The sequence below is a fragment of the Vibrio sp. Vb0349 genome, assembly GCF_033338975.1.
Genome location: NZ_JAWOTS010000023.1, coordinates 1 through 55,013 on the forward strand (window position 1 = coordinate 1; position 55,013 = coordinate 55,013).

General features: G+C 45.1%; 58 protein-coding genes, 2 tRNA genes and 1 other RNA gene. 29 read left to right on the forward strand and 32 right to left on the reverse strand.

Features of this window, described 5'->3' with window-relative positions:
- The 5 genes from R7Q47_RS18820 to mutY form a co-directional block, all read right to left on the reverse strand.
- A tRNA-Thr gene (locus R7Q47_RS18820) sits at positions 1 to 76 on the reverse strand.
- A gap of 66 nt (positions 77 to 142) precedes the next feature.
- A tRNA-Phe gene (locus R7Q47_RS18825) sits at positions 143 to 218 on the reverse strand.
- Positions 219 to 318: 100 nt separating this feature from the next.
- On the reverse strand, positions 319 to 1,458 hold the full coding sequence (gene mltC / locus R7Q47_RS18830) for a membrane-bound lytic murein transglycosylase MltC (protein ID WP_248487005.1): 1,140 nt from the start codon (positions 1,456 to 1,458) through the stop codon (positions 319 to 321).
- 77 nt (positions 1,459 to 1,535) lie between these two features.
- Complete coding sequence (locus R7Q47_RS18835) at positions 1,536 to 1,808, reverse strand: oxidative damage protection protein (RefSeq protein WP_005381002.1); 273 nt, start codon at positions 1,806 to 1,808, stop codon at positions 1,536 to 1,538.
- Between the two features lie 19 nt (positions 1,809 to 1,827).
- Positions 1,828 to 2,904: an A/G-specific adenine glycosylase gene (gene mutY / locus R7Q47_RS18840; RefSeq protein WP_017635575.1), complete on the reverse strand. Its 1,077-nt coding sequence runs from the start codon at positions 2,902 to 2,904 to the stop codon at positions 1,828 to 1,830.
- 203 nt (positions 2,905 to 3,107) lie between these two features.
- Here mutY and trmB point away from each other — a divergent pair, with 203 nt between their 5' ends.
- The 3 genes from trmB (at position 3,108) to glsB (ending at position 5,892) form a co-directional block, all read left to right on the forward strand.
- Positions 3,108 to 3,827, forward strand: coding sequence for a tRNA (guanosine(46)-N7)-methyltransferase TrmB (trmB, locus tag R7Q47_RS18845; RefSeq protein ID WP_005384506.1), 720 nt, complete (start codon positions 3,108 to 3,110; stop codon positions 3,825 to 3,827).
- A 17-nt stretch (positions 3,828 to 3,844) separates the two neighbouring features.
- On the forward strand, positions 3,845 to 4,873 hold the full coding sequence (locus R7Q47_RS18850; RefSeq protein WP_154205021.1) for a TRM11 family SAM-dependent methyltransferase: 1,029 nt from the start codon (positions 3,845 to 3,847) through the stop codon (positions 4,871 to 4,873).
- 98 nt (positions 4,874 to 4,971) lie between these two features.
- Entirely contained in the window at positions 4,972 to 5,892 is a 921-nt protein-coding gene (gene glsB / locus R7Q47_RS18855; RefSeq protein WP_005381007.1) for a glutaminase B, read from the forward strand.
- A gap of 90 nt (positions 5,893 to 5,982) precedes the next feature.
- On the opposite strand, the gene hemW is transcribed toward glsB, so the two are convergent.
- From hemW to R7Q47_RS18890, 7 genes are all read right to left on the reverse strand, one after another.
- Entirely contained in the window at positions 5,983 to 7,161 is a 1,179-nt protein-coding gene (hemW, locus tag R7Q47_RS18860; protein ID WP_042521300.1) for a radical SAM family heme chaperone HemW, read from the reverse strand.
- An 18-nt stretch (positions 7,162 to 7,179) separates the two neighbouring features.
- Positions 7,180 to 7,782, reverse strand: a complete 603-nt coding sequence (locus tag R7Q47_RS18865) for an XTP/dITP diphosphatase (RefSeq protein WP_213963126.1) — start codon at positions 7,780 to 7,782, stop codon at positions 7,180 to 7,182.
- A gap of 118 nt (positions 7,783 to 7,900) precedes the next feature.
- Positions 7,901 to 8,332, reverse strand: a complete 432-nt coding sequence (locus R7Q47_RS18870) for a DUF4426 domain-containing protein (RefSeq protein ID WP_005381010.1) — start codon at positions 8,330 to 8,332, stop codon at positions 7,901 to 7,903.
- A 128-nt stretch (positions 8,333 to 8,460) separates the two neighbouring features.
- A complete protein-coding gene (yggU, locus tag R7Q47_RS18875) occupies positions 8,461 to 8,751 on the reverse strand; it encodes a DUF167 family protein YggU (RefSeq protein ID WP_005393980.1) in 291 nt (96 codons plus the stop codon).
- Entirely contained in the window at positions 8,751 to 9,308 is a 558-nt protein-coding gene (locus R7Q47_RS18880) for a YggT family protein (protein ID WP_005381012.1), read from the reverse strand. The genes yggU and R7Q47_RS18880 overlap by 1 nt, the downstream gene beginning before the upstream one ends.
- 52 nt (positions 9,309 to 9,360) lie before the next feature.
- Positions 9,361 to 10,179 (reverse strand): pyrroline-5-carboxylate reductase, encoded by an 819-nt coding sequence (gene proC / locus R7Q47_RS18885; RefSeq protein ID WP_005381013.1) that lies wholly within the window; start codon positions 10,177 to 10,179, stop codon positions 9,361 to 9,363.
- A 159-nt stretch (positions 10,180 to 10,338) separates the two neighbouring features.
- Positions 10,339 to 11,040 (reverse strand): YggS family pyridoxal phosphate-dependent enzyme, encoded by a 702-nt coding sequence (locus R7Q47_RS18890; RefSeq protein ID WP_154205023.1) that lies wholly within the window; start codon positions 11,038 to 11,040, stop codon positions 10,339 to 10,341.
- Between the two features lie 28 nt (positions 11,041 to 11,068).
- Here R7Q47_RS18890 and R7Q47_RS18895 point away from each other — a divergent pair, with 28 nt between their 5' ends.
- Positions 11,069 to 12,109 carry a type IV pilus twitching motility protein PilT gene (locus R7Q47_RS18895; RefSeq protein ID WP_248487003.1) on the forward strand — a complete coding sequence of 347 codons (1,041 nt, stop codon included), beginning with the start codon at positions 11,069 to 11,071 and terminating at the stop codon, positions 12,107 to 12,109.
- Between the two features lie 30 nt (positions 12,110 to 12,139).
- Positions 12,140 to 13,246, forward strand: coding sequence for a PilT/PilU family type 4a pilus ATPase (locus R7Q47_RS18900; RefSeq protein ID WP_005381016.1), 1,107 nt, complete (start codon positions 12,140 to 12,142; stop codon positions 13,244 to 13,246).
- A gap of 61 nt (positions 13,247 to 13,307) precedes the next feature.
- Here R7Q47_RS18900 and ruvX read toward each other — a convergent pair whose 3' ends face one another.
- The 8 genes from ruvX to metK form a co-directional block, all read right to left on the reverse strand.
- Positions 13,308 to 13,733 (reverse strand): Holliday junction resolvase RuvX, encoded by a 426-nt coding sequence (gene ruvX, locus R7Q47_RS18905; protein WP_005381017.1) that lies wholly within the window; start codon positions 13,731 to 13,733, stop codon positions 13,308 to 13,310.
- 35 nt (positions 13,734 to 13,768) lie between these two features.
- Complete coding sequence (locus R7Q47_RS18910) at positions 13,769 to 14,332, reverse strand: YqgE/AlgH family protein (protein WP_005381020.1); 564 nt, start codon at positions 14,330 to 14,332, stop codon at positions 13,769 to 13,771.
- Positions 14,333 to 14,459: 127 nt separating this feature from the next.
- Positions 14,460 to 15,410, reverse strand: a complete 951-nt coding sequence (gene gshB / locus R7Q47_RS18915; RefSeq protein ID WP_005381021.1) for a glutathione synthase — start codon at positions 15,408 to 15,410, stop codon at positions 14,460 to 14,462.
- A 13-nt stretch (positions 15,411 to 15,423) separates the two neighbouring features.
- A complete protein-coding gene (rsmE, locus tag R7Q47_RS18920) occupies positions 15,424 to 16,155 on the reverse strand; it encodes a 16S rRNA (uracil(1498)-N(3))-methyltransferase (protein ID WP_154205024.1) in 732 nt (243 codons plus the stop codon).
- A gap of 113 nt (positions 16,156 to 16,268) precedes the next feature.
- Positions 16,269 to 16,964, reverse strand: coding sequence for a deoxyribonuclease I (endA, locus tag R7Q47_RS18925; RefSeq protein WP_213963128.1), 696 nt, complete (start codon positions 16,962 to 16,964; stop codon positions 16,269 to 16,271).
- 150 nt (positions 16,965 to 17,114) lie between these two features.
- Complete coding sequence (locus R7Q47_RS18930; protein ID WP_005381025.1) at positions 17,115 to 17,612, reverse strand: SprT family zinc-dependent metalloprotease; 498 nt, start codon at positions 17,610 to 17,612, stop codon at positions 17,115 to 17,117.
- Between the two features lie 68 nt (positions 17,613 to 17,680).
- Positions 17,681 to 18,478, reverse strand: coding sequence for a DUF2189 domain-containing protein (locus R7Q47_RS18935; protein WP_005381026.1), 798 nt, complete (start codon positions 18,476 to 18,478; stop codon positions 17,681 to 17,683).
- Between the two features lie 402 nt (positions 18,479 to 18,880).
- Positions 18,881 to 20,035, reverse strand: coding sequence for a methionine adenosyltransferase (metK, locus tag R7Q47_RS18940; protein ID WP_005384541.1), 1,155 nt, complete (start codon positions 20,033 to 20,035; stop codon positions 18,881 to 18,883).
- Between the two features lie 315 nt (positions 20,036 to 20,350).
- Here metK and tkt point away from each other — a divergent pair, with 315 nt between their 5' ends.
- Positions 20,351 to 22,345, forward strand: a complete 1,995-nt coding sequence (gene tkt / locus R7Q47_RS18945; protein ID WP_005381028.1) for a transketolase — start codon at positions 20,351 to 20,353, stop codon at positions 22,343 to 22,345.
- Between the two features lie 91 nt (positions 22,346 to 22,436).
- On the opposite strand, the gene R7Q47_RS18950 is transcribed toward tkt, so the two are convergent.
- A complete protein-coding gene (locus R7Q47_RS18950) occupies positions 22,437 to 23,330 on the reverse strand; it encodes a LysR family transcriptional regulator (protein WP_065274859.1) in 894 nt (297 codons plus the stop codon).
- Between the two features lie 140 nt (positions 23,331 to 23,470).
- Between R7Q47_RS18950 and R7Q47_RS18955 the strand changes: the two genes are divergently transcribed.
- From R7Q47_RS18955 to mscS, 5 genes are all read left to right on the forward strand, one after another.
- Positions 23,471 to 25,429 carry a ligand-gated channel protein gene (locus tag R7Q47_RS18955; RefSeq protein ID WP_248486999.1) on the forward strand — a complete coding sequence of 653 codons (1,959 nt, stop codon included), beginning with the start codon at positions 23,471 to 23,473 and terminating at the stop codon, positions 25,427 to 25,429.
- A gap of 135 nt (positions 25,430 to 25,564) precedes the next feature.
- Positions 25,565 to 26,602 (forward strand): erythrose-4-phosphate dehydrogenase, encoded by a 1,038-nt coding sequence (gene epd / locus R7Q47_RS18960; protein ID WP_053306782.1) that lies wholly within the window; start codon positions 25,565 to 25,567, stop codon positions 26,600 to 26,602.
- A gap of 151 nt (positions 26,603 to 26,753) precedes the next feature.
- Entirely contained in the window at positions 26,754 to 27,914 is a 1,161-nt protein-coding gene (locus R7Q47_RS18965; RefSeq protein ID WP_005384547.1) for a phosphoglycerate kinase, read from the forward strand.
- Between the two features lie 154 nt (positions 27,915 to 28,068).
- Positions 28,069 to 29,145, forward strand: a complete 1,077-nt coding sequence (gene fbaA / locus R7Q47_RS18970; protein WP_005380996.1) for a class II fructose-bisphosphate aldolase — start codon at positions 28,069 to 28,071, stop codon at positions 29,143 to 29,145.
- Positions 29,146 to 29,569: 424 nt separating this feature from the next.
- The gene (gene mscS, locus R7Q47_RS18975; RefSeq protein ID WP_005380995.1) at positions 29,570 to 30,436 is read left to right on the forward strand and encodes a small-conductance mechanosensitive channel MscS; all 867 of its coding nucleotides are present in this window, start codon (positions 29,570 to 29,572) and stop codon (positions 30,434 to 30,436) included.
- 47 nt (positions 30,437 to 30,483) lie between these two features.
- On the opposite strand, the gene R7Q47_RS18980 is transcribed toward mscS, so the two are convergent.
- Both R7Q47_RS18980 and R7Q47_RS18985 read right to left on the reverse strand, forming a co-directional pair.
- The gene (locus R7Q47_RS18980) at positions 30,484 to 30,966 is read right to left on the reverse strand and encodes a YbaK/EbsC family protein (RefSeq protein WP_017633558.1); all 483 of its coding nucleotides are present in this window, start codon (positions 30,964 to 30,966) and stop codon (positions 30,484 to 30,486) included.
- Positions 30,967 to 30,992: 26 nt separating this feature from the next.
- The gene (locus tag R7Q47_RS18985) at positions 30,993 to 31,622 is read right to left on the reverse strand and encodes a LysE/ArgO family amino acid transporter (protein WP_031780897.1); all 630 of its coding nucleotides are present in this window, start codon (positions 31,620 to 31,622) and stop codon (positions 30,993 to 30,995) included.
- A 147-nt stretch (positions 31,623 to 31,769) separates the two neighbouring features.
- On the opposite strand from R7Q47_RS18985, the gene R7Q47_RS18990 reads away from it, so the two are divergent.
- Both R7Q47_RS18990 and R7Q47_RS18995 read left to right on the forward strand, forming a co-directional pair.
- Complete coding sequence (locus R7Q47_RS18990) at positions 31,770 to 32,666, forward strand: LysR family transcriptional regulator ArgP (protein ID WP_005380990.1); 897 nt, start codon at positions 31,770 to 31,772, stop codon at positions 32,664 to 32,666.
- 208 nt (positions 32,667 to 32,874) lie between these two features.
- Positions 32,875 to 33,567 (forward strand): oxidative stress defense protein, encoded by a 693-nt coding sequence (locus tag R7Q47_RS18995; protein WP_005384550.1) that lies wholly within the window; start codon positions 32,875 to 32,877, stop codon positions 33,565 to 33,567.
- Positions 33,568 to 33,638: 71 nt separating this feature from the next.
- Here R7Q47_RS18995 and serA read toward each other — a convergent pair whose 3' ends face one another.
- The 5 genes from serA to R7Q47_RS19020 all read right to left on the reverse strand — a co-directional run bounded on the left by serA (position 33,639) and on the right by R7Q47_RS19020 (position 36,962).
- Positions 33,639 to 34,871, reverse strand: a complete 1,233-nt coding sequence (serA, locus tag R7Q47_RS19000) for a phosphoglycerate dehydrogenase (protein WP_005384551.1) — start codon at positions 34,869 to 34,871, stop codon at positions 33,639 to 33,641.
- 274 nt (positions 34,872 to 35,145) lie between these two features.
- Entirely contained in the window at positions 35,146 to 35,802 is a 657-nt protein-coding gene (gene rpiA, locus R7Q47_RS19005) for a ribose-5-phosphate isomerase RpiA (RefSeq protein ID WP_005380982.1), read from the reverse strand.
- A gap of 53 nt (positions 35,803 to 35,855) precedes the next feature.
- Entirely contained in the window at positions 35,856 to 36,455 is a 600-nt protein-coding gene (locus tag R7Q47_RS19010) for a 5-formyltetrahydrofolate cyclo-ligase (RefSeq protein WP_053350725.1), read from the reverse strand.
- A gap of 5 nt (positions 36,456 to 36,460) precedes the next feature.
- Positions 36,461 to 36,645, reverse strand: a non-coding RNA gene (gene ssrS, locus R7Q47_RS19015) — 6S RNA.
- Between the two features lie 8 nt (positions 36,646 to 36,653).
- Positions 36,654 to 36,962: a cell division protein ZapA gene (locus tag R7Q47_RS19020; RefSeq protein WP_005384553.1), complete on the reverse strand. Its 309-nt coding sequence runs from the start codon at positions 36,960 to 36,962 to the stop codon at positions 36,654 to 36,656.
- Between the two features lie 249 nt (positions 36,963 to 37,211).
- On the opposite strand from R7Q47_RS19020, the gene R7Q47_RS19025 reads away from it, so the two are divergent.
- From R7Q47_RS19025 to R7Q47_RS19035, 3 genes are read left to right on the forward strand one after another with little or no spacing between them, the layout of a single operon-like run.
- Positions 37,212 to 37,790 carry a YecA family protein gene (locus tag R7Q47_RS19025; RefSeq protein WP_248486991.1) on the forward strand — a complete coding sequence of 193 codons (579 nt, stop codon included), beginning with the start codon at positions 37,212 to 37,214 and terminating at the stop codon, positions 37,788 to 37,790.
- A 23-nt stretch (positions 37,791 to 37,813) separates the two neighbouring features.
- Positions 37,814 to 38,992 (forward strand): 2-octaprenyl-6-methoxyphenyl hydroxylase, encoded by a 1,179-nt coding sequence (gene ubiH / locus R7Q47_RS19030; RefSeq protein WP_248486990.1) that lies wholly within the window; start codon positions 37,814 to 37,816, stop codon positions 38,990 to 38,992.
- A gap of 31 nt (positions 38,993 to 39,023) precedes the next feature.
- Entirely contained in the window at positions 39,024 to 40,232 is a 1,209-nt protein-coding gene (locus R7Q47_RS19035) for an FAD-dependent 2-octaprenylphenol hydroxylase (protein ID WP_033907445.1), read from the forward strand.
- 65 nt (positions 40,233 to 40,297) lie between these two features.
- On the opposite strand, the gene R7Q47_RS19040 is transcribed toward R7Q47_RS19035, so the two are convergent.
- The 3 genes from R7Q47_RS19040 to ygfZ all read right to left on the reverse strand — a co-directional run bounded on the left by R7Q47_RS19040 (position 40,298) and on the right by ygfZ (position 42,577).
- Positions 40,298 to 40,504: a DUF1107 domain-containing protein gene (locus tag R7Q47_RS19040; RefSeq protein ID WP_005380970.1), complete on the reverse strand. Its 207-nt coding sequence runs from the start codon at positions 40,502 to 40,504 to the stop codon at positions 40,298 to 40,300.
- Between the two features lie 638 nt (positions 40,505 to 41,142).
- Complete coding sequence (locus R7Q47_RS19045; RefSeq protein WP_318089330.1) at positions 41,143 to 41,616, reverse strand: YbaK/EbsC family protein; 474 nt, start codon at positions 41,614 to 41,616, stop codon at positions 41,143 to 41,145.
- Positions 41,609 to 42,577 (reverse strand): tRNA-modifying protein YgfZ, encoded by a 969-nt coding sequence (ygfZ, locus tag R7Q47_RS19050; RefSeq protein ID WP_065274852.1) that lies wholly within the window; start codon positions 42,575 to 42,577, stop codon positions 41,609 to 41,611. Before ygfZ ends, R7Q47_RS19045 begins: the two co-directional genes overlap by 8 nt.
- Positions 42,578 to 42,766: 189 nt before the next feature.
- On the opposite strand from ygfZ, the gene R7Q47_RS19055 reads away from it, so the two are divergent.
- Positions 42,767 to 43,027, forward strand: coding sequence for a succinate dehydrogenase assembly factor 2 (locus R7Q47_RS19055; protein WP_005380951.1), 261 nt, complete (start codon positions 42,767 to 42,769; stop codon positions 43,025 to 43,027).
- Positions 42,996 to 43,457 (forward strand): protein YgfX, encoded by a 462-nt coding sequence (locus tag R7Q47_RS19060; RefSeq protein WP_248486986.1) that lies wholly within the window; start codon positions 42,996 to 42,998, stop codon positions 43,455 to 43,457. The genes R7Q47_RS19055 and R7Q47_RS19060 overlap by 32 nt, the downstream gene beginning before the upstream one ends.
- Positions 43,458 to 43,479: 22 nt before the next feature.
- Here R7Q47_RS19060 and nadB read toward each other — a convergent pair whose 3' ends face one another.
- Positions 43,480 to 45,093 carry an L-aspartate oxidase gene (gene nadB / locus R7Q47_RS19065; RefSeq protein WP_005380947.1) on the reverse strand — a complete coding sequence of 538 codons (1,614 nt, stop codon included), beginning with the start codon at positions 45,091 to 45,093 and terminating at the stop codon, positions 43,480 to 43,482.
- A 554-nt stretch (positions 45,094 to 45,647) separates the two neighbouring features.
- On the opposite strand from nadB, the gene rpoE reads away from it, so the two are divergent.
- The 11 genes from rpoE (at position 45,648) to acpS (ending at position 54,887) form a co-directional block, all read left to right on the forward strand.
- A complete protein-coding gene (gene rpoE / locus R7Q47_RS19070) occupies positions 45,648 to 46,226 on the forward strand; it encodes an RNA polymerase sigma factor RpoE (RefSeq protein WP_005380946.1) in 579 nt (192 codons plus the stop codon).
- 26 nt (positions 46,227 to 46,252) lie between these two features.
- On the forward strand, positions 46,253 to 46,879 hold the full coding sequence (locus R7Q47_RS19075) for a sigma-E factor negative regulatory protein (protein ID WP_005380944.1): 627 nt from the start codon (positions 46,253 to 46,255) through the stop codon (positions 46,877 to 46,879).
- A complete protein-coding gene (gene rseB / locus R7Q47_RS19080) occupies positions 46,876 to 47,835 on the forward strand; it encodes a sigma-E factor regulatory protein RseB (protein WP_151515120.1) in 960 nt (319 codons plus the stop codon). Before R7Q47_RS19075 ends, rseB begins: the two co-directional genes overlap by 4 nt.
- Before the next feature lie 2 nt (positions 47,836 to 47,837).
- Positions 47,838 to 48,308, forward strand: coding sequence for a SoxR reducing system RseC family protein (locus R7Q47_RS19085; protein WP_005384575.1), 471 nt, complete (start codon positions 47,838 to 47,840; stop codon positions 48,306 to 48,308).
- Positions 48,309 to 48,466: 158 nt separating this feature from the next.
- Positions 48,467 to 50,260, forward strand: a complete 1,794-nt coding sequence (gene lepA, locus R7Q47_RS19090) for a translation elongation factor 4 (protein WP_154205030.1) — start codon at positions 48,467 to 48,469, stop codon at positions 50,258 to 50,260.
- A 104-nt stretch (positions 50,261 to 50,364) separates the two neighbouring features.
- The gene (lepB, locus tag R7Q47_RS19095) at positions 50,365 to 51,264 is read left to right on the forward strand and encodes a signal peptidase I (RefSeq protein ID WP_154205031.1); all 900 of its coding nucleotides are present in this window, start codon (positions 50,365 to 50,367) and stop codon (positions 51,262 to 51,264) included.
- 21 nt (positions 51,265 to 51,285) lie between these two features.
- Complete coding sequence (gene rnc, locus R7Q47_RS19100; protein WP_005380932.1) at positions 51,286 to 51,963, forward strand: ribonuclease III; 678 nt, start codon at positions 51,286 to 51,288, stop codon at positions 51,961 to 51,963.
- The gene (gene era / locus R7Q47_RS19105; RefSeq protein ID WP_005380931.1) at positions 51,956 to 52,918 is read left to right on the forward strand and encodes a GTPase Era; all 963 of its coding nucleotides are present in this window, start codon (positions 51,956 to 51,958) and stop codon (positions 52,916 to 52,918) included. Before rnc ends, era begins: the two co-directional genes overlap by 8 nt.
- A 115-nt stretch (positions 52,919 to 53,033) precedes the next feature.
- Positions 53,034 to 53,765 (forward strand): DNA repair protein RecO, encoded by a 732-nt coding sequence (gene recO / locus R7Q47_RS19110; protein WP_005384578.1) that lies wholly within the window; start codon positions 53,034 to 53,036, stop codon positions 53,763 to 53,765.
- Positions 53,762 to 54,496, forward strand: a complete 735-nt coding sequence (gene pdxJ / locus R7Q47_RS19115; RefSeq protein WP_005384579.1) for a pyridoxine 5'-phosphate synthase — start codon at positions 53,762 to 53,764, stop codon at positions 54,494 to 54,496. The genes recO and pdxJ overlap by 4 nt, the downstream gene beginning before the upstream one ends.
- A 10-nt stretch (positions 54,497 to 54,506) precedes the next feature.
- Positions 54,507 to 54,887: a holo-ACP synthase gene (acpS, locus tag R7Q47_RS19120; RefSeq protein ID WP_005380927.1), complete on the forward strand. Its 381-nt coding sequence runs from the start codon at positions 54,507 to 54,509 to the stop codon at positions 54,885 to 54,887.
- The last annotated feature ends 126 nt before the right edge of the window (positions 54,888 to 55,013 follow it).

Sequence of the window (55,013 nt, forward strand, 5' to 3'; positions counted from 1 at the left end):
TGGTGCCGACTACCGGAATCGAACTGGTGACCTACTGATTACAAGTCAGTTGCTCTACCTACTGAGCTAAGTCGGCACACTTTATTCTTTGTGCTTTTGTCCGTGTTATAACATTTCGTTAAGACACCAACAAATCAAATTGTGGTGCCCGGAGGCGGAATCGAACCACCGACACGAGGATTTTCAATCCTCTGCTCTACCGACTGAGCTATCCGGGCAACGGAGCGCTATTAAACGGATTTTCCCGCGTTGCGTCAACCACTTTTTTTAAATAATTTCAAAAAAGTGGTTGTTCGAACGCTTTTTATTCAACTGTCACTACAAAGTTTGCTTCGAGTTAAATTCCTTTTTGAAATTTGTAACTTTTTCTAGGTAGCGACGCGCTTCTGCGTTCGGGTGTTTCTTGGTTAACGCCCAATAAACTTGGTTGGGTTGCAATGAATTAAGATCTTGCATTGCGCGTTTGCGATCACTGCGATGAAATGTGTTTAAAACTCCTCCAGTACCGCCATTGTAAGCTGAAATCATGCTGTACTCGAGAGAGGTAGGGTGGCGGACTTCTCTTAAATAACGATTTTTTAAGATATAGAAATACGCAGTACCAGTATCTATGTTGTTTTCTGGATTAAACAAATATTCAGGGCTTGGTTGGCCCGAGCGCTTTTTCACGAGTTTGAACACATCTCGTCCCGCTGTTTTAGGTACAACTTGCATTAGGCCATATGCATTTGCCCAACTTACCGCGTATGGGTTGAAACTGCTCTCGGTTTTAATAATGGCGTATATCAAGTCTTCTGGAATGTCGTATTTCTTGGAAGCTCGACGCACGATATCGGCGTATTGGTAGCTGCGTGTTGAAAAGTGGTCTTCAACCATGGGAATTTCGACATAATACGCTTTCTTGAAATCTACATTTTTGGTTTTTATTTTATTTGCGATGAGGAATTCCGCAAATCGGTTTGCCCGCCAAGACCATTGAATTGGCTTATTGTCTTGGTCGACAACTTGTTTATACAGGAATGGTTGCCCCTCTAACCTGATACCTTTAGAGGAGAATAAGTCGACATGAGCGGGATCGTCTGGTGTTAATAAGGTGGTGACAATCGCGTCTTTTAGGTGTTTTTGGGGCTCGGTCGGTGATACGGTCTCTATCGTGATCATGCCTTTGCGAAAGTCGACCTCGGCGCGGCTAAGGTAGTTATCGATGTACTTAACGTAATTACTTTTGCCAGCGTACTTGATTTCTTTTTTACCCCAGCGCTTTTGAATATTGCCTGAAAAGCTATTGATTAAGGCATCTAGCGCCGCAGTATCTTTTTCAAATTGTCCTGGTAGCTCAGCTAAGTTATTGGCAAAACGGTTTGTTGGCTCGTAGTTGACGTCATAAATCTTTTCGACGAATTCACGGCTACAGCCTGCCATTAAAAGTGCGGCAGCAATAAAGACAATTTTTTTCATAAGTATCAGAGTTATTGAAGGTAATAGAAAAATGACACCACAAATGGTTGTGATGTCATTGTTTAACTCAAGCGACTTTATTCGCTCGGCGGTGTGTAACCTTCGATATGAACGTCTTTTCCTTCAAAGAGGAAATTTACCATTTCTGTTTCGATAAGTTTGCGGTGTTCTGGATCCATCATGTTGAGTTTCTTCTCGTTGATCAACATGGTTTGTTTGTGTTGCCACTGAGCCCACGCTTCTTTCGAGATGTTGTCGAAAATGCGTTTACCTAGTTCACCAGGGTAAAGTTGAAAGTCTAGACCTTCGCCTTCTTTCTTTAGTCGAGCACAAAATACAGTGCGGCTCATAATGACTCCTTGTATTCAATTAACGAAGTTCGTGGGGTAGCGTTTCCAGCAATAGTTTTACTGGCGCGGCTAAACCGACTTCTTCAGGTTTAGATAAGTTATACCAAAGACCTTTGTTGCCTTCCATTATCACGTCCGGTTGCTTTGATAAATCAATCAAAATTGGCGTGATATCTAGGTGGTAATGGCTGAATGTATGACGAAAGGTAATCAGTGTTTGCTTCTGTTTGATATTGCTGGCTTGAATGCCGCGTTGATCCAGTAGCAATTCAATGTCGCTTTCTGCATCCACATGTTCGGTTTGTGGGAAGCAGAATAAGCCACCCCAAATGCCTGTTTGTGGTCTTTGCTCCAACCACACCTCATGACCATTTTCGGTGTTGTGGTGAAGCATCACGAAACGAGTTTGCTTGATTGGTTTATCTTTCTTCGGTTTTTTGCCCGGGTAGTCGAGCACATTACCTTGTTGTTTTGCCACACACAGGTCAGCAACAGGGCAGAGGCTACATTTGGGTTTGCTGCGAGTGCAGACCATTGCGCCCATGTCCATCATTGCCTGGTTATACTTATCTACATCCGTTTGTGGGGTATGCGTTTCGGCAATTTCCCACAGCTGGTTTTCAACCTTTTTTTGTCCTGGCCATCCTGCAACTGCGAAACAGCGGGATAGGGTGCGCTTCACGTTACCATCAAGAATCGCGTGTGGTTGTTTATACACAGACGATAAAATGGCGGCAGCGGTAGAGCGACCAATCCCCGGTAGGGCGTTCATTTTCTCTATATCAAGAGGAAACTCACCATTGTATGTAGAGGCGACCTCTTGTGCTGCTTTGTGAAGGTTACGGGCTCGGGCGTAGTACCCTAAGCCAGTCCAAAGGTGTAGGACTTCATCTTGCTCAGCATTGGCAAGATCGATCACGGTTGGAAAGCGCTCCAAGAAACGTTGGTAATACGGAATAACCGTAGTGACCTGAGTTTGCTGAAGCATAATTTCAGACAACCAGACACTGTATGCGGTCTTATTTTGTTGCCACGGAAGATCTTTTCTTCCATATGCGTCATACCATTCTAGGATGGCACTGGCGAAAGGTGTCACGACTTGCTCTGTATTCTATTATTGGTTAGGTGCAAAATTGCACCACATAATGGGCAAGAAGTACAACGGATAAACAGTAGGGATATAAAGAGGTGTGTCGTTGCTTTTGGGTTGCCATAGACCAAGAGCTCAACAAATACTTGCACCTAAGTAAATTCTTTGGATAATCCCCGCTTTGATTAATCAATGTGCAGGCAAAATCAATGAGTGAAGTAACCACTAACGAATACAACGAAGACGGAAAGCTGATCCGCAAAATCCGCAGCTTTGTACGCCGTGAAGGGCGTTTGACTAAAGGTCAAGAGAGCGCGATGAATGAATGCTGGCCTACGATGGGTATTGACTTCAAAGCTGAACTTCTCGATTGGAAAGAGGTGTTTGGCAACGATAACCCAGTAGTGCTTGAGATCGGTTTTGGTATGGGTGCTTCATTGGTTGAAATGGCAAAGAACGCGCCAGAGAAAAACTTCATCGGTATCGAAGTTCATAGCCCAGGCGTTGGTGCTTGTCTTGCCGATGCTCGCGAAGCGGGAATTACTAACCTGCGTGTAATGTGTCACGATGCGGTAGAAGTATTCGAACACATGATCCCAAATGGCAGCTTATCGACACTGCAATTGTTCTTCCCAGACCCTTGGCATAAGAAGCGTCACCACAAGCGTCGTATTGTTCAATTAGGTTTTGCGGAAATGGTGCGTGAGAAGCTTATCCCTAATGAAGGTATTTTCCACATGGCGACCGACTGGGAAAACTACGCAGAGCACATGATTGAAGTGATGAACCAAGCGCCAGGTTTCGAAAACATTGCTAAAGATGGTGATTTCGTTCCTCGTCCAGACGATCGCCCGCTAACGAAGTTTGAAGCTCGTGGTCACCGTCTTGGTCACGGTGTTTGGGATATCAAATATAAGCGTATTGCGTAACCAGAGGAGTTCATGGGATGTACCATTACGCGATATTAGCGAATCCGGGTCATAACCGAATTTACTTTGATAGCGCAATGACCATTGCCTGTTCTGAGCTAAAAGCAATTTTAGCTTCACAAGGCGTGGATGTGACAGAAATTGGTAGTAAAGACGTTGGCTTACCTGCTGCGTTGGTGTTTTCTTGTCAGGAAGCGCTAACCGATGAGCAGTCGCGAAGAATCGCAGCCTCTTCGATTTACTATGCGCTATTTGAAGTGCGCGAAGATGGTTTACTTCGACCAGTTCAAGCGCCCGTATTTAACACTTTCCCGGAAAGCATGAGCCAGATTTTGCGCTACACCGGGAAAACAAACGAGCAGTTTACCCGTTTGATGGTGAATATTGGCATTAGTGCGTCCAATACGGGAAGTGAACAACTGACCTTAATGGATCCAATGTGTGGTAAAGGTACAACCTTATTTGAAGGCTTGATCCACGGTTTGAACGTGGTAGGGGTTGAGATCAACGCCAAGTGGGTGCAAGAGATCCAGACCTTTATTGTTAAGTTCATGAAGAATGGCCGCTTTAAGCACAAAGTGAGCAAAGAAAAGCGCACTGCGGGTGGCAAGAAAGTGGCGGATGGTTTCGTGGTAGAAGCTGCAGCAAATAAAGAAGATTACAACCAAGGCAATCTTCAGTTTATGAAGCTGTATTCGGCTGATACTCGTATCGCTGATCAAGTCGTGAAAAAGAACTCAGTTGATGTGATGGTGTCTGATCTGCCTTATGGCGTGCAGCACGGCAGCAAAAATGCCAAGGACAGCAAACTGAACCGCAGCCCACTAGAGCTTTTAAAAGAGGCTCTGCCTGCATGGAAAGTGGTATTGAAAAAGCAAGGTTCAGTGGTGTTGTCTTTCAATGAATTTACATTGAAATGGAAAGATGTCGCGGCATTATTTGAAGAGCAAGGTTGGAAGGTACTTTCAGAAGAGCCTTACATCGGTTATCTTCACCGTGTTGATCAATCTATCAACCGCAATATTATTGTGGCAGTAAAACCATAATCGACTTGAGTCGAACGAACCCTATGGAAAAGCCAACGACACGTTGGCTTTTTTTACCTCTGAGCTCAACGAGTTCTCTTGTAAATAGAAGGTAGAGAATGAAACCGACAGTGGAAATTTTGACAGATATTTTGGCGGAAGTACGCCCTTTAATCGGCCAAGGTAAGGTGGCTGATTACATTCCTGCTCTGGCAAAAGTACCCAGCAACAAGTTAGGTATTGCGGTATACACCAACGAAGGTGAGGTTATTAAGGCGGGTGATGCCGATGAACCTTTCTCTATCCAATCTATTTCAAAAGCATTGAGCTTGACGTTAGCGATGTGCTTGTACAAGCAAGAAGAAATTTGGTCTCGAGTGGGAAAAGAGCCTTCGGGGCAGGCATTTAATTCGCTAATCCAGCTAGAAATGGAGCAAGGTATTCCTCGTAATCCATTTATAAATGCTGGAGCGATAGTAGTGGCAGATTTGTTACAAACTCGCTTATCTGCACCTCGTCAGCGCCTGTTGGAATTTGTGCGTCAGCTTTCTGGTGATACCCATATTGTGTATGACAAAGTCGTTGCGGCATCCGAAATGATGCATGGTGATCGTAATGCGGCGATTGCATATCTCATGCGCTCGTTTGGCAACTTCGAAAATGAGGTGATTCCAGTACTACAAAACTACTTCCACGCTTGTGCGCTGAAGATGAGTTGCGTCGATTTGGCTAAAACGTTTAGCTATTTAGCAAACAAGGGCACATCGGTACAAACGGGTAAGCCTGTAGTTTCTCCTGTGCAAACCAAACAACTTAATGCACTGTTAGCAACGTGTGGCTTGTATGATGGCGCGGGCGAGTTTGCTTATCGCGTTGGTATGCCTGGTAAGTCTGGTGTTGGTGGTGGCATTATCGCGGTAGTACCTGGTGAAATGACCATTTCAGTATGGTCTCCAGAGCTTGATCCTTCAGGTAACTCGCTTGCGGGTACTAAGGCGCTTGAGCTGCTCTCAGAGCGAATTGGCCGTTCAATTTTCTAATGTTGGAAATGTGTCAACCTTATTTAGGACGGCACAGTTTCTAAATAAAAAGCCTCTCAATTGAGAGGCTTTTTTTGTTTTGGGGTTGCGTTACTCTTCGCTTTCTTCGGCCATAAAGGCTTCGAGCAAATCATTAAGGAAGAGCTTCCCTTTTTCAGTAATTTGCCAATGGGTAGCCGTTTCACTCAGGTAGCCCATTTCTATCGCCCAGTCGATGGTTTCTTGAATCGTACTAAGCGGTAAGCCCGTGGTGTCCACATAATCTTGCTTCGGACAGGCTTCGATTAAGCGGAATCGGTTCATAAAAAACTCGAATGGACGATCTTCATCCGCGACGACATGTTCTGTATGCAGATAAGGTTTGACCATATTTTGATAAGCCGCTAAATAGCCTCGCGGGTGTTTTACCTTTGTCGTTCGAATAATACGTCCGTCGGTAAAACTGAGTTTGCCATGAGAGCCACAACCGATACCAAGGTAATCACCAAAGCGCCAGTAGTTGAGGTTGTGCTGACACTGATAGCCCGGCTTGCTGTAACCGGAGATTTCATATTGCACATAACCCGCGGCTGCAAGTTTTTGGTGTCCGAGCTCGAAAATATCCCACAAGTCATCATCGTCAGGTAGCGTTGGTGGCTTGTAGTAGAACATGGTGTTTGGTTCGATGGTCAGCTGATACCAAGACAAGTGCGGCGGTGCCAACTCAATCGCTTTGTCCAAATCTGCCAAGGCTTGTTCGATGCTTTGATCAGGTAAGCCGTGCATGAGATCGAGGTTAAAGCTGTTCAAACCGATTTGGTGCGCCAGCTGAGCAGCGTTGACGGCTTCGTCTTGGCCGTGAATACGCCCCAAACGCTCAAGCTTTTGTTGCTCAAAGCTTTGCACGCCGATAGAGATACGCGTTACCCCGGCTTTACGGTAGCCAACAAAACGCTCTGCTTCGATGGTGCCTGGGTTCGCTTCCATGGTTATTTCGATTTCAGGCTTGAACGGAATACGCGCTTCAATGCCCTTAAGTAGACGCTCGATGCCTTCTGCCGAAATCAAACTCGGCGTACCACCACCAATGAAGATTGAATGCAGTGGACGTGGCGCTTCGTTAAGTCGGTATTTCTCAATGTCGGTATCCAAATCTTCTAAAAGGGCACTGATGTACTCTTCTTCTGGAATCTCGGTTTTGAGCGCGTGAGAGTTAAAGTCGCAATACGGGCACTTTTGCACACACCACGGGATGTGTACATACAAGCTGAGTGCTGGGGGCGTTAACATGGTCTAATTCGCTCGTGATTACTGAGACACTTGCTCAGACAGTTGAGCAAACAACGACTGGAGCGCTTTACCGCGGTGAGACAGTTGTTTCTTACGTGCAGGTTCAAGTTCGGCTGATGCACAGTTGTCTTCAGGAACAAAGAAGATTGGGTCGTAGCCAAAGCCATTTTCACCGTGTGCTTCAGTTAGAATTCGGCCTTCCCATTTACCGTGACAGACGATAGGCGTTGGGTCGTTCTCGTGACGCATGAGGACTAATACGCAGTGGAAACGTGCTGTACGCTCTGCTTCTGGTACGCCTTCCATTGCCGCTAGCAATTTTACTAGATTCTCTTGATCAGATGCGCTCTCGCCTGCGTAACGTGCAGAGTAAATGCCCGGAGCGCCTTTTAAGAAATCGACTTCTAATCCAGAGTCGTCTGCAATGGCAGGAAGCCCTGTTTCTTGTGCGGCATGGCGAGCTTTAATGATTGCGTTTTCAATGAAAGTTGTACCCGTTTCAGCTACTTCCGATACATTGAATTCACTTTGCGCTAATACTTCAAAGCCGAAGTCAGACAACAAATCTGCCATTTCACGAACTTTGCCTTGGTTACCAGTTGCTAGCACAATTTTTTTCATGGGAATCTCTTTTAATAGTGATAGAGGAGAACAAATCGTTCTCCTCTAGATATTCTTTAACTAATAAGTGGTTTTTAGCCTGCTTAGATCCAAAAGCTTTTGGAACATCACAACCCAATTACTCTTCAACATAAAACTTCTGGGTGAATTTAAGCTTACCTGAGCCTTTGTTTCCAGCTTTTACGTCAATATCGAAAGTAAAAGTTTCTTCGTGGGTAATTGGCAGTTCGGCTAAATAGTATATCGCATTGCCTTCTTTGACTTCACGAAAGGTCAAGGTCTGAGTTTGGCCGATAAGGTTCTTCGCGCGTCCAGCAATTTTTGCTTCTAATGCTGGCTTACCCAATGAAGCTCTATCTAACACGCTAATATTAACCACAGCGAGGTATCCATTACGTTTGATATCGTAGCTACGTGCGACTTTGGGTGTTAGGAATGTTGAGTTAAACGCGACATAGTGTACTTCGATATCTTTCATATTTTTAAACTGATCGGCGAAGCTTGGTAACGACAACAGGCTAATCAGTAATGCGGTAATCCATTTGCTCATTGTTACTTCCTCAAAGCACTTGTTATAAAACAACCATAGCTGCAATTTTACCTTGGTCAGGGGGTAAAAAATGCGTACTCAGTCGTTGGTATTAGTAAGTGTGGTACAAAATCGTAAATAAAAAGCCATCATAAGATGGCTTTAATTTCTGTCGGTATCTGGGTAGGCGATTCTATCCGAATTTGTTTGTGCCGTCCTAATTCACCTTTTTCTATGTGAACCAAGCCCTTAGCGATTTTAAACTGCTTGGCTAAGAACTTAGTTAGGTGTGCATTAGCTTTGCCATCGACAGGTGGAGCAGTAATGGCGATTTTTAGCTCTTCACCATGCAAGCCAACGATTTTATCGCGGCTAGCTTTAGGTTGAATATAGAGCTTCAGGATGATGTCCTCACCATCTTGCCAAACTGCAGCTGACATTATAGCTGGAACCAAATTGGACCAATGATATCGCCCATTAAGAAGTTCGCGAACTGCAAGCCGATAAATAACACCAGTACGCTTAAATCAAGACCACCAATAGCCGGAAGAATACGACGGATTGGAGCGCACATTGGCTCGGTCAGTTGATGGAATACGTACTCGATAGGGCTGCGGCCTTGGCTTACCCAGCTCAAAATTGCACGGATCAATAGTACCCAGAACAATAGGCCACCAGCGGCTTTGATTAATGATAGTAAGCCCAAGAATAAGAAGTCAGCGCTGAAAGAGACGGAACCGTTCGAAGCTATTAGGATAAGCACGACAAATTTAAGCACACACAACACGTAGGCAAACAACACGGTTGCTAGGTCAATATTCCCCACGGAAGGGATAACGCGGCGCAGTGGACCAATGACCGGCTGAGTCGCTTTTACTATAAATTGCGAGAATGGGTTGTAGAAGTCTGCGCGCGCAGCTTGCAACCAAATTCGCAAAATTACGACCATGATGTACAGGTCAAATAGGGTTGAGATGAGAAAACTCATTGAATTCATAAGGTACCCTTAACAAGTGATGGATGATACTAAACGGAGTTCATCCAAATAATTAAAACAGTTTTTCCATTTCTTCCGCGCGAGCCACAGCAGCTTGCATGGCTTTAGCGACAATATCTGAAAGTTGATGTTCGTTGAATGTACGCAGTGCTTCTGCCGTTGTCCCACCTTTCGATGTCACGTTCTCACGCAGGGTCGATAGCTCAGTTTCTGGGTTGCTAACCACCATACTGGCCGCGCCCAATGCAGCTTGTTGAACCAATAGTCGAGCAGTCTCTTTATCAAAGCCTTGCGCAATCGCTTCTGCTTGCATCGCTTCCATAAACAGGAAGAAGTATGCTGGAGCACTGCCCGCTGCGGCAATCACATTATTGATGCCAGACTCTTGCTCAACCCAACATACTTTACCGACCGCTTCCATTAACTCTGCGGCAAAAGCTTTGTCGTGCTCGGTTACATGAGTTGGTGCGAATAACCCACTCATACCCAACCCAAGTTGTGATGGCGTATTTGGCATAACACGAACCAAGTTCAATTTGGTGGCTAGCATATCATCCAATCGTGAACAGTTGATGCCTGCGGCAATAGAAATCACCAGTTTATTAGTGAAATCGATCGATTGCAGTGGTTTACAGACATCAGCCATCATTTGCGGTTTTACAGACAATACCACCACATCCGCCTCGGTCGCAGCTTGGATGTTATCGCTGGTGGTACGGATGCCAAAATCTTGTTCTAGCAGAAGGCGGCGAGCCTCTGAAGGAGCCGTCGCGGTAATGTTTTGCGCTGGGTATCCGTTAGCAACCAAGCCTGAAACAATGGCTCTCACCATGTTGCCAGCACCAATGAAGGCGATTTTTTTATGTTCCATTTGTCTGATTTCCATCATGATATTTAGAATTTGTTGTGCGCCCAGGTGTATAATGGCGCCGCTGTTACTTACTGCTCCTATTGGCGAGTAAGATGATTGCGCATTTACGCTCTAACGATTGACGACATAACTTATGTCGCGAGTGAGCGTTTTGTTGATTTAGCTGTAGTCTCGTGCGCCGAAAATAGCGGTTCCAATACGAACCATTGTACTACCAGCTTCGATTGCAGCGGTCATATCACCACTCATTCCCATTGATAATGTATCGATTTCTGGGAACTGTGCTTTGAGTGTTTGCTTCAACGTAGCCAACTTCTGAAATTCACGGAGTTGTGATTCGTAGTCAGACACGTTGGCAGGAATCGACATCAACCCTCTTAAAGTGAGGTTGGGTAGGCGAGAAATCAACTCCGCCAGCTCGAATACTTCCGCTTCAGTGACACCAGACTTAGATGCCTCACCACTGGTGTTAACCTGAATCAGAACTTGTAGCGGTTTAAGTTCGCTTGGACGCTGATCATTCAGGCGTTGAGCAATCTTGGTTCGATCGATGGTGTGAACCCAATCGAAATGTTCGGCAACAAGTCGCGATTTATTCGACTGAATCGGGCCAATGAAGTGCCATTCGATTCGATTATCTGGATAATGCTCGGCAAAGTGCTGAACTTTACTGACGCCCTCTTGAACGTAGTTTTCACCAAAGGCGGTTTGTCCCGCTTGGTAGGCTTCGAGAATTGCCTCGACAGGTTTAGTTTTGCTTACCGCTAGAAGTTGCACTGACTCTGGAGTTCGACCACATTTTTGCTCGTCATATCGAATTTGAGAGGTGATATGTTCAATATTTTGTTGAATACTACTCATAGCTGTACTTTAGACTTAAGGATTTTAAATGGATATCACTGAGTTACTGGATTTTAGTGTAAAACATAATGCCTCGGATCTACATCTTTCTGCAGGTGTCCCACCAATGGTTCGTATTGATGGGGATGTGAGAAAACTAGGCATTCCAGCGTTTACACACCAAGAAGTGCATCGTTTGGTTTTCGAAATCATGAACGATGCCCAACGCAGTGAGTTCGAAGAAAAACTCGAAGTCGATTTCTCTTTTGAGTTGCATAACGTTGGCCGATTCCGTGTCAACGCTTTCAACCAATCTCGCGGTTGTGCGGCAGTATTCCGTACCATTCCAAGTAGCATTCCAACTCTGGAAGAGCTAGAAGCGCCAGAGATCTTCAAAAAAATTGCGAACGCTGAAAAAGGCTTAGTTCTGGTCACTGGCCCAACAGGTTCAGGTAAATCGACGACCTTAGCAGCCATTGTTGACTACATTAACCGTAATCACAACAAGCACGTACTCACAATTGAAGATCCGATTGAATTTGTTCACAACAACAATAAATGTTTGATCAACCAGCGTGAAGTTCACCGTGACACCCATAGTTTCCAAAATGCTTTGCGTAGTGCATTGCGCGAAGACCCAGACGTTATTCTGGTTGGTGAGATGCGTGACAAAGAAACCATCAGCCTTGCCTTAACGGCGGCAGAAACGGGTCACTTAGTTTTCGGGACGTTGCACACCAGCTCGGCGGCAAAAACCATTAACCGTATTATCGATGTGTTTCCTGGTAGTGATAAAGATATGGTCCGCTCGATGCTATCTGAGTCCCTTCGTTCGGTTATCGCGCAAAAGCTTCTGAAGCGTAATGGTGGTGGCCGTATTGCATGCCATGAAATTATGATGGCAACGCCTGCGATTCGTAACTTGATCCGCGAAGACAAAGTCGCGCAGATGTATTCGATTATTCAAACAGGTGCGGCTCACGGCATGCAAACCATGGAGCAAAATGCTCGTCAGTTAATGGCGCAAGGCATGGTTGCTCGTGAAGAGGTCGATAGTAAGATCGGATTAGAAGTGCAGCAATTCTCGTAACGTTCATACAGATAATGGTGAATACGGAAGATGGATCTAGATAAATTTCTCGAAGGCATGTTGGCGCTGAAAGCGTCGGATCTTTACATCACGGTTGGAGCGCCAATTCTATTTCGTGTGGATGGCGAATTGCGTCCGCAAGGGGAAAAACTCACCGAGAGTGATGTGGCTGCATTACTCGACAGCGCTATGGAACCAGATCGGCGTCAGGAATTTCGTAAAAGTCGCGAGTCGAATTTTGCCATTGTGAGAGATTGTGGTCGCTTCCGTGTGAGTGCCTTTTTTCAACGCGAGTTACCAGGCGCAGTGATTCGTCGTATTGAAACTAATATTCCTACTTTTGAGCAGTTAAAGTTACCGTTAGTGTTGCAAGATTTGGCGATAGCTAAGCGTGGTTTGGTGCTGGTGGTCGGTGCTACTGGTTCGGGTAAATCGACCACTATGGCGGCGATGACAGGCTATCGAAACAGCAATAAAACCGGGCACATTTTGACGGTCGAAGATCCGATCGAGTTCGTGCATGAACACAAGCGCTGTATCGTGACTCAACGTGAAGTTGGGTTAGATACGGAAAGCTATGAAGTTGCGCTTAAAAACTCGCTGCGCCAAGCACCAGATATGATTTTGATTGGTGAGATCCGTAGCCGTGAAACAATGGAATACGCGATGACCTTCGCCGAAACGGGTCACCTGTGTATGGCAACGTTGCACGCCAACAATGCAAACCAAGCTTTAGAGCGCATTCTTCACTTGGTACCGAAAGATCAAAAAGAACAATTCTTGTTCGACTTGTCGATGAATCTGAAAGGCGTGGTTGGTCAGCAGCTGATCCGAGATAAAAATGGGCAGGGACGTCATGGTGTATTTGAGATCTTGCTAAATAGCCCACGTGTGTCGGATTTGATTCGTCGCGGAGATTTACATGAGTTGAAGTCAACCATGGCTCGCTCAAATGAGTTTGGTATGCTGACGTTCGATCAATCTCTTTATAAGTTAGTGATGCAAGGTAAGATCAGCGAAGAGGATGCACTACATAGCGCCGACTCGGCGAATGATCTGCGCTTGATGTTGAAAACGCAGCGTGGTGAAGCATTCTCTACGGGCAGTTTGGCGAACGTTAAGATCGATATGGATTAATCCAATCCAGAAACAAAAAAGGTTGGCAGGAGCCAACCTTTTTTCATTGTGCTTGAAGTGTTTACTCACCCCAAAGGGCTTCAAACCAGCTTTCTAGAATCACCACTGCTGACTGGCAGTCAACATTACCTTTCGATAGGGCTTTGTAGCCGCCCATGCTGAACAACTCCGCACGAGCTTCTGCAGTAGATAAACGCTCATCATGCAGTTCAACAGGCAATCCGTATCGGCCTTGCAGACGCTTAGCAAATTTTCGTGCACGAGGGGTTATGGTCTCAAGGTCTTTACCATGCAGATCGGTCGGTAAACCGACCACTAGCAAATCTGGTTGCCACTCTTTGATTTGCTTTTCGATATCGTCCCAGTTTGGAATACCGTCATTGGCTTTAAAGGCTTTTAATGGGGAAGCTGTACCAGTAATTTCTTGGCCAATAGCGCTACCAATGCTTTTGGTTCCAAAGTCAAAAGCCATAATTGTGCGTGACATAAGGTGTCTCTATCTAATGTAACTGTATATTTGGACTAAGCATGTCCAGAGTCTGCTGAAAGGTGACTTGGGTCGATGCCCAGCTTTTCGACCGCTTTCTTCCAACGCTCGTTGATTGGTGTATTAAAGATAATTTCAGGCGTCGCTTCAATGGTGAGCCAAGAGTTTTCGACCAGCTCACTTTCTAATTGGCCTGCACTCCAACCGGAGTAGCCAAGTGCCACTAAGTAATCACTTGGTTCTGCTTCTGTTCCTAACACCGACAGAATATCACGCGAAGTGGTTACCGCGAGGTCATCAGTCATTTGGACGCTGGACTCGTAGTAATCTTTGGGTTTATGCAAAATAAAACCACGATCTTCCGAGATTGGGCCGCCATTGTAGACTGGTCTATCTAGACTGGCTTCAAATAGGCGCGGGTGTACTGGCTGAACTTCCACCTGCTTGAGCATGTTGCCGACGGTGATATCAACAGGAGCATTGATCATCAGCCCCATAGCGCCGTCTTCGTTGTGCTCACAAACGTAGATCACGCTGTTTTGAAAGTACGGATCTTTCATCCCAGGCATGGCAACCAAAAAGTGATTTGTGAGATTCATACTCATATTGACCCTTAACTCTCGTAAATGCCCTTAAGCAAACATCATACAATTTACATCTAGGTATGTGCATGAGTTTGCTTAAGTTAATGTACTACGCTCTCTATTAACTGTAATACAGTTTGAGTTATTCGCCTTTTACTCGACGCTCAATCGCATCCATCAGCTTGCCTGTGATTGAGATATCAAAAGCTGCTTCAATTTCGCGAATACAGGTTGGGCTGGTGACGTTGATTTCTGTTAGCTTGTCGCCAATTACGTCAAGGCCAACAAAGATAAGGCCTTTTTCTTTCAGTGTCGGAGCAACGGTTTGCGCAATTTTGAGGTCGGTTTCGCTTAGCGGACGAGCTTCACCAGTACCACCAGCGGCTAGGTTGCCGCGCGTTTCGCCTTTAGCAGGAATGCGTGCTAGACAGTAAGGCATAGGTTCGCCATCTACCACTAGGATACGTTTGTCACCGTTGCTGATGTCTGGCACGAAGGTTTGTGCCATTGCGTAGTTTTGACCGTGGTTAGTCAATGTCTCGATGATCACAGAGACGTTTGGATCGTTTTCTTTCACACGGAAGATGGACGCGCCACCCATACCATCAAGCGGTTTCAGGATGACATCACCATGTTTTTCACGAAATTCTTTAATTTTCTCTGCTTTTCGCGTCACGATAGTTGTAGGTGTCAGCTCTGGGAACCATGCTGTAAACAGCTTTTCGTTACAATCACGTAAGCTTTGAGGCTTGTTAACGATCAGTGCACCTTGTTCTTCTGCACGCTCAAGGATGTAAGTCGCGTAGATGTATTCAGTATCAAACGGAGGATCTTTACGCATTAGCACCGCGTCTAGCTCAGACAGTTCGATAGTTTGCTCTGATTTGAACTCGTACCAACCGTTTGGATCTTCTTTTAGTTCCACCACTTTAGTATCTGCAATGGCAACGCCTTGATCGAGATGCAGATCATTCATTTCCATGTAGTGGATTTCATAGCCGCGTCGTTGCGCTTCAAGCATCATGGCAAAGCTAGAGTCTTTTTTGATGTTAATGGACGAGATTGGGTCCATTACGATACCGAGTTTGATCATTATTTTTCTCCGTTTAACCAAGATCGCCGAAACGAACTTGTAAGGCTGTAATTGCTGTCAGAGCCGCTGTTTCGGTGCGCAGAACGCGAGGGCCGAGTAGCGTTTCTTCAAATTGGTATTCTCGAGTCATCTCGATCTCTTCAGACGATAAACCGCCTTCAGGACCGATCAGTAGGCGCACTTTTTCAACCGGGGTTGGCAAAGTGTTGATTGAGTATTTAGCACGAGGGTGAAGGTTAAGCTTTAAACCATCGTACTCTTCTTGACACCACTCTTCCAAGCTCATAATTGGACGAATTTCGGGCACGACATTACGCCCACATTGCTCACAGGCACTGATGGCGATTTTCTGCCATTGCGCGAGTTTTTTCTCAAAACGCTTTTGGTCAAGCTTGACGCCACAACGTTCAGAAATCAGAGGAGTGATGGTATTGACGCCAAGTTCAACAGACTTTTGGATGGTGAACTCCATCTTATCGCCACGTGAAATGACTTGACCAAGGTGCAGATCTAAAGGGGATTCAATACTGCTTTCTACACGCTCGGTGATGTTAACCAAAACTGATTTCTTGCTGACTTCACTGATAACCGCTGGGAACTCTGCGCCACTGCCGTCAAAAAGTAGAACGTCTTGGCCTTCTTTCATGCGCAAAACACGACCGATATGGCCTGCTGCGTCGTCACTTAAAGCAAGTGAGCCAAGTTGATGAATAGTTTCTGGATGATAAATTCGAGGGGTACGCATGAGATTTCCAGCAAGAGAATAAACTTAAACCCTAACATGGATGCTTTGCACCGAAAAAACAAGGGGCAAGAAGCGTTTCAATATCAGTAATTGAAACGCTTCGAGGTCGGAGGTTACAGTGCGCGGCAGGCTTCTTGAACAAATGGGTTGTGATTGCCCTGTACTTTTGCAATGCGCTCGTCACGCTCACATTCCCATTTATCGGCAGGATAGGTTTTGTTCCAAGCACTCATTAATTGCGTTTGCTGCTTCGACAGTTTGAAACCGTACTCTTTGCTCATGTATAGATAGGTACGAGCAATTGAGCCACGCGCACGGTCTGGTGGCATGACTTTACGCTGCTTAAAGTTCACTTGCATCTCACAGCGACCATAACTCACGCCATCCATACCGTTCCATTGGCTGAAGTTGTAGTTCGAACGGTCACCGTTTACTTCACCAATAGCAGGAGTTAGGTTGTGCAAGTCTGCTTCCATCAAACGAAAAGTTTTGTCTTTTTTCTTACAGTTTTTACGTCCGCCATCTTGCCAGCATTGACGCTGGTGGCCAAATTGCCACGCAGGAACCACATGCTCCCATTCGATTCGTGCAGCCCGTTTTTCTTGTTTACGGACTTGGTAACCGCAAGAGGCTAAATCGGGTGAGCCTTTCTTGCCTTGCCATTGAATGTTACAGCCACAGTAGAAGCTTGTTGGGTGGTCTTGATAAATTTTGACCGCCTCACGTTTGGCTGCAGAGAATGAGCTCGGTGGCGCGGCAATCGCAGTGCTAGAAAGCGCGATAAGCAACAGAGAGAATAAGTATTTCATGATAAAAGTCTTTATAAAGTATGACTTTATTCATGATAACACGCATAAAATAGCTTTAGTGATGAGTAAGTTAACAATAGTTGGCGAAGGGAAGGTTTTGATCAACTCGATCTTTATTTTGGGAACGCAAGTAACACTATGAGGTAAGGGCTACGATAATTGAATGCCGGTGAAGTTAAGTGGTTGGCGGCATTTTTGACAAGAGTACGTCGCCTCTTTGCGCAGCACTTTATTATGACGGCGAATCGATAGAGGGTAAGTCATACAACCACAACGATACTCAAAGGTTTTACCTTGAACGGATTTTACTTCAAAGCTGTGAGTGGTTTTGGCTGGTACGTTAAATACGGCTTCCATGACGCCTTTCCATTCTTTGCCGTGAGGCCTAACTCGCCCGTAAACCTGATAAGTAATCAGGTGTGCTACTTCATGAGGAATGACTTCATCTAAGAATGCTTGGGTGTTTTCGCGAAATAAAACAGGGTTTAGGCGTACTTGATTTAATTGAAGGTAGGCTTTTCCTGCCGCTTTCCCACGGACGTCGAAGGTGATTGTTGGAATCGGGAAAGAACGTTTGAAAGCTTGTTCTGCCATCGCGATACAGCCCGCCATCACTTGCTTGGCTTTATAGCTGAGTTCTATATCCACAATTCACCTCGATAAATCAAATAAAAAAACCCCCGCATTTGCGAGGGCCAGATCATAGCATCAGTTAATTATGGTGTGTGTTTTTTCTTGATGGTGGCATGGTAAGCGTGCCATGTACCGTAGCCTAGAATTGGCATGGTAAACAACATTCCGATCCCGTAGGTCGCAAAGCCGATAAGAATACCGCCACAGATGATCGCTGCCCAAACAATCATTGCTGGAATGTTGGATTTCACGGCATTAAAGCTGGTAAACACAGCGGTCATCATGTCTACGCGACGCTCCATCATGAGCGGAATAGAAAAGGCTGAAATGCTAAACACCACACAAGCCAAAACAAAGCCAACTAAAGAGCCGATGACAAGGAAGGGTAGGAACTCACTTAAAGGTGCCCCTTGAACAGAAGGGTAGAGCGCATGAAGTAGAGCGGCAATGCGCATCCAAAATATCATACACACTGCGAGTAACACGGCGAACGCCCATTGAGATGTTGAGTTACGACCGATCGCTTTCATTGAATGGAACAAGCTTGCTTTATGTCCGCGCTCTCTCTCCCAACTGGCATCATACAAACCAAGCGCGAGAAACGGACCGATTAACATGTAAACAATCAAACTGGGCATGACGACCAAGTGTGTGCCTTGCCACTGTACGAGCAAAACAATGCCTATGGCTGCTGCCATAAAACAGATGCCATAGAAAGCACTAATAAGCGGCATTCGCACGAAATCATGCAGACCTAATGCGAGCCAATGAAAAGGTGCAGAAAGATTAACCGTATTGCACGGTATGGTTCTGGCGTATTCGTTGTCTGGCACTTCCTTTCGCTTGTTGTGGAAGTCCGATGGATTAACAGTTCGAGGCATAACTCCTCCTTGATTTATTCCCACATTATCCGCTTATACCAACTGACAGCGGTTTTTGTTCAGTCAAACTTGAAGCGACTTTTTCAAGTTTACATCTGAGCATTGGCTTAGTTTGGTATCGGCCATAAAGATGCCTGACTCATGTCTTTACTTAAGTGTTGCTTCCACAGTCGCCAGCATCCGACGTCTCTATTTAAATTGGAATTAACAATATTTTAACTATTGGCGGAGATGGGATAATTTACAAATAATTGCTTAAAATTTATTCGGTATAAAAATGAGGGAGAAACAGGACTGCTTTGTGGGGCAGGGCGGTATGAGCCGAAATGACTAGATAAAAGTTGCTGAAAATAAAAAGCCCCCACCATAGGCGAGGGCTTGATTGATTCTTGCTTAGCTTGATTATTTGATGCCAGCGAAATCGCGTAGAAGTGCAGCTTTGTCTGTCGCTTCCCACGGGAATTCTTCACGACCGAAGTGACCGTATGCCGCTGTCTTCTTGTAGATAGGTTGAAGAAGGTTAAGCATTTCTTGTAGACCGTATGGACGTAGGTCGAAGAATTGACGAACCGCTTCAATGATGATGTCGTGAGGTACTTTCTCAGTACCGAACGTTTCCACCATGATAGACGTTGGATCAGCAACACCGATTGCGTAAGAAAGTTGGATCTCACAACGGTCAGCCATGCCTGCCGCTACGATGTTTTTCGCTACGTAGCGTGCTGCGTATGCTGCACTACGGTCAACTTTTGATGGATCTTTACCAGAAAACGCACCGCCACCGTGACGAGCTGCGCCGCCGTAGGTATCTACGATGATCTTACGACCAGTTAGGCCACAGTCACCCATAGGACCACCGATTACGAAGCGACCGGTTGGGTTAATGAAGAAGTTTGTTTCTTTGTTGATCCACTCAGAAGGTAGCACTGGCTTAATGATCTCTTCCATTACCGCTTCACGCAGGTCTGAAGTTGAGATTGAATCACAGTGTTGAGTTGAAAGAACAACCGCGTCGATACCAACGATGTTACCTTGATCGTATTGGAATGTTACCTGAGATTTTGCATCAGGACGCAACCAAGGTAGTGTGCCGTTTTTACGAACTTCTGCTTGCTTTTGAACAAGACGGTGAGAGTAAGTAATTGGCGCTGGCATTAGTACTTCAGTTTCGTTACAAGCGTAACCAAACATGATGCCTTGGTCGCCTGCACCTTGTTCTTTAGGGTCAGCTTTATCAACACCTTGGTTGATATCTGGCGACTGTTTACCGATTGTGTTTAGTACCGCACAAGAATCTGCGTCAAAGCCCATATCTGAATGTACGTAGCCGATTTCACGAACGGTTTCACGAGTTAACTCTTCGATGTCTACCCATGCTGAAGTCGTGATTTCACCACCCACCATTACCATACCGGTTTTAACGTAAGTCTCACATGCAACACGAGCCTTTGGATCTTGCTCTAGAATCGCGTCAAGAACCGCATCAGAAATCTGGTCTGCAATTTTATCTGGATGACCTTCTGATACTGACTCAGAAGTAAACAGGTGCTTAGCCATGTTAGCTCCACTATATCTGGTTTAAAACTGGGGAATGATAAACTCTCCAGCGCAAATTAATACTAATTTTTGTAGGTGTATCTACATCTAGACGTCTATTCTAAATTTGATTGCTCGAATTACAAGCTCTTTTTTGGTTTTTGTTATAACCAAACGTTTGCCTGATTTATTGATAATTTTAAGAACTTCGAACGATTTGGCGCGAAAGGTGCAATATTTGTGAGGTTTTGGATTGGAAAACGTTTGCACACCCAACAGGGCTTTGAGAGAATTATGACCTACTTTTCGTTTCGCTTAATGTACTCAGGAGCAGACATGTCGTCTCGTAAACATCTTGCCAATGCAATTCGTGCTCTAAGCATGGATGGTGTTCAACAAGCTAACTCAGGCCACCCAGGCGCACCAATGGGTATGGCTGATATCGCTGAAGTTCTTTGGCGCTCTCATCTAAACCATAACCCTTCAAACCCAGAGTGGGCCGACCGCGATCGCTTTGTGCTGTCAAACGGTCATGGGTCAATGCTTATTTACTCTCTACTGCACTTAAGCGGTTACGAGCTATCTATTGACGATCTGAAAAACTTCCGTCAATTGCACTCAAAAACCCCAGGTCACCCAGAGTACGGCTACGCGCCTGGTATCGAGACAACAACGGGTCCTCTAGGTCAAGGCATCACTAACGCTGTTGGTATGGCGATCGCAGAGAAAGCACTAGCGGCACAGTTCAACAAAGAAGGTCACGATATCGTTGACCACTTTACGTATGTGTTCATGGGTGACGGCTGTCTAATGGAAGGCATTTCGCATGAAGCATGCTCTCTTGCAGGTACTCTTGGTCTAGGCAAGCTGATTGCATTCTGGGATGACAACGGCATCTCTATCGACGGTCACGTTGAAGGTTGGTTCTCTGACGATACACCTAAGCGTTTTGAAGCGTACGGCTGGCATGTAATCCCAGCAGTCGATGGTCACGACTCAGACGCGATCAACGCAGCAATTGAAGCAGCAAAAGCGGACCCACGTCCTACGCTTATCTGTACCAAAACAATTATCGGTTTCGGTTCTCCTAACAAGTCTGGTTCGCACGACTGTCACGGTGCACCACTAGGTCACGATGAAATCCAAGCGGCTCGCGAATACCTAGGTTGGGAGTACGGCCCATTTGAGATCCCGGCAGATGTTTACGCTGAGTGGGATGCAAAAGAAGCGGGCGCCGCGAAAGAAGCAGCTTGGAATGAAAAATTCGAAGCATACGCTGCAGCTTACCCTGCTGAAGCGGCAGAGCTTAAACGTCGTCTAAACGGCGAACTTCCTGCACAGTGGGAAGAAAAAGCGAACCAAATCATTGCTGATCTTCAAGCAAACCCAGCGAACATTGCATCACGTAAAGCATCGCAAAATGCACTAGAAGCGTTTGGTCAAATGCTTCCTGAGTTTATGGGTGGTTCTGCTGACCTAGCGCCTTCTAACCTGACCATGTGGTCTGGTTCTAAGTCTCTAGAAACGGAGGACTTTTCTGGCAACTACATCCACTACGGTGTGCGTGAATTCGGTATGACCGCTATCATCAACGGTATCGCATTGCACGGTGGTTTCGTTCCTTACGGCGCAACATTCCTAATGTTCATGGAATACGCTCGTAACGCAATGCGTATGGCTGCGCTGATGAAAATTCAGAACATCCAAGTTTACACGCATGATTCGATCGGTCTTGGCGAAGATGGCCCAACTCACCAACCTGTTGAGCAAATGGCGTCTCTACGTGTAACTCCAAACATGAGCACATGGCGCCCATGTGACCAAGTTGAGTCTGCAGTTGCATGGAAACTAGCGATTGAACGTAAAGATGCACCAACTGCACTTATCTTCTCTCGTCAAAACCTAGCGCAACAAGAGCGTACTGCTGAACAAGTCGCAGACATCGCGAAAGGTGCTTACATCCTGAAAGATAGCGAAGGTAAGCCTGAGCTAATCCTTATCGCAACAGGTTCTGAGGTTGAGCTTGCAGTGAAAGCCGCTGAGCAACTAACTTCAGAAGGCAAGAAAGTACGCGTTGTTTCAATGCCATCAACAGATGCATTCGATAAACAAGACGCTGCTTACCGTGAATCTGTACTGCCATCAGACGTAACGGCACGTATCGCTATTGAAGCGGGCATTGCGGATTTCTGGTACAAGTACGTAGGCTTCGACGGTCGCATCATCGGTATGACAACATTCGGTGAATCAGCACCTGCTGGTCAGCTATTCGAGATGTTTGGCTTCACGACTGAAAACGTAGTGAACACAGCTAAAGAATTGCTAGCGTAATTGCAGGACCATCTAAACAGTCGAACGTAAACGACAACTGTTAGATGCTAAAGTTAGAAAGGCCATCATTATGATGGCCTTTTTATTTTTGTCAGGTTTTCCAACCTTGTGGAATGCTTTGGTGAATGCAGTCTAAAAGTACGGATAAGCGCAGTGGTGGTCGTCCTGCTGGTGTATAGCAGTTAATGGAAATAGGCTCAGAAACCCAACCTTCTAAGCATGGTGTGATTCGCCCTGGGTGATGTTTCTCATAGCCGCATGCTGTCCAAGTCGGCAGCAGTCCAATACCATGACCATTCGCGATACTGTCTATTTGCATTGCTATGTTGTCGCTGTATAAGCGACTAACAAAGGGTTCTAAAAAGAACTCACCGTGTTGAGGGTGTGCTAGCATCAATCCATTTTCTTGCACTGAACCAAAATCGATCCATGGATGTGCTTCAAGTTCTTTGGGGTGCGGTATAGGCCCATGTTGTTTTAGATAATTTGGAGAGGCAAAAGGCGTATAGCGAAATACCCCCAGCACTTCTTTTCGCCAGTCTAGCTCTTTACGTTCACCGAGCCAGATGAACAAATCTGGGTCATGATGCGCCTCAGAAAAGTCACTGGTAAGTTGAACTCTAACATCGGGATTATCAGCAAGAAAACGATTGAGTACGCCGCCGAGCCAGCTTCTAACTAAGGCAGTATGACAAACAATATGCAGTGGCCCTGAAACTTGGTTCGTTAAACCTTGCAGTGCATCATAACTCTCTTCGCTTAACTCAAGAATCTGGCGGCTGTAGTGGGCAAAGATTTCTCCAGCTCTTGTCAGAACTAATCGATTACCTTGTCTGGCGGTTAGAGCCTGACCGAAGTCTTCTTCTAATTGTGCCAAGCGACGACTTAGCGTTGATTTTGGCTGATTAAGGGCTTTAGCAGCGGCTGTCAAACTTTTATGCTGATTGAGCGCATCAAAGGCTCTAATTGATGCTAAGTCGTGCATATTTCTTTTACTCCTTACTGCGTTATGTACGAGTTCCATAAATGGAAAGAACCGTTCCATAACTCTCACTATGCATCTCATTCTATTTGTGAATAATTCACTTTCGAAAATAATAATCATTATCAATTATGGAGATGTAGATGTCTACTCTTAGACTGCCAGTTATTACCGCAACTGGTATTTTAGCCTTCGTCAGTGTCCCTCATGTTTTTGCCAATGATGCAGTTTCTAAAATGGAAACAGTGGTTGTAACTGCATCAAGTTATGAGCAATCTCAAGCGGACGCGCCTGCAAGTATTAGTGTGATTTCACGTGAGGAGTTGGACTCCCGTTATTACCGCGATGTGACTGATGCACTAAAAAGTGTGCCAGGTGTTGTCGTGACAGGTGGTGGTGATACCACCGACATTAGTATCCGTGGTATGGGTTCTAAATACACTTTGATACTGGTCGATGGTAAACGTCAAAGTACGCGTGAAACTCGTCCAAATAGTGACGGCCCTGGTATCGAACAAGGTTGGTTACCTCCTCTTCAAGCGATTGAGCGAATCGAAGTTATTCGTGGCCCAATGTCGACGCTTTACGGTTCTGATGCGATTGGTGGTGTGATTAACGTCATCACACGAAAAGATGCGCTAGAGTGGACGGGTAATGTTCAACTGGGCACGGTACTACAAGAGAATAGTCGCTCAGGGGGAGAGCAGAGCGCGAACTTTTTCGTTAATGGTCCGTTGGCTGAAAATTTATCTCTCCAAGTATATGGTCAGTACACAACCAGAGAAGAAGATGACATCGAATACGGTTATGAAGATAAAGATATGCAGAGTATCTCTTCAAAACTGACTTACCAGATTAATGATCGCCACTCGGTGCAATTAGAGGGCGGCACGTCTGCACAAAGTCGTCGTGGCAATGTGGGCCTTTCAGTGCCGACTACTGGGTGTCGTGGTGGGTGTGAAGACTCACTGAATGAATATCGTCGTAATTACGTAACGGTAAGCTACAACGGTGATTGGGATTCGATTGGCATTTCAGATACTTACTTACAGCGAGAAGAGAGCGAGAACAAATCTCGTGAGATGACGATAACCAACACCACGTTCAAATCGAGCTTGGTGACTGGTATTGGAAACCATACGTTGACGACGGGTGTGGACGCTACTCATGCAGAGCTTGAGGATTTCACCTCCAACAAAGCGTCGTCGAAGACTGAAACATCGAATACGCAGTGGGCTGTTTTCATTGAAGATGAATGGAGAATCGCTGATCCGTTTAGCGTTACGCTTGGTGGTCGCCTAGATCATGACGAAAACTATGGCGCGCACTTTAGTCCGCGTGTTTACGGTGTATGGCGAGTTGATCCGTCTTGGACGGTGAAAGGCGGTGTGGCAACAGGTTTCCGTTCTCCACAATTACGTGAAATTACTCCTGGCTGGGCGCAAGTCAGTGGTGGCGGTAATATCTACGGTAACCCAGATCTTGACCCTGAAACGTCGCTAAACAAAGAAATCAGCGTCTTGTATCAAGGTGATTCTGGCTTAGATGTCTCTTTGACTGCGTTCCATAACGAATTCAAAGACAAGATCACACGTGTTGTTTGTCCAGACACTATCTGTACTGATGGCCCAAACCAATGGGGCGCAGATCCAACGTACCGTATTAACGTGGATGAAGCCGTCACACAAGGTATTGAAGCGACCTTAGCATCGCCGTTAACGGAAACCATTTACCTTAGCTCGAGCTACACATTTACCGACTCAGAGCAAAAAACAGGTGAATACAAAGGCATGCCGCTGCAGCAGTTACCAAAGCATCTGTTTAATGTGGATGTGACTTGGCAAACGACAACAGATCTAGAGAGCTGGGCGAAAGTCACGTACCGAGGTAAAGAAATGGATCCGGTTACTGGCCCATCAAGAAACAGTATTGTAGAACCAGCTTATACCTTTGTGGACGCCGGTGTGACATACCAGTTAACCGACAATACTCGTATTAAAGGCGCTATCTATAACTTGCTAGACGAGGAAATCAGTTACGAAGAATACGGATATATTGAAGATGGTCGTCGCTACTGGTTAGGTTTAGACGTCGCATTTTAATTATCTATCGTTGTAATAAGGTCGAGCATAGTCTCGACCTTTTTTAATCCTGCTTTACTGTGATTCAACAGGTGCGTTTGTCAGCCTGATCAGGTAGTATCTGTGACACGAAATTTTTGGTAGGGCGAAGGATAAATGCTAAAGGTTGCGATCAATGGATTTGGACGTATAGGTCGTAATGTTCTGCGAGCGGTGTATGAAAGTGGAAAACACCAGCAGATCAAGGTTGTGGTGGTTAACGAACTAGCTCAGCCAGAGGCGATGGCACACCTACTGCAATATGACACCAGTCATGGTCGCTTTGGTAAAAAAATTTCCCATGACCAAGAACATTTGCATGTTCATCATGACAGCGGTGAATATGATTCCATTCGCATTCTCCACCTCTCCGAAATCGAATTACTTCCTTGGCGTGATTTAGAAGTTGATATCGTCTTGGATTGCACTGGCGTATTTGGTTCGCAAGCCGATGGGCAAGCGCATATAGAAGCTGGCGCTAAGAAAGTACTGTTTTCGCACCCGGGCGCAAACGACCTAGATAATACGATTATCTATGGCGTGAACCACGAAACTCTGAAAGACGAGCACCGTGTTGTCTCCAATGGCTCTTGCACCACCAACTGTATCGTTCCCATCATTAAAGTATTAGACGAAGCCTTCGGCATAGAGTCTGGCACCATTACCACAATTCATTCGTCCATGAACGATCAACAAGTAATTGATGCGTATCATAACGACTTACGCCGTACCCGCGCTGCAAGCCAATCTATTATTCCGGTGGACACTAAGTTGCATAAGGGGATTGAAAGAATCTTCCCGAAATTTTCCAACAAATTCGAAGCAATTTCTGTTCGTGTTCCAACGGTTAACGTCACTGCAATGGATTTAAGTGTCACAATTAGTACAAATGTGAAAGTTAATGACGTAAATCAAACCATTGTTAACGCATCTCAGTGTACATTACGTAACATTGTTGACTATACTGAATCGCCACTCGTTTCCATCGACTTTAACCACGACCCCCATAGTGCGATTGTGGATGGAAGCCAGACTAGAGTGAGTAACGGGCAACTCGTAAAAATGCTCGTTTGGTGCGACAACGAATGGGGCTTTGCTAACCGGATGCTGGATACTGCCTTAGCAATGCAAGCTTCTTCGCAAGTGGAACAGTAATGACGAAGAAGTGATGGAGATTTTTTATTTCAAGCCTTGAAATAAATCCATAATATCTCCATATCTATAACCAGTTTGAAGAATTAACAGGCTTGGCAGGGTTGCCGAGTTTTCAAAAACTTTAATTATTAAATATTTGAGAGGACACATCATGTCTGTAATCAAGATGACTGACCTGGATCTTGCAGGTAAACGTGTATTTATCCGTGCTGACCTAAACGTGCCAGTAAAAGACGGTAAAGTAACTTCGGATGCACGTATCATCGCATCTCTTCCAACTATTAAGCACTGCCTAGAAGCAGGCGCTAAAGTAATGGTTACGTCTCACCTAGGTCGCCCAACTGAAGGTGAATACGCTGAAGAGTTCTCTCTACAACCAGTTGTTAACTACCTAAACGACGCACTAGATTGCGAAGTGAAGCTAGCAAAAGACTACCTAGATGGCCTAGAGCTAAATGCGGGTGAACTTGTTGTTCTTGAAAACGTTCGCTTCAACAAAGGCGAAAAGAAAAACGACGAAGAGCTATCTAAGAAATATGCAGCACTATGTGACGTATTCGTAATGGACGCATTCGGTACGGCTCACCGTGCTCAAGCATCTACTCACGGCGTTGGCATGCACGCAGACGTAGCATGTGCTGGTCCTCTACTAGCAAACGAACTAGAAGCGCTAGGCAAAGCAATGGACAAGCCAGCTCGTCCAATGGTTGCTATCGTAGGTGGTTCAAAAGTTTCTACTAAGCTAACTGTTCTTGAGTCTCTATCTAAAATCGCTGACCAACTCGTTGTTGGTGGTGGTATTGCTAACACATTCATCGCAGCTGCTGGCCACAACGTTGGTAAGTCTCTATACGAAGCAGACCTAGTTGAAACAGCTAAGAAGCTAATGGACGAGTGTGCAATTCCAGTAGCAACTGACGTTGCATGTGCGAAAGCATTTGACGAGAACGCAGAAGCTGAAATCAAGCACGTTTCTGAAGTACAAGACGACGACATGATCTTCGACCTTGGTCCAGATTCAACTGCTGAACTAGCTGAAATCCTTAAAAACGCTAAGACTATCCTATGGAATGGTCCAGTAGGCGTATTCGAATTCAAGAACTTCGAAGCTGGTACTAAAGGTATCTCTGAAGCTATCGCAGCTTCTGAAGGCTTCTCTGTTGCTGGTGGTGGTGACACGCTAGCGGCTATCGACAAGTTCGGTATCAAAGCGGATGTATCTTACATCTCTACTGGCGGCGGCGCTTTCCTTGAGTTCGTAGAAGGTAAAGTTCTTCCAGCAGTAGAAATGCTAGAAGCACGCGCTAAGTAATTAAAGCAAAGCGGGGGAGTGATTCTCCCGCTTTCTTGTTTGCTGCAACGTGTGAGGAACTCTGCTAGAATAGCCTCAGTTGTGAGCAAACGTTTGCAAGATTTTCAACTTAACAAGTTTTGTTTAAAAACGACAGATAAATAGGATTACATCCATGTCTAAGATCTTCGACTTCGTAAAACCAGGTGTTATCTCTGGCGATGACGTTCAGAAAGTATTTGAAGTTGCAAAAGAAAACAGCTTTGCACTTCCAGCAGTAAACTGTGTGGGTACTGACTCTGTAAACGCAGTACTTGAAGCAGCTGCAAAAGTTAAAGCTCCAGTTATCGTTCAGTTCTCTAACGGTGGCGCTGCTTTCTTTGCTGGTAAAGGTCTAAAACTTGAAGGTCAAGAAGCTCAAATCCTAGGTGCTGTTGCTGGTGCGAAATACGTTCACGCTGTAGCTGAAGCTTACGGTGTTCCAGTAATCCTACACACTGACCACGCAGCTAAGAAACTACTTCCTTGGATCGACGGTCTACTAGACGCTGGTGAAGAGTACTTCGCGCAAACTGGTAAGCCACTGTTCTCTTCTCACATGATCGACCTTTCTGAAGAGTCTCTAGAAGAGAACATCGAAATTTCTGCTAAGTACCTAGAGCGCATGGCTAAAATGAACATGACTCTAGAAATCGAACTAGGTTGTACTGGTGGTGAAGAAGACGGCGTTGACAACTCTGATATGGATGCGTCTGAGCTATACACTTCTCCAGAAGACGTTGCATACGCATACGAGAAACTAAGCGCAATCAGCCACCGTTTCACTATCGCAGCATCTTTCGGTAACGTACACGGCGTATACAAGCCAGGTAACGTTGTACTAACTCCAACTATCCTACGTGATTCTCAAGCGCACGTTTCTGAGAAATTCGGTCTTCCAGCGAACTCTCTAAACTTCGTATTCCACGGCGGTTCAGGTTCTTCTCTAGAAGAAATCCGTGAATCTATCGGCTACGGTGTGATCAAAATGAACATCGATACTGATACACAGTGGGCTACTTGGGATGGTATCCGTAAGTTCGAAGCTGAAAACCACGATTACCTACAAGGTCAGATCGGTAACCCAACTGGTGAAGATGCACCAAACAAGAAGTACTACGATCCACGCGTATGGCTACGTGCAGGCCAAGCTTCAATGGTTACTCGTCTAGAGCAAGCATTTGCTGACCTTAACGCAGTTGACGTACTATAATCGTTACTGATTAAGTTACTTAAAAGCCCGCTCTTTGAGCGGGTTTTTTTATGTCTATCATTTTCTTCCCCTCTGCTTTCTCCCGGTATTTTTATGCGTTAGGTTGTATTTGCTAGTGAGATATCTCACCTTTAACGTTTTTTTAAAGAAAACATGGGAATATCAGTCTTAAGAGTGGCGAAATCAGAGTACATTGCGTAACCTGTAACAAGTCAGTGTCAGAAAGCTCTGATAAAGTCTTGTTTTGCATATCTTTGCGAAACTCTGACTTTGAAAAAAGTCAGAGTTGGGATATTGTGCCAAAAATCTGACACTGTTCAGTGGAGCAATAGGGATGTTGTTTTAGAAAAGAGCCTTTAAAAAACAAGGTTCATAAATTAACGGCAATTGGATTTATATCTCTTTATTTTTGAGGATAAGAATTATGGCAGGTGAATCGGTGGGTATCGATACCACTTTAACGGATGGTCTAACTCAGGCTGAAACTTGGCTGACAAACAATTCAGATCTACTGGTTCAGTACGGTGTGAACATTATCTCTGCGCTGCTTATTCTGTTTATCGGTAATCTTATCGTTAAGGCAGTCGCTGGTAGTGTTTCTAAAGTACTAGAAAAGAAAAACATGGATAAGGCCGTCGTTGAATTTATTCACGGTCTTGTTCGTTACTTGCTATTTGTAATCGTGCTAATCGCGGCTCTTGGTCGATTAGGAGTTCAAACCGCTTCTGTTGTTGCTGTGATTGGTGCGGCAGGTCTTGCTGTTGGTCTTGCACTACAAGGTTCACTATCAAACTTTGCAGCAGGCGTACTTATTGTTGCGTTCCGCCCATTCAAATCAGGCGACTACGTAGAAATCGGTGGTGTAGCGGGTAGTGTTGAAGCAATTCAAATCTTCCAAACCGTTCTAAAAACACCAGACAACAAAATGGTTGTTGTGCCTAACTCTTCAGTTATCGGCGGTGCCATTACTAACTACTCTCGCCATGCGACACGACGTGTCGACCTAGTGATTGGTGTTTCATACAAAGCAGACCTTAAACTAACGAAGAAAGTGATTCGTGAGACGCTAGAGAAAGATCCACGTATCTTGAAAGACCCAGATATCACAATTGGTGTACTTACGTTAGCAGACTCTTCAGTTAACTTTGTGGTTCGTCCATGGGTGAAAACTGCAGATTACTGGGGCGTATACTTTGATGCAATGCAAGGTATTAAAGAAGCATTGGATGAAAATGGTATCGAGATTCCATTCCCACAAATGGATGTTCACCTGAACAAAGTCGACGCTTAATCAAAAGCAGTCGATATTCAAAAGCGAGGCCAATAGGCCTCGCTTTTTTATACTTCGTAAAGGGTGTGATGACCAGCAAGTAAGAGGCGTTTTAGATGTTTACCTGCAAATCCAAATGTGAACTCAGGTAAGCCAGGCGTATAGAGCAACTCTTGATGTTGATAGAGATTGGTATCAACAATGATAGTGATGTATTCCGGTAAGCCTATTGGGCAAACCGCGCCGGGTACGCAACCTAACACTTCGACCATTTCATCGTCATTACAAATAGAGGGACGTTTACCTGTAATCGCTTTAATCTGCTTGGCATCGAGGCGCGAGTCCTTATCTGTCAGATAAACCGCGTAACCTTGTCCTTTGAGTGTTAAAAAGAGGCTTTTGGTATGCGTACCCGTCCAACCAAGCTCTCTCGCAATACGTATATCTGTCTCAAAGTCTAAGATGGCTTCGTGCTGCCATTCCCGAAAAGGAATAGAGAGCGCGTTGAATCGCTCTCTATTGTTGTTATAAATACGTTTTAGTGACTCCATGTCTTTGCTGCCTTACTACCTGGTGATTACCAATACTTATCAATAAGCTCACTCGCTAAGATATACGCGATTGTGAACATCATCATTGCGATTGCAATGTCGATGGTTTTTTTCACTTTTGGTTGAGAGAGTGTTGGACCTAGTTTGGCTGCTCCTATCGATAAAGTGTAGAACCAAACAAAGGAAGCCATAATCGTACCTAGTGCAAAAGCAATGCGATCATGGCCTTCAAATTGTCCACCGATCGAACCTAGAATAACGACTGTATCTAAATATAAGTGCGGATTAAGCACAGTGACAGCTAACGCACCTAGAATAACCGTTCGACGACCTCGAGCTACAATCTCCCCTTTTGATTCCGATTCACTCTCTGGCTTAAAAGCACTTTTTAGTGAGAGCAGTCCATAGAAGCTCAAGAAAGCAATACCACCAAGTGTCACCGACGTCAGTAAGATTTCATTTTGAGACAGAATTGCACCACCACCAAAAATACCTAGAGAGATGAAAATCATATCTAGCACGCTACAAATAGTGGCGGTTGTTAGGTGGTGGTTACGCTTTATGCCTTGATTCAAAACATACGCATTTTGCGCGCCGATCGGAATGATCATTGATGCTCCTAAACCAAAACCTTGCAATAGAACCCACAAGCTCACACTTCACCTCACTTCAAAATAACAAATACATTTACAGAAAAGGGAAAGATAAAGCGTTTATCTAAATAAGTATAATTAATGATTTTAATCTTACATTAGATAGACTAATTTAACGGGAGGCGTTTGATCAAGAGTGAGAGGAAAGGTATGCGAGGGTTAGATTACAAATGGATTGAGGCATTAGACGCTATAGTTTATCAGGGTAGCTTTGAGCGTGCTGCCGAGCATTTATTTGTTTCTCAATCCGCCATTTCTCAACGTATCAAGCAGTTAGAGAAGTTTCTCGCGCAGCCTGTTTTAATTCGAAGCCAGCCACCTAAGCCAACGCCAATTGGTAAAAAATTGTTGGGCCTTTATCGGCGAGTACGCTTGCTAGAGCATGAAATTCTCCCCGAACTAAAGAATGATACCAGTACGCGACCTGTGCAACTCTCTTTAGCGACTAATGCAGATAGCCTTGCAACATGGCTACTGCCAGCGCTGCAAAATGTTATGAAGCAGCGTCAAGTTGAACTAAAACTGACTATCTATGGTGAATACCGCTCTATTGAAAAACTCAAAAGTGGCGAAGTGACAGGAGCGATCAGCTTGGAGTCCCAGCCAATCCCCGGATGCAGAGCAGACTATTTAGGTCGCATCGATTATGTTTGTGTCGCGAGCCCAGAGTTCTATCAGCGTTATTTTTCTAAAGGCGTAAATAATCAGACATTGGCAAAAGCACCGGCCGTTTCATATGACCAATATGATGATCTACATAAAACATTTCTTACCGAGCATTTTAACGTCAATCCTGACAGCGTTATTCATCACAACATCAGTAGTTCTGAAGCGTTTCTAAAAGTGGCGTTAGCTGGTGTTGCTTATTGCTTGATCCCCCGCTTGCAAATTACCGACGAATTAGACAGAGGTGTGTTGGTTGATGTGACTCCAGGTTTTTTAATGTCCCATCGGATTTATTGGCACCACTGGCAGTTAGAAACTGGGGTATTACAAGAAATCTCACACGCGATAGTGGGGTATGCGCAGCAGCATCTACCTCAATAAGTTTGTCAGAGCTGCCTATCGTTAACTTAAGTATGTTTTGTTTAAAAATTACGCCAATGTTACATAGTCAAAGTTGTGTTAGAAGTCACTATGGGTGCTTGGATAATCGGCGGAAGTTTCTATTATGAAACCACACGCTTTCTCAGCCATGATAGTGATGTTGGAATCTGAGATTAAGTACTTAATTTTGTATGGATGGATTTATTGAATGAAATTGTATTCATTTTTGCTGGCTTCAGCACTCAGCCTTACCAGTGCTTCAGTTTTGGCGAATACGCCAGAGTTTGCTCATGTTACGACAACGGGGTATGGCGAAGTGACGGCCACACCTGATATGGCTACGTTTTCTGTAAAAGTAGTCGATACGACAATGACGGCTGAACAAGCGAAATTGTCCGTAGATAAAACCGTTGAAGAGTTTCTAAAAAGCTTATCGGATGCCGGCTTGTCAAAAGACAATATTACTAGCTCGAATTTATACCTTGCTCCTCAGTACCATTACCCTAAATCAGGGAAAGCAGAACTTGTTGGGTATCGAGCATCTCGCAGTATTGATGTCACGGTGACGGATCTGAAAAACCTTAACCAATACCTAGATATGGCGTTAGAAGCGGGAATTAATCAGGTTGATAATATTCAACTTAAGGTAAGCAACCAAGCCGAGTATCAGCAAAAGGCACGAATGGCTGCGATTAAGGACGCAAGAGAAAAAGCAGGGTCATTAGCGACTGGTTTTGAGAAAAAGTTGGGCGATGTATGGCAGATCAATTACAGACAGATGCACGTTCAGCCTGTGTTAATGCGTTCAATGGCGATGGATAGTAAAGAAGGAGCGAATAGCTACCAAGATTCAACTATGATCATTCGCGATCAAGTCGATGTCATTTATAAGCTAAAGTAAGGCTTAGCAAACAGTAAAAAGCAAAAGGCAGGGAGTCATAACCCCTGCCTTTGTCGTTTCTGTTTCACTGTTTAGTGAAGGATACGGGCACGGATTGTGCCTTCAATGTTTTTGAGCTTTGTTAGAGCTTCTTCTGAGCGCTCAGTTTCAACGTCGATCACTACGTAGCCTATTTCAGCGGCTGTTTGTAGGTACTGCGCGGCAATGTTAATGCCTTCTTCAGCAAAGATGGTGTTGATCTGAGTTAGGATACCAGGACGGTTCTTGTGGATATGAAGCAGACGAGAGCACTCACCACTGTGTTCTGGTAATGACACTTCAGGGAAGTTTACGCTTGAAAGTGTCGATCCGTTATCAGAGTACTTAGCCAGTTTACCCGCCACTTCTAAGCCGATATTTTCTTGTGCTTCTTGTGTTGAACCACCAACGTGTGGAGTGAGGATGACGTTATCGAATTTTTGTAAAGGAGACTCGAACGGGTCAGCATTCGTTTTTGGTTCAGTTGGGAATACATCAATTGCAGCGCCGGCAAGGTGACCAGCTTCTAAGCTATGGCAAAGTGCAGGAATATCCACAACGGTGCCACGTGCCGCGTTGATAAAGATGGAACCTGGTTTCATTCGAGCAAATTCAGCTTCACCCATCATGTTTTTCGTTTCCGGTGTTTCGGGAACGTGCAAAGAAATCACATCACATTTGTTCAATAGTTCACTCATGGTATGTACTTGCGTCGCATTACCAAGGGACAGTTTGTTCTCAATATCGTAGTAGTAAACGCGCATACCTAAGTTTTCGGCAATAATACCAAGCTGAGTACCAATGTGACCGTATCCGATAATGCCAAGGCACTTACCACGAGCTTCGTAAGAGTTGTCTGCACTTTTCTTCCAAATACCGCGATGTGCAAGTGCATTCTTTTCAGGAATACCACGCACTAGTAAAAGGATTTGCCCAAGTACAAGCTCTGCCACGCTTCGAGTGTTAGAGAATGGTGCATTAAAGACAGGAATACCGCGTTTTGCTGCTGCGTCTAGGTTTACTTGGTTAGTACCAATACAAAAACAGCCAATTGCAACCAGCTTGTTCGCCGCATTTATTACCTCTTCGGATAGGTTCGTACGGGAGCGGATACCAATGAAGTGTACGTCTTTTACCGCTTCAATTAGTTCTTCTTCCGGAAGGGAACCTTTATGGTATTCAATGTTGGTATAACCAGCTGCTTGAAGAACTTCAACTGAAGAAGGGTGGAGTCCCTCTAACAAGAGGATCTTAATCTTTTCTTTTTCCAGTGAAACTTTGGCCATTTTTTCTCGTCCTTAAAATGGAAAGGTGGGCTAATGTGGCGCACATTGGGCAAAACTATTAAAAAGGGGATAATTAACAGTTTTGTAGGAAGACAAACGTTTCCCTGTGCGTCTTCTGTTCAATAAAGTAACAAAAAAAAATTGCTTTGGGTAAGAAAATTACGGAATAAGAGATAATTTTCTTATAGAAAGGAATAAAAAACGGTGCCTTTCAGCACCGTATGTAATGAAATAACAGAAAAGTGAACCAGATAGGTTCATTTTGGGCTGTTATTTACTCTTCAATTTTTGCACCTTCTGGTGTGCCAGTGATCACTACGTCTGCACCACGATGAGCGAAAAGACCCACAGTCACCACACCAGCGATGCCGTTTATTTTGTCTTCCATTTCTTTCGGGTTGGTAATTTGCATATTGTGCACATCCAGAATCACGTTGCCGTTGTCAGTCACAACGCCTTCACGGTAAGCTGGATCACCACCTAGTTTTACCAATTCACGAGCCACGTAAGAGCGTGCCATTGGGATTACTTCAACAGGCAATGGGAACTGGCCAAGTACGTCAACTGCTTTAGTGCCGTCAACGATACATACGAACTTATCAGAGATTGCTGCGACAATTTTCTCACGAGTCAGAGCCGCGCCGCCGCCTTTGATCATTTCACGTGCTGGGTTGATCTCATCTGCGCCATCAACATACACATCCAGCTTCATTACATCGTTACACTCGTATACTTCAATACCAAGCTCTTTAAGGCGCTCAGTTGAAGCGACAGAGCTAGACACTGCACCTTTAATATCATCTTTGATAGTGCCTAGTGCATCGATGAAGTGATTCACGGTAGAGCCAGTACCAACACCGACAATGCTGCCTTTCTCAACATATTTTAGTGCTGCCCAACCAGCCGCTTTTTTCATTTCATCTTGAGTCATGCCAATCTCCTGAATAGATGTTCGTTAACGTTTGCGGGCGTGATTATAGCGGCTTACTTGTCACTTTCCCATTGCCATATTTGGCTTGGGGTCACGATCTTAGGTAATGGAATATCCCAGCTTTCAATTGGTAAGCGTTCTACATGTTGGCAGTCATGAGCGATACCGACAGGTTTAGCACCCTCTCCAGTTATAAACCAACGTGACAGAGTACGATCGTAGTACCCTCCGCCCATGCCTAAGCGGTGTCCGATACTGTCGAACCCAACTAAAGGCGTGCAGATTAAATCAAGCTGGCGAACGGGTTTGAGGTGTCTGATATCGAGCTTGGGCTCTAAGATGCCGTACTTGTTGTAGATGAGCTGTTCATCACTTATATACTGAAGAAACAGTAACTGACCTTTAGAAAAGGGATGGATGACGGGCAGATAAACCGATTTTCCCTGTTGCCATAACCATTCAATGAGCGGTTTAGTATCAAGCTCACCGTCTGCAGAAAGGTAGATGGCAATATGTTGCGCCTGATCGATTTCAGGAAGTTGGGAAAATTGAGTAATAAGGTCGATTCCCGCTTGGTATTGCGTATCACTGCACAGAGCGTTGCGCTTTTCACGAATCAGTTTGCGGAAGTCTTGTCGAGAGAGGTCTGACATAGAGAGAATACCCCAGGGTGCCGTTGAGGATTGTGGCCCTTGAACCAGCTGGTTCAAGGCGGATCAGCAATGACAACCGTAGGCTTCTCGGTGCATGCCGAGCTTGCTCAATAGTTACCAAATACTAACCCTTAGGTATTGCTTATCGGCTCAGGGACTTAAATCCTGCTGACGCACACCCCAGGGTAAATTTTGTATTTACTGCTGTCCTTGCGTAACTTTGCTTAGTGCGTTCTCTAAAGACGCGGTGAGCTTTTCCATTCGCTCAGTAATTTCTTGCTGTTGACCATTGGATTCGTATGACTTGGTGTGCAACTCATAGCAAATATTCAATGCAGCAAAGGTCAGCAGTTGGATTTCATTGGTTACCTTAGTACGTTCGCTCATTTCTTTCAATCGGCGATCCAGATCTTTTGCCGCTGCAACAAGAGACTCTTCTTGTCCTGTCGGACAATTCACTCGTGTAAGTTTGCCTAATATTTCAACGTCGATCGCTTGATTGCTCATGATGAATAAACTCTATATTCGCGCTATCTAAGGTGTTGCTTCATACAACTACCGAGGAGCAAACTATAGGAAAACCGCTATTAAGATTCAAGCATTTCCCATCACAGAAAGAGAAATGATGACGAGATCACACAGGAATTGGGCAAATTGAACAAATGCTGTCCAAAATTGAATTTGATAGCCGTTTCAGACCACTAACCTTGATGGTAGGATATACCAATACATTATTACGCAAGAATGAGCCAAGTTATGAGTGAAATCACCCTTCCTGAATACCAATCTATTGCTGCTGAACTGCAATCGGCAAGCCTGGCTGTGACACCGGCGGAGTTACATGGCTTATTTGTTGGCATGTTAAGTGGTGGATTGGCGATCAATGATCAAACTTGGCAGCCGATTCTTTTTGACTACACCAATGATGGGATGGGGTGGCCCTCGACAGCACTCACTTTTGCTCAGAGCATATTCAACGCTACTGTTAATGAGCTTACTGGCACATCAATGGAGCTGTCTTTACTATTGCCAGATGAGCCGGGCGAAGAAGGCTTATTCGCATTAGCCGACAGTGTGTCCGACTTTGTAAACCACTTTATTTCTGGGCTAGGTCTAGCAGGCGTTGCGCTTAATAAAGCATCTGATGACGCTAAAGAAGCACTGGCTGACTTAGAAGAGATTGCCAAATTAGGCATTGATGAAGATGACGATCTTGGTGAACAAGCGCAATTGCTAGAGCAAGTGATTGAGCACATCAAAGCTTGCGTACTAACGATTCATGCTGAATTTGGTGTTCGTCCTGAAAGCAGCGACAAAAAACCTACTATTCACTAATCGTAGACCGTCCAGAGGTTAGTATGAAGCAATATGATGTAGTCATTGCTGGTGGTGCCATGGCTGGTGCAACGTTAGCATTGGCGATTGACCATTTGTCTCAGGGAAAGCTCCGCATTGCCGTCGTTGAGCCTTTTAAAGCACAATCAGATATGCACCCTGGTTTTGACTCTCGCTCAATCGCATTGTCTTACGGTACTGTCAATCTGTTGCGTCAACTACAGCTCTGGACGTCAGTAGAACCGTTTGTCACACCCATTGAACATATCCACGTTTCTGACCGTTCTCATGCTGGGATGACGGAGATTACCAAGCAAGAGGTTGGGGTGGGAGCTCTAGGGTATGTTGTAGAATTAGCCGATGTTGGGCGTATATATCAAGAATTATTAGACAGCAGCGAATCAATTACGCTGTTTTGTCCTGACTCGGTTACCGATATCGAGCGCGAGCAAAACTGTACCCATGTGACGTTGAAAAGTGGTGAGCAACTTGAAGCAAAACTGCTGGTGGCTGCAGATGGTGCTGTTTCGACCTGTTGTCAGAAAATTGGTCTAGAACTTTCTGAGCAAGATTTTGAACAAGTGGCTGTCATTGCCAATATTGTGACTCAAGAACCTCATCAAGGTAGAGCCTTTGAACGTTTTACTGAAAATGGCCCTGTTGCTTTATTGCCAATGAGTGACAATCGAATGTCCTTAGTTTGGTGTTTACACCCTGAAGAAGCCCAAGCCGTTCTTGAGTTATCTGATCAAGCATTTCTCCAGCGTTTACAGAACGATTTTGGTTGGCGTTTAGGCGCGATGAAAAAAGTGGGGCGCCGTGCAAGTTACCCATTGCTTCTTCGCCATCGAAAGCAAAATATTTCACATCGCTTTGCGATTGTTGGAAATGCGGCGCAAACGCTGCACCCGATAGCTGGACAAGGCTTTAATCTCGGTATTCGCGATGTAGTCTCACTAGCAGAAGAAATTGTGCAGCAAAGTGAGGATGTGGGTCTTTATCAAGGCCTGATGCGCTTTAGTCAACGTAGAGAAACAGATCGAAGCGAAACTATTTGGCTAACCAGTGCCTTGGTGCATGTTTTTTCAAATGATTTACCCGCGATGCGAATTGGCCGAAATACTGCCTTAGCAGCGATGGATAACCTTTCTATTTTTAAGCAGCCGCTACTACGCCATACACTTGGCTTGGTAAAACGATGAACGGCCGCACTGAATTAGGTAATAAAAAGCAATGATGCAAAGTGTAGATATCGCCATCATCGGCGGAGGGATGGTTGGGTTGGCACTTGCTGCCGCGTTCAAAGACAGTGATCTGCGTGTCGCCGTTATTGAAGGTAAAGTGCCAGATGATTCGTTGAAAGAATTGCCCGATGTTCGTGTGTCTGCGCTGAGCCGCTCTAGTGAGACGATTTTGCGTAAACTTGGTGCTTGGCAGGGCATAGAACAGCGCCGAGCTTCGCCTTACCATGGCATGGAAGTATGGGAACAAGATAGCTTTGCCAGCATTGAATTTAATGCACAAAGTATGGCACAACCTGATTTAGGGCATATTGTTGAGAATCGTGTGATTCAACTTGCGCTGCTTGAACAAGTCCAAAAGCTCGATAACGTCACTATGTTTATGCCTGCACGTTGCGCGACTCTCGCGGTCGGTGAGCAAGAAAGCTGGCTGACGCTCGATAATGGCCAAGCCATGACCGCTAAATTAGTGGTCGGAGCCGATGGGGCGAATTCGTGGCTTCGCCATCAAATGGATATTCCATTAACGCATTGGGACTATGGTCATCATGCTTTGGTCGCGAATGTCAAAACTGCCATGCCACACAACAGCATTGCGCGCCAGATATTTACTCCTCACGGACCGTTGGCATTTTTGCCAATGTCGCAACCAGATATGTGCTCTATTGTTTGGTCCACGGAGCCAAATCGAGCAGAGCAGTTAGTGGCGATGAGTGAACATGATTTCAATAAAGCGTTGACGAGTGAGTTTGATGCTCGACTTGGTCTATGTGAAGTAGTGGGAGAGCGTGCTGCGTTTCCTTTGAAAATGCGCTATGCGCGAGATTTTGTTGTCGAGCGAGTCGCGCTGGTTGGTGATGCGGCCCATACCATTCACCCATTAGCGGGGCAGGGTGTGAATTTAGGTTTATTAGATGCGGCCAGTCTTGCTCAAGAAGTATTAGCACTTTGGAAGCAGGGTCAAGATATCGGCAGTAAACGCAACCTAAGAAGCTACGAGCGTTGGCGAAAAGCGGAAGCGGCAAAGATGATCGCTACTATGCAAGGGTTTCGAGATTTGTTCTCTGGCGAGAACCCAGCTAAGAAGCTCGTTCGTGGCATTGGCTTAAGTTTAGCGGGGCAACTGCCGGGAGCGAAAGATGAGATCATGAAGCGCGCGCTTGGTTTAAAGGGACACTTGCCGGATCTGGCGCGTCAGTAAGTGCAAAGCGAACTTCAAATACACAAAAGGCTGGTTAATCCAGCCTTTGTTTTATCAACATTTTGCTAAGCATATGCGCATCGGAGTTTCATTATTTCTTGATTGATCTCTTTGACCGCTCGGAAATGGCGTTGCTCTGCTTTCTCCGGCAGTATTAACTTACCGTTATCAAACTCGAATCTACCGACCCCGTAAATATAAATTCTTCCTTTAAAAAGACGACTTATATGTTTAGCAATCATACTTGGTGTATAGCGCTTAAACAGTCTCATATTTACTTTCCTTTTATCTAACCTAGCCTAGGTATTCTACGTTCTGGACGCGAAAATTATTGTGACAGCAATAGTATTAAATACAGATGTAGGGTGTTGCGTCAGAGAATTGTGTTGTCTTAGACAATTTGACAGTGTCATCTCTTAAATAGCGTGAGGATTACCCCAAAAATAACCTCTCTAAAGGAACCCTTACCCAATACACTCCTTTTTACGTGACGCATTAAGCAATAGTTTTGTTACAGAATTAAGAATAGAACGAAAACGGTTGTTTGCTAGTTGTTTCTATTAAGGTCGTGCTTCGCGTAACACACTTTACGTTCTAACGATTAGAGGAAATGAAAGAGAAAAAGTTCCACGTAAAAAAAAGCCCGCTTCAGCGGGCGAATAGTCACAGATGCATTACACAAAAGTGGATAACTAACTGCATGAATGCTGTCACTCAGCTAGCTGACTCACTTTATATTGGTTAAGTGCTTGTTTGAAACTTAACCAACAAATTCAGCATATACGAGTTTTATCTTTGTGACTATTTATGTTTTATATGTGATTAAAAATTCTCATGTCTATTTTTGTAGATATGAGCGAGATCACGCAGTGATAGAAACACTACGTGTCATTACATTGTTTTTAGACGATTAACGACAGATCTCAGCTACGGTCGGCTGACACAATTGGATAAGATCTTGGATAGAAAGCGCCAGTCCAGCCATGCGATCGCCACTGCTGATCGTGACTTCCTGTTCTTCTAGTAAGCTAGGGTCGAACACGATTGGCATATGACGTTTTAGTAGCAGAGGAGTGACAGTACCAATTTTGTAACCAGTGATGGACTCAACATCGGCTTGATCAACACAAGTCATCCGGCGACATTTCAGTAACGAGCGCACTTTTTTGGGATCAACGCTACGATCACCTGGCGCACAGGCGAGTGCATATTGATTACCCATGTCTCGTAGCAAGATTGCTTTCACCATTTGAGAAGGGCGAATGCTGCGTTGGTGCGCGGCATCCTCAATGGTGGTTGCTGGTCTTTGATGCGGTAACAGACGAAACGGAATGTGTTGGTCTGTGAGAAATTGCATCAAAGGAGTATTGATTGTATTACTCATCATCAAGACTGTAAGGCAGTGATTCGATTGTCCATTCACATTCTGGTTGCGCAACCAAACGAAGACGAGTGTCTTCATCGAGATTATTAGGCAGTACGATCAGGCCAATCGCGTGATTGTCACTGAACTGGTAGTGATTTAACAAAGCACCTACTGAACGCCAGTTTTCACCTACGCTGCGTTCGAGCTCAATTGGTTCGTCACTGAATGGAGCAGAAGTCGCACCTTTTACGATATACATCGCACGTTTATTGGTACCGCGATACTTCGCTCGTGCTACCGTTTCTTGTCCCGTGTAGCAGCCCTTTGTGAAGCTTATGCCTCCTAAAGCTTGAACGTTGAGTGCTTGTGGAATGTGAGCATTCTGCGCGGATGCAGAGACAAATGGTAAACCTGCCTCAATATCGAAACGATTCCAAAGCTCATTTGTCGTAAAGACAGCGTCGGTAGTTTCAACGATTTGCTGTGCTTCTGGCGCACTTAATATCAGTAACCAGCGATCTTGTGCAACTTGCACGGCTGTGCCACCGTCAACTGGGCGAACGCTGCCAGTTGTCTTGCTCATTGTTGAAATGAATTCGTCGGCTTTAACGCCAGCAACGCCTAAGATAACGTCATCAGAAGCTTCAATCGTTACTTTAGAGAAAATGGCGTATTTCTTTATTTCATTAAGTTCTACGTCAATCGCCGATCTTGGTTGGATCATGCCGTAGCCATCATGATGATGGAAAAGGCGGAACACGCTCCACACTTTGCCTTTTGCATCACAATGTGCGCCCAGTGTTGATTGGTCTTGTTCTAAAGAAACAACATCGCAGGTAACCTGACCTTGTAAGTATGATTTTTTATCGTCACCGATCATGGTGATCATGCCGAAGTTATCCAGCAGTGAGATAGATAACTCTGGAAGTGCGTCTTGAGTTGAGAGAGGTAATGCTGAAAAACGAGTTTGCCATTCCATAATTACAATGCCTTTTGAAGATATTTTTCCGCTATGTTATACCCAAATAACCTTGAGATACTAGGGGAGCGATTTACGAATCAACATTTGTCTGCTTTCACTATCGTATTGTGACCCGCACACTAGTGACGTAGCACATCCCTTGTTACACTCCGCACTAACAACAAGACATCTATGAAGGAATAGTGAATGTACACTCCGGAAGAAAAAGCGCGTATTAAATGGGCTTGTCGTCGAGGCATGCTTGAGCTTGACGTAGTAATTATGCCGTTTTTTGAAGAGTGCTTTGATACTCTGAGTGAACAAGAGCAGCGTGACTTTGTTTCTTTACTTGAATGCGATGATCCTGATCTGTTTACTTGGGTAATGGGGCATGGCCGTAGCGAAAATTTAGGTCATGCAGCAATGGTTGATAAAATTGTCGCCCATAACCTCAGCAAAGTTCGTTAATTTTACTGCTTCTCCCTCTCTGACTGCCCGAGTCTTCAATGTTGTACTTTTCTTATTGATGACTTGGGCTGTTATCTTCTCTAGCATTCCGATCGTATTATCGACTTATTTGTTATTACTGATTGTTAAGGCTCTCTCAAGCCAAGGCCTTGTTCAACCTACAAGTCATGGGCATTGGTATGTGCACTGCGATGGCTCGGTTAGGTTTGATGCCCTTGAGTATGGCGAATGCTCGGAAGATATTGAGTCCGAAAAGGGTCATTTACAGCGAGTCGATACATCGGCATCACCATTCAAGATAACATTCCAATTGCAATCTGGCCGTAGTGTTACGATTTGGCGTGATAGCTGTGACGATGAGCAGTATCGTCAACTATCTTTGGTATTACGCCAATGGGAAATGAAACAGGGAGCTAATGCTCCCTGCTGATGTAATAGTTTACTTGGTAAAGTTAAAGCTGTTTAGCTGGAACCAAAATCGTTGGGCCGCTGTTTTCCAGTTGGTTCGGATAGTCAAGCGTGTAGTGCAAACCTCGACTCTCTTTACGCTGCATCGCACAACGAACCATCAACTCTGCTACTTGTAAAAGGTTACGCAGTTCTAATAAGTTGTTCGACACGCGGAAATTGCTGTAGTACTCGTGTGTTTCTTGTTGCAATAGTTGGATACGGCGTAAGGCGCGCTCTAAACGCTTGTCAGTTCGCACAATGCCCATGTAGTCCCACATAAACAGACGAAGCTCGTGCCAGTTGTGCTGAATGATCACTTCTTCATCACTATTGGTTACTTTGCTTTCATCCCAACATGGCACCTGTGAGGGTAGCTCAACGTTAGTGTGATGTTTTAGAATATCTTTTGCCGCAGACCAAGCATAAACCACGCATTCGAGAAGTGAGTTTGATGCCATGCGGTTAGCACCATGCAGCCCGGTGTAGCTAACTTCACCAATCGCATACAAATTTTTCAGATCGGTGCAGCCATTTCTATCCACCATGACACCGCCACAAGTGTAGTGTGCAGCAGGTACGATTGGGATTGGCTCTTTAGTCATGTCAATGCCCAAGTCCATCAAACGTGAATAAATGGTTGGGAAGTGTTTCGTAATAAAGTCAGCAGGCTTATGACTGATGTCGAGATACATACAGTCGGCGCCTAAACGCTTCATTTCGAAGTCGATAGCACGAGCCACGACGTCACGCGGAGCAAGCTCTTTACGTTCATCGAAATCTGGCATAAAGCGAGAACCATCTGGACGGCGCAGGTAAGCACCTTCGCCACGCAACGCTTCAGTCAGCAAGAAGTTACGTGCTTCTGGGTGATATAAACACGTAGGGTGGAACTGGTTAAATTCCATATTCGCCACACGACACCCTGCACGCCAAGCAATCGCAATACCATCACCAGACGACACATCTGGGTTAGAGGTGTATTGATAAACCTTTGAAGCACCACCTGTAGCGAGAACCACAAATTTGGCTCGCACGGTTTCGACATGCTCTTCGTTGCGGTTCCAAATATAAGCACCGATAACTTTGTTTTTATCACCGCCAATTTTGTCTTCGGTGATTAAGTCCAGAGCATTGTGACGTTCGAGAACATGAATGTTTGGATGGTTATGAGCGTTATCTTGCAGGGAGGTTTGCATCGCCATACCTGTCGCATCTGCCGCGTGAAGAATACGACGACGGCTATGACCACCTTCACGAGTTAAGTGGTAGCGAGGTTCATCGTCAGAGTCATCTTCTTCACGATCAAATGGGACACCACCGTCAATCAACCACTGTACACACTCTTTTGAATGCTCAGCAATGAACCTTACGGTCTCCTCATCGCAAATACCATCCCCGGCGATTTGCGTGTCTTCAACGTGTGAATCAATGGTGTCTGACTCATCAAATACGGCAGCGATACCGCCTTGAGCATAGTAGGTTGCCCCTTCGCTGCGTGGTCCTTTACTCAGCACCATCACCTTACAGTGGTTAGCAACGCGCAAAGCCAACGACAAACCTGCCGCGCCACTCCCTACCACTAATACATCACACTCATGTTCACGATTTGTGTTCATATAACTTTTATAATCCCAAGCTAAGGTAACAAAGTTACCTTGTGTATTATTTGCACACCATGTGCATTCCATTATCGCGACATCTGTCGCTAAGGGCTAAGTTGGGAGACCTATCGACGTCCGTGTTACGGCGGTGACTGAGCCACTCTTCTTTTTCATGCAGAGCATGAGCATGCTTCCTAAGTTATAATTTGTAACGCGGTGTTCAGATAGCCATTAGCCATGCAAATGAAAAGTAATAGTTTGTCAATGCCATTGCTTTTCCATGCCCGACCCAGCACAATCTGGGACAGAGATCATTCATTATACCCATTTCCCTCCAAGATGCTCGCTTGTCAAACTTAGACTAAAGTCAGGCAGCGGTGGTCATTTGGGTACAGACATCACACTGTGAAAAAACAATGACAAAAAACTTGAGAAACCATGGAACTTTCTCATTCACGTTAGGGTCACAATAGTGCTCAAGTAAGCAGTGGTGTCAATACTACGTTTTGCATAATTAGTACCCATATCTGAGAAGAGTAGGGGCATAACAAATAGGAGTATCCGCTCGAATGAACGAGCAGCTGACCGATCAAGTATTGATTGAGCGAGTTCAGAATGGCGATAAGCAAGCATTCAACCTGTTGGTAACAAAGTACCAGAATAAGGTATGTAATCTTATTTCCAGATACGTTAGTAATCCTGGCGATGTACCAGATGTAGCACAAGAAGCGTTTATTAAAGCTTACCGAGCTATCCCTAGCTTTCGTGGGGAAAGTGCGTTTTATACGTGGCTGTATCGCATTGCAGTGAATACTGCGAAAAATCACATTGTTGCTCAAGGGCGTAGACCTCCAGCGACAGATGTCGATGCTGAAGATGCTGAATTTTACGAAACAGGTAGTGCACTTAAAGAAATATCGAACCCTGAGAACTTAACGTTGTCCAAAGAATTGCAACGGGTGGTGTTCAGTGCAATCGAAGCTTTACCTGAAGATTTAAAAACCGCAATGACATTACGAGAGCTCGATGGCTTGAGTTATGAAGAAATTGCAGAAGTGATGGATTGCCCGGTAGGAACGGTACGATCGCGTATCTTCCGTGCTCGTGAGGCGGTGGAAAAGAAAATCAGACCTCTTTTGCAACGCTAGTACAAGTAATAACTATGGTGAAAATAATGGCTGACAAAGAAAAACTTTCAGCTCTCATGGATGGAGAATTGGTCGATAAGGCTTTAATTCAAGAGTTAGAGCAAGACCAAGAGAGCCGTGATGCTTGGCAGAACTATCACCTGATTGGTGATGTGATGCGAGGCGAAGCGCCAGCAAAACCTGAGTGGAATATTGCTGAAAGCGTGGCGTTAGCGTTAGAAGATGAACCTGCACACCGTGCGTTTGATTCGCACAGTGCAAATGTTATCTCAATTGCGGATACGCCAAAAGAGTCGCAACCAGAACCGCAAAAAGCAAAACGTCAGTTGCCAGGTTGGTTGACGCAGTTTGGTCAAGTTGCTGTTGCTGCATGTGTATCGCTTGTTGTTATTTTAGGTGTACAGCAGTACGGTGGTAGCGATTCAATGTCGCCGCAAACAGATCAATTACCTGTATTGCAGACGGTTCCGTTTGCTGGCAGCGCAGAACCAGTGAGTTTGACTCGTGAGTCTGTAGAACGTTCTGTAGGCGAGGCAAATATGCAAGAGCAGCGCAAGCGTGTTCATGCTATGCTGCGAGACTACGAATTGCAGTTACGAATTAACAGTGATGCATCTCAACAAGATGCAAATCTGAATCCGGATATTGAATGAAAAAATTTCTGATCAGCGCTTGCGCTCTGTTCAGTATGATGTCTTCTCAAGCCTTTGCTGGTGATAAGCCAGCGGAGGCTTTATTGCATCAAATGAGCGAGGCGAGTAAGAATTTAAGTTACGAACTCTCTTATATCCTTATCAAAAAGAACAGCATTGAGCCGTTGCTGTATCGTCATGCCACGCATGGTGACGATCAATATGCTCATCTTGTCTACTTAAGTGGCCCTGTGCGTGAAGTGATTCGTCGCGGAACTGAAGTAAGTTATATCGAAACGGGTTTAGAACCGTTCACCATCGAGTCAGGTAAAATGGTCGCTCCGACTATGCCTATGCTCAACACCAATATCGATGAGCTAAACTTGTATTACGACTATGTAAAAGTGGGTAGAGCTCGTGAAGCTGGTGTGGCAACACAAGTGTTGCGTATTGTTCCTAAAGACGGTCTGCGCTATTCATACGTACTATGGATCGATGAAAAGAGTAAATTGCCGTTACGTGCCGACCTTGTGGACCGCGATGGTGAGATGCTTGAACAATATCGCACTATTTCTTACACGGTAAACCCAAAAATCGCAGAGTTAATGAGTGGCCTGCAAGATGTCCAATTACCTGCTGTTCTCACCATGCCAAAAGGCGATATTGGGACCAGTAATTGGCAGGTTGGTTGGATCCCTGAGGGTTTCGAGCCGAACGAGCTCAACCGCTATCGAATGGCCGTTACTAACCAAATGGTGGAGAGTCAGCTGTATTCTGATGGTCTGTTTAGCTTCTCTGTTTACGTAGCAAACAAAGATGAGCATTCGTTAAAAGGGCAGTTGGTTCGCCAAGGCAGAAGAACGCTACACAGTTTTGTGAGCGGTCAACATGAAATCTCTGTTGTAGGAGACATTCCACCGACCACAGCACAGCGTATCGCCCAATCTGTCACATTTAATGTAACAAAGGGTAAATAACAATGATGACCGCGTTGGCTACCGTGACAGACGTGCATCGTCGCGGCAAGCAATACGAAATTGATTTAAGTTGCGAACAGCAGACCAGTTGCAGTAGTTGCTCTTCACAGAAAAGCTGTGGAACGGGCGTTGTTACTAAAGCCATTGGTAACAAGAGTTTATCTTGGCACCTGCGCACGGATAAATCGGTGAAAATAGGTCAAGTCGTCGAGATTGGTTTTCCTGAGTCGAGCCTAATAAAATCAGCAATGGCGGTTTATTTACTGCCATTGTTTGGTTTGATTATCGGTGCGATGTTTGGTCACTTCCTATTAGCGCCGCTGACAGCCGGCGGGGAAGGCATCATCATATTGGCATCGGTATTGTTTGCCGCTGGTGGAATGTGGATCGCAAAACGTGTTTCTCGTCCGTTAGAAGATGAATCTAAGCGCCAAGTTACCCTCGTTCGGGTACTTGGAGAGCCAATCCAGTAAGTGCTGTCCCCCTCCACTAAAGGTTATTTGGGTATGTACTTTAAATTACGTGCGCCCGTTAACGAAATTCGGTAGAATCTGCCAACTTGATTGAAATGCCGTCAGTAGATGGCGTTTCTTACTGTCCCTATTTGTAAAGAGTTAGTCACCCTAAATCTATGAAGCACATTCGTAACTTTTCGATTATCGCCCACATCGACCATGGTAAGTCGACCCTATCAGACCGTCTAATCCAAGTTTGTGGCGGGTTAACCGATCGTGAAATGGCCGCACAGGTTCTGGATTCTATGGATCTTGAACGTGAGCGTGGCATCACCATCAAATCTCAGAGTGTGACGCTAAACTACACCGCTAAAGACGGTGAGACGTATCAGCTGAACTTCATCGATACTCCGGGGCACGTTGACTTTGCATATGAAGTATCACGTTCTCTGGCGGCTTGTGAAGGTGCGCTATTGGTTGTGGATGCGGGTCAAGGTGTTGAAGCTCAAACACTGGCTAACTGTTACACCGCGATCGAAATGGATCTAGAGGTTGTGCCAATCTTGAACAAGATTGATCTACCAGCAGCCGATCCTGAGCGTGTAGCGGAAGAAATTGAAGAAATCGTTGGTATCGATGCAATGGAAGCAACCCGCTGTTCTGCGAAGACAGGCATCGGTGTTGATGACGTTCTAGAGAACATTGTGTCAGCGATTCCAGCACCGGAAGGTGATCCAGATGCGCCACTACAAGCGCTGATCATTGACTCATGGTTTGATAACTACCTTGGCGTTGTTTCTCTAGTGCGTATTAAAAACGGCGAACTGAAGAAGAACGATAAGATCAAAGTGATGAGTACGGGCCAAGTTTGGGGTGTGGACCGCCTTGGTATCTTTACGCCAAAACAAGTGGATACCGATACCCTTCGTACTGGTGAAGTAGGTTGGGTTGTTTGTGGTATCAAAGACATTCTTGGTGCCCCTGTTGGTGATACGCTGACTCTAGCGAAGAATGGTTGTGATAAACCGCTACCAGGCTTTAAGAAAGTTAAACCTCAGGTTTACGCAGGTCTGTTCCCAGTATCTTCTGACGATTACGAGAACTTCCGTGATGCGCTGGGCAAATTAAGTCTAAACGACGCATCGCTATTCTACGAGCCAGAAAACTCAGCGGCACTTGGCTTTGGTTTCCGTTGTGGTTTCCTTGGCATGCTGCACATGGAAATTATCCAAGAGCGTCTAGAGCGTGAATACGACTTAGATCTTATCACCACGGCACCAACGGTAGTTTACGAAGTTGAAAAGACCGATGGTGAACTGCTGTACGTTGATAGCCCTGCCAAACTACCAGCGATCAATGATATTGAAGAAATTCGTGAACCGATTGCGCGTTGTAATATCCTTGTGCCTTCAGAGTACCTAGGTAATGTAATCACCCTGTGTGTTGAAAAGCGAGGCAGTCAAGTTGATATGGTTTACCACGGTAACCAAGTCGCTGTGACTTACGATATTCCAATGGCTGAAGTGGTACTGGATTTCTTCGATCGTCTGAAATCAACATCACGCGGTTACGCATCTTTGGATTACAACTTCCAGCGTTTTGAAGCTTCGAACATGGTACGTGTAGACGTTCTTCTTAACGGTGACACTGTTGATGCATTGGCGATGATCACACACAAAGATCAGTCTCAGACTCGCGGTCGTCAGTTGGTAGAGAAGATGAAAGAATTCATCCCTCGCCAAATGTTTGATATCGCAATCCAAGCGGCAATTGGTAACCACATTATCGCTCGTTCAACGGTAAAACAGTTGCGTAAGAACGTTATCGCGAAATGTTACGGTGGTGACGTAAGTCGTAAGAAGAAACTTCTGAAGAAACAGAAAGAAGGTAAGAAACGCATGAAGCAGATCGGTAACGTCGAGCTGCCTCAAGAAGCGTTCCTAGCCATCCTTCACGTAGGTAAAGACTAAAGTTGAACTTTGTCTCACACTTGTCGGTCTTAAGACGTTAGATATTAAAATAAGTGAAAGGGTTTCGGCTCTTTCACTTTCGTATTTTTAGATAAGGGAATTTAATGGCGAATACATTCTCACTGATGTTGGTTATTGCGACTTTGGTAACTGGCGTGGTTTGGCTATTGGAAAAGCTGGTTTTCGCGAAAAAGCGTCAGGAAAAACTGGCTGAGATTCAAGCTCAGACGTCTAATGGTTTGGATGCAGTGACCTTGCAAAAAGTAGAGCGTCAGCCTTGGTGGGTTGAAAATAGCGTCTCTATTTTTCCTGTGATCGCGTTCGTTTTAGTATTACGTTCTTTTATCTACGAACCATTTCAAATCCCATCAGGCTCAATGATGCCTACCTTGTTGGTTGGCGATTTCATTTTAGTTGAGAAGTACGCGTACGGTCTAAAAGACCCAGTATGGCGTACTCAGCTTGTGGAAACTGGTAAGCCTGATCGTGGTGATATCGTGGTCTTCAAATACCCACCACAACCAAGTGTGGACTACATTAAGCGTGTAGTTGGTTTACCTGGTGATATCGTGCGTTATTCAAGTGATAAGCAGCTTTGCGTGCAAAGCCAAGGCGAATCGGCATGTAAGCCAGTTAAACTGAGCAATGTTGAAGAAAGTCAGTTTAGCTCGAACGGTATTCCAATGATCCAACTGGATGAAAAATTGGGTAACGTTGAGCACAATATTTTGGTTAACCCTCTTGTGCGTAACCGCGTGGAGCAATATTTCCCACGCAGCGGAACGACAGAGTGGGTTGTACCACAAGGTCAGTATTTTGTGATGGGTGATAACCGTGACAACAGTGCTGACAGCCGTTACTGGGGCTTTGTTCCAGAAGCAAACTTAGTCGGTAAAGCTGTCGCGATCTGGATCAGCTTCGAGTTTGATCGTGGCGCAGATAGTGTTCTACCTTCATGGATTCCAACTGGTGTGCGTTTTAACCGCATCGGTGGCATTCACTAACCATTCAAATATCGAGAGAGTATGAATTCTCCAATTGATAAACTAGAGAGAAAGCTTGGCTACCAGTTTCAAGATGCCGGGCTTATCAATTTGGCGCTGACGCACCGCAGCGCCAACAGTAAGCACAATGAACGTCTTGAGTTTCTGGGCGATTCAATTTTAAGTTTTGTCATCGCTGATGATCTGTACCATCGTTTCCCAAAAGTGAACGAAGGTGACATGAGCCGCATGCGTGCTACTTTGGTTCGCGGACATACATTGGCGGAACTGGGTCGTGAATTCGATCTAGGAGATTATTTAAAATTAGGTCCAGGTGAATTGAAGAGTGGCGGTTTTCGCCGAGACTCTATTTTAGCCGATGCGGTTGAAGCCATTATTGGCGCAATTTACCTAGACAGTGATCTTGAAGTTGTGCGAGGCATTGTACTGAGTTGGTATCAGTCACGCCTTGAAGCCATTAAACCAGGCGTTTCACAGAAAGATCCGAAAACTCGCCTACAAGAGTTCCTACAAGGCAGAAGAAAACCGCTGCCTGTCTACACAGTGACTAATATTAAAGGTGAAGCGCACAACCAAGAGTTCACGGTTGAGTGCGAAGTAGCAGGTGTGGATAAGCCTGTAATCGGTAAAGGCACCAGCCGCCGCAAGGCAGAACAAGCGGCTGCTGAAACAGCACTTGAGCAATTAACAAATGGCTGATAACGAATTCGATATCGATGCGTTTTTCGCATCACAGGGTGAGCCAAGCTCGCCAGAAAACCAACACTGTGGCTTTATTGCGATTGTTGGTCGTCCAAACGTAGGTAAGTCGACACTTTTGAACAAGATTTTGGGTCAGAAGATTTCGATCACCTCTCGTAAGCCGCAAACGACACGCCACCGTATTATGGGTGTGGATACGGACGGCGATTACCAAGCGATTTACGTCGACACGCCTGGACTTCACATTGAAGAAAAGCGTGCGATCAACCGTTTGATGAACCGTGCTGCTAACTCGTCATTGAGTGATGTAAACCTTGTGTTCTTCTTAGTCGATGGTACGCATTGGACTAAAGACGATGAGATGGTGCTGACCAAACTTCAAAAATCGAACTTCCCAGTTGTGCTTTGTGTAAACAAAGTCGACAACGTACAAGATCGTAACGACGTGATGCTACACATGGCGGAGATGTCGAAGAAGATGGACTTCGTGGATGTTGTGCCAATCTCTGCCAAGCAAGGTAAGAACATTGATGTACTGCGTAAGCACGTGCGTAATCACTTACCTAAAGCAACGCATCACTTCCCAGAAGAATACGTGACTGACCGTTCTCAGCGTTTTATGGCGTCTGAGATTGTGCGTGAAAAGCTGATGCGCTTTACTGGTGAAGAGCTGCCATACTCAGTAACGGTTGAGATTGAGCGTTTTGATTACAACCCAGAAACCGACGGTTTCCACATCAATGCCTTGATTCTTGTTGAGCGTAATGGCCAGAAGAAAATGGTGATTGGCAAAGGCGGCGAGAAGATTAAAACCATTGGTCGCGAAGCGCGTTTAGATATGGAAGAATTGTTCGGTCGTAAGGTTTACCTAGAAACTTGGGTAAAAGTGAAATCTGGCTGGGCAGACGACGAACGAGCGTTGCGATCGTTGGGTTATATAGACGATTTATAATCTTGGCTGCGAAGGTGCTTCGCTCCAACATCGATGAAAAATCAGTATCGATTAAAATAAGGAGCCGCTCGGCTCCTTATTTTTTATTTCACACTTTTTAGGCACAATGACTTAGATGAGTAATCTGTCTTCCGAAGGTTTACAGCGCTGTTTTGTATTGCACCGACGCCCTTACAGTGAATCGAGCTTAATCCTTGATGTATTTAGTGAGGAATATGGCCGAATGACTTTAATGGCCAAAGGCGCGCGCAGTAAGCGTTCGAACTTAAAAGGCGCATTGCAACCTTTTACCCCGCTATTACTTAAATGGTCGGGGAAAGGCTCAATGAAAACTTTGCGTCAAGCCGAGCCGATAAGCCTAGGTTTGCCGTTAACGGGCATTAATCTCTACTCAGCCATGTACGTCAATGAACTGATTGGCCGTATTTTGATGGCTGAAGTGCCGATGCCAGCACTATTTCATGATTATTTGCATGCGTTAACCGAGTTGGCGCACAACGAGAACCCTGAGCCTGCACTGCGTCGTTTTGAGTTAGCCTTGTTGTCTGCGATGGGGTATGGCGTGGATTTTTTGCATTGTGCAGGTACCGGCGAGCCCGTCGACCCAGAAATGACCTATCGTTACCGGGAACAGAAAGGGTTTATTGCTTCGGTTAGGCGCGATAACCTAACGTTTTTAGGGAATGAACTGATTGCTATCAGTGAGCGGCGGTTCGTCACTAAAGAGCAGCTAAAAGCGGCAAAACGCTTTACACGTATAGCCTTAAAGCCGTATCTTGGCGGCAAACCTTTAAAAAGTCGTGAATTTTTCATTCAGACCCCCAGAGCACGGAGTAACGGAAAATGAGCTCAATTTATTTAGGCGTCAATATCGACCATATTGCCACTCTACGTAATGCACGTGGTACAAAATACCCGGATCCTGTTCACGCTGCTGAAATTGCAGAGCGTGCAGGCGCGGACGGTATCACTATCCACTTACGTGAAGACCGTCGCCATATTTTGGATCGTGATGTACGTATTCTGCGTGAAACCATTCAAACGCGTATGAATCTAGAGATGGCAGTGACGGACGAAATGGTTGAGATTGCGCTGCAAACTAAACCAGAGTTTGTGTGTCTAGTGCCTGAAAAGCGTGAAGAACTGACGACGGAAGGTGGCTTAGATGTAGTAGGGCAGCTTGAAAAAATTAAAGCTGCGACGAAAAAGCTGACAGATGCCGGCATTAAAGTTTCGCTCTTTATTGATGCTGACCGTCAACAGATTGAAGCTGCGAAAAAGTGTGGCGCTCCGTTTATTGAGCTACATACTGGCCATTATGCAGATGCGACGACAGAAGACGAGCAACAAGCTGAACTGAAGAAGATTGCCGCTGGTGCTAGTTATGCACATGATCTAGGTATTATTGTTAATGCCGGGCATGGCCTGACTTATCACAATGTCGCACCAATTGCTGCATTACCAGAAATTTACGAACTCAACATTGGTCACTCAATCATTGGTCGCGCGGTATTTGATGGTTTAAATAAAGCGGTTGCTGACATGAAAGCATTGATGATTGAGGCTCGCCAGTCATAGGGCTATCTAGATGGCGATTATAGGGTTAGGGACCGACATTGCAGAAATTGAGCGTATTGAAAAAGCGTTAGCTCGTAGTGGTGAACCTTTTGCTCAGCGGATTCTTTCAGAAGAAGAAATGGCCAAATTCTCACAGCTTAAGCTGCAAGGTCGTTATCTTGCTAAGCGCTTTGCTGTTAAAGAAGCTGCCTCAAAAGCATTGGGGACAGGGATCGCAAAAGGGGTCACGTTTCACGACTTTTCCATCTCGAACGATGAGCTTGGAAAACCAGTACTCGCATTGACGGGCACAGCCAAGCAAATAGCGGATGCGATGGGTGTTAACCACATTCACCTGTCCATTTCCGATGAGCGTCATTACGCTGTGGCGACGGTCATTTTTGAATCCTAGCTTGTAAGTCTTAAACAAAATACTAAAAAGCCAGAGCATTTGCTCTGGCTTTTGTTTTCAGCCCTAAACCACCTACTTCAGTAGGTGGTTATCATCCGTTTCGGCTTTGCCTGTAAAACTACTCAT

Excerpts from the sequence above, each read along its gene's own strand:
- mltC (WP_248487005.1), bottom strand. The coding sequence starts at position 1,458 with ATGAAAAAAATTGTCTTTATTGCTGCCGCACTTTTAATGGCAGGCTGT.
- R7Q47_RS18835 (WP_005381002.1), bottom strand. The coding sequence starts at position 1,808 with ATGAGCCGCACTGTATTTTGTGCTCGACTAAAGAAAGAAGGCGAAGGT.
- trmB (WP_005384506.1), top strand. The coding sequence starts at position 3,108 with ATGAGTGAAGTAACCACTAACGAATACAACGAAGACGGAAAGCTGATC.
- R7Q47_RS18850 (WP_154205021.1), top strand. The coding sequence starts at position 3,845 with ATGTACCATTACGCGATATTAGCGAATCCGGGTCATAACCGAATTTAC.
- glsB (WP_005381007.1), top strand. The coding sequence starts at position 4,972 with ATGAAACCGACAGTGGAAATTTTGACAGATATTTTGGCGGAAGTACGC.
- hemW (WP_042521300.1), bottom strand. The coding sequence starts at position 7,161 with ATGTTAACGCCCCCAGCACTCAGCTTGTATGTACACATCCCGTGGTGT.
- R7Q47_RS18865 (WP_213963126.1), bottom strand. The coding sequence starts at position 7,782 with ATGAAAAAAATTGTGCTAGCAACTGGTAACCAAGGCAAAGTTCGTGAA.
- R7Q47_RS18870 (WP_005381010.1), bottom strand. The coding sequence starts at position 8,332 with ATGAGCAAATGGATTACCGCATTACTGATTAGCCTGTTGTCGTTACCA.
- yggU (WP_005393980.1), bottom strand. The coding sequence starts at position 8,751 with ATGTCAGCTGCAGTTTGGCAAGATGGTGAGGACATCATCCTGAAGCTC.
- R7Q47_RS18880 (WP_005381012.1), bottom strand. The coding sequence starts at position 9,308 with ATGAATTCAATGAGTTTTCTCATCTCAACCCTATTTGACCTGTACATC.
- proC (WP_005381013.1), bottom strand. The coding sequence starts at position 10,179 with ATGGAACATAAAAAAATCGCCTTCATTGGTGCTGGCAACATGGTGAGA.
- R7Q47_RS18890 (WP_154205023.1), bottom strand. The coding sequence starts at position 11,040 with ATGAGTAGTATTCAACAAAATATTGAACATATCACCTCTCAAATTCGA.
- R7Q47_RS18895 (WP_248487003.1), top strand. The coding sequence starts at position 11,069 with ATGGATATCACTGAGTTACTGGATTTTAGTGTAAAACATAATGCCTCG.
- R7Q47_RS18900 (WP_005381016.1), top strand. The coding sequence starts at position 12,140 with ATGGATCTAGATAAATTTCTCGAAGGCATGTTGGCGCTGAAAGCGTCG.
- ruvX (WP_005381017.1), bottom strand. The coding sequence starts at position 13,733 with ATGTCACGCACAATTATGGCTTTTGACTTTGGAACCAAAAGCATTGGT.
- R7Q47_RS18910 (WP_005381020.1), bottom strand. The coding sequence starts at position 14,332 with ATGAATCTCACAAATCACTTTTTGGTTGCCATGCCTGGGATGAAAGAT.
- gshB (WP_005381021.1), bottom strand. The coding sequence starts at position 15,410 with ATGATCAAACTCGGTATCGTAATGGACCCAATCTCGTCCATTAACATC.
- rsmE (WP_154205024.1), bottom strand. The coding sequence starts at position 16,155 with ATGCGTACCCCTCGAATTTATCATCCAGAAACTATTCATCAACTTGGC.
- endA (WP_213963128.1), bottom strand. The coding sequence starts at position 16,964 with ATGAAATACTTATTCTCTCTGTTGCTTATCGCGCTTTCTAGCACTGCG.
- R7Q47_RS18935 (WP_005381026.1), bottom strand. The coding sequence starts at position 18,478 with ATGCCTCGAACTGTTAATCCATCGGACTTCCACAACAAGCGAAAGGAA.
- metK (WP_005384541.1), bottom strand. The coding sequence starts at position 20,035 with ATGGCTAAGCACCTGTTTACTTCTGAGTCAGTATCAGAAGGTCATCCA.
- tkt (WP_005381028.1), top strand. The coding sequence starts at position 20,351 with ATGTCGTCTCGTAAACATCTTGCCAATGCAATTCGTGCTCTAAGCATG.
- R7Q47_RS18950 (WP_065274859.1), bottom strand. The coding sequence starts at position 23,330 with ATGCACGACTTAGCATCAATTAGAGCCTTTGATGCGCTCAATCAGCAT.
- R7Q47_RS18955 (WP_248486999.1), top strand. The coding sequence starts at position 23,471 with ATGTCTACTCTTAGACTGCCAGTTATTACCGCAACTGGTATTTTAGCC.
- epd (WP_053306782.1), top strand. The coding sequence starts at position 25,565 with ATGCTAAAGGTTGCGATCAATGGATTTGGACGTATAGGTCGTAATGTT.
- R7Q47_RS18965 (WP_005384547.1), top strand. The coding sequence starts at position 26,754 with ATGTCTGTAATCAAGATGACTGACCTGGATCTTGCAGGTAAACGTGTA.
- fbaA (WP_005380996.1), top strand. The coding sequence starts at position 28,069 with ATGTCTAAGATCTTCGACTTCGTAAAACCAGGTGTTATCTCTGGCGAT.
- mscS (WP_005380995.1), top strand. The coding sequence starts at position 29,570 with ATGGCAGGTGAATCGGTGGGTATCGATACCACTTTAACGGATGGTCTA.
- R7Q47_RS18980 (WP_017633558.1), bottom strand. The coding sequence starts at position 30,966 with ATGGAGTCACTAAAACGTATTTATAACAACAATAGAGAGCGATTCAAC.
- R7Q47_RS18990 (WP_005380990.1), top strand. The coding sequence starts at position 31,770 with ATGCGAGGGTTAGATTACAAATGGATTGAGGCATTAGACGCTATAGTT.
- R7Q47_RS18995 (WP_005384550.1), top strand. The coding sequence starts at position 32,875 with ATGAAATTGTATTCATTTTTGCTGGCTTCAGCACTCAGCCTTACCAGT.
- serA (WP_005384551.1), bottom strand. The coding sequence starts at position 34,871 with ATGGCCAAAGTTTCACTGGAAAAAGAAAAGATTAAGATCCTCTTGTTA.
- rpiA (WP_005380982.1), bottom strand. The coding sequence starts at position 35,802 with ATGACTCAAGATGAAATGAAAAAAGCGGCTGGTTGGGCAGCACTAAAA.
- R7Q47_RS19010 (WP_053350725.1), bottom strand. The coding sequence starts at position 36,455 with ATGTCAGACCTCTCTCGACAAGACTTCCGCAAACTGATTCGTGAAAAG.
- R7Q47_RS19020 (WP_005384553.1), bottom strand. The coding sequence starts at position 36,962 with ATGAGCAATCAAGCGATCGACGTTGAAATATTAGGCAAACTTACACGA.
- R7Q47_RS19025 (WP_248486991.1), top strand. The coding sequence starts at position 37,212 with ATGAGTGAAATCACCCTTCCTGAATACCAATCTATTGCTGCTGAACTG.
- ubiH (WP_248486990.1), top strand. The coding sequence starts at position 37,814 with ATGAAGCAATATGATGTAGTCATTGCTGGTGGTGCCATGGCTGGTGCA.
- R7Q47_RS19035 (WP_033907445.1), top strand. The coding sequence starts at position 39,024 with ATGATGCAAAGTGTAGATATCGCCATCATCGGCGGAGGGATGGTTGGG.
- R7Q47_RS19040 (WP_005380970.1), bottom strand. The coding sequence starts at position 40,504 with ATGAGACTGTTTAAGCGCTATACACCAAGTATGATTGCTAAACATATA.
- R7Q47_RS19045 (WP_318089330.1), bottom strand. The coding sequence starts at position 41,616 with ATGAGTAATACAATCAATACTCCTTTGATGCAATTTCTCACAGACCAA.
- ygfZ (WP_065274852.1), bottom strand. The coding sequence starts at position 42,577 with ATGGAATGGCAAACTCGTTTTTCAGCATTACCTCTCTCAACTCAAGAC.
- R7Q47_RS19055 (WP_005380951.1), top strand. The coding sequence starts at position 42,767 with ATGTACACTCCGGAAGAAAAAGCGCGTATTAAATGGGCTTGTCGTCGA.
- nadB (WP_005380947.1), bottom strand. The coding sequence starts at position 45,093 with ATGAACACAAATCGTGAACATGAGTGTGATGTATTAGTGGTAGGGAGT.
- rpoE (WP_005380946.1), top strand. The coding sequence starts at position 45,648 with ATGAACGAGCAGCTGACCGATCAAGTATTGATTGAGCGAGTTCAGAAT.
- R7Q47_RS19075 (WP_005380944.1), top strand. The coding sequence starts at position 46,253 with ATGGCTGACAAAGAAAAACTTTCAGCTCTCATGGATGGAGAATTGGTC.
- rseB (WP_151515120.1), top strand. The coding sequence starts at position 46,876 with ATGAAAAAATTTCTGATCAGCGCTTGCGCTCTGTTCAGTATGATGTCT.
- R7Q47_RS19085 (WP_005384575.1), top strand. The coding sequence starts at position 47,838 with ATGATGACCGCGTTGGCTACCGTGACAGACGTGCATCGTCGCGGCAAG.
- lepA (WP_154205030.1), top strand. The coding sequence starts at position 48,467 with ATGAAGCACATTCGTAACTTTTCGATTATCGCCCACATCGACCATGGT.
- lepB (WP_154205031.1), top strand. The coding sequence starts at position 50,365 with ATGGCGAATACATTCTCACTGATGTTGGTTATTGCGACTTTGGTAACT.
- rnc (WP_005380932.1), top strand. The coding sequence starts at position 51,286 with ATGAATTCTCCAATTGATAAACTAGAGAGAAAGCTTGGCTACCAGTTT.
- era (WP_005380931.1), top strand. The coding sequence starts at position 51,956 with ATGGCTGATAACGAATTCGATATCGATGCGTTTTTCGCATCACAGGGT.
- recO (WP_005384578.1), top strand. The coding sequence starts at position 53,034 with ATGAGTAATCTGTCTTCCGAAGGTTTACAGCGCTGTTTTGTATTGCAC.
- pdxJ (WP_005384579.1), top strand. The coding sequence starts at position 53,762 with ATGAGCTCAATTTATTTAGGCGTCAATATCGACCATATTGCCACTCTA.
- acpS (WP_005380927.1), top strand. The coding sequence starts at position 54,507 with ATGGCGATTATAGGGTTAGGGACCGACATTGCAGAAATTGAGCGTATT.